Raw genomic sequence first — 55,184 nt, forward strand, 5'->3', positions numbered from 1 at the left:
ATGCCACCGTCCACCAGCATGCGATTGCCCTGCATCACGGGTGTGAACAGGCTCGGAATCGCTGCCGAGGCCCGCATGGCCTGGTGCAGGCAGCCTTCCTGGAACCAGATTTCCTGCTGGTTGGTCAGGTCCGTGGCCACCGCCGTGTAAGGGATACGCAGGTCTTCGATGTTGATCTCGCCGACGATCTTGCGAATCTGCCCGAACACTTTCTCCCCGCGAATCGCGCCCAGACGAAAACTGACGTCTACCAGACGCAAGACGTCTAGGTAGTCCAGGCTTTCGATCCAGTCGCGATAATCGTCAAGCTTGCCGGCGGCGTAGATCCCGCCGACCACGGCGCCCATCGAGCATCCTGCGATGCAGGCGATGTCGTAGCCGCGCCGTTCGATTTCTTCAATGACACCGATATGGGCATAGCCCCGGGCCCCGCCTGAGCCCAGCACCAGTGCGACACGCTTTTTCATGAATCGCCCTCGTCTGACAAGGTTCAACAATGCACCCATCACGGGGCGCGCTTCAATCGCTAAGGTCGCTCGGTGGGCCAAGGGCGTCGTTTTTTCGACACTCCATGGCGGCGCATGGGTATTCTCAAGCACACTTGACGTTTGCGCGGCGGGGCCAAGGCACTTTTCACGTGCCAGACCGTCTTACCAGCACGACTGTTTACCTAATGTTGAGGTGTGAGTGATGAAAGCCTGGATTTGCGTGCCATTGATTGCCCTGGCGCTTGCCGGTTGTGCCGGCAAAACCGCTTATCGTGACAGCTGCGGTAGTGGACTCGATGCGGCGTGGCATGAACTGGACCTGGCCAAGGCCGAGGGGTTCGCCGGCACCGTCAGCTACTCCAAGGCCCTGTCGCTGTTGACGGCGGCCAAGACCCAGCAGCAATTCGAAGGCTTCGAAGGCTGCACCAAGAAAGCCGAGAAGGCCCGCTTCTATATTCGTGAGTCACGTGCCGGCCGTTGAGGCATGATGTAGGGAATAGTGGACATTCGATTCAGGGAGCAAGCGATGTCGGCCTTGGTTGATCGGTTGGTGGCTCAAGTACTGAGTCTGGAAGTTCGTCTGCTGGCTTGCCAGGCGCGCCTGAGTGCGCGCACCGACCCGGAAGCGTTGCACGAGCTGCGCACCACGGTTCGCCGGCTGCGCAGTCTGTTGCGACCGTTGCGCGGGCTGCCTGGCGTCGAGCAACTGGAGGCGGCGTCGTCCCGGGTTGGCGAGTTGACCACGCCGTTGCGTGATCGCGAGGTGCTGGCGGCCTACTTGCTCAAGAACGGTCAACCCGAGGCCGCGCAACGACGTATGGCGCAGATGGCCAAGGCGTATCCGGCGGTGGCGACAAGCCCCGAGGTCACGCAGTTACTGATGATTCTCGACGCGTTTCCGCGTTTCCTCCGTGCTTCCCAGCGTCAGGGTCTGCTCAAGGGCCTGCGCAAACGCATCGAAAAGCGCCTCGCCAAGCAATGGAAGAAACTCGATCAGGCCCTGCACGATCCTGCCCATGATCGCCATCGCTTGCGTCTGTTGATCAAGCGCGTGCGCTACGGCATTGACGCCTACCCCGAACTTGACCGATTGCCCGACGCGGCGATGCCACGTTTGAAGTCGGCACAAGGTGCCCTGGGTGAGTGGCATGACTGTTTTCAATGGCTGGCCAGGGCTGAACAAGAGCCTGATCTGCACCCGTGTGTCGCCGTCTGGAAAACCACCATGGCCAAGGCCGAGGAGCGCGCCGACCGCGTTCTCGACAAACTCAGCGATGCCTGCTTCAAATCCTGAAACCACCCCGATCAAATGTGGGAGCGAGCCTGCTCGCGAAAGCGGTGTATCAGTCGGCATCAGAGCTGGCTGACAGACCGGTTTCGCGAGCAGGGCTCGCTCCCACAGTGGTTTGGGTGTTGAACCAGGGACAAGCACGGCTCATCTGTCAGTGCTTTTGGCCGGAATAAGCGCTGTGCCGCCTGCGCTGGCTGGTTAAGATCTCTCCATCCTTTTTCCGCACTGAGGTTTCCATGCGCTTTTCCGATCTGCTCGACGCCGTCCGCAGCCAGCCGCTGGCGCTGTCTATTCCGGCCGGATGGGCTCAGGGGCGTGCCAGTTTCGGTGGCCTGGTGGCCGCGTTGCAATACGAAGCCATGCGCGCAAAAGTCCCGGCGGATCGGCCGGTGCGTTCGCTGGCGATCACCTTTGTCGGGCCAGTCGAACCCGAAGTGCCGGTCAGTTTTGAGGTCGATGTGTTGCGCGAAGGCAAAGCCGTCAGCCAGGTGCTGGGCCGGGCGATGCAAAAGGGGCAAGTGGTGACGTTGATCCAGGGCAGCTTCGGTGCCTCGCGACCTTCCGAAGTGGCGGTCGCGGCCGAGCCGGCACCTGAAATGAAGCACTGGGACGATTGCCAGGAACTGCCTTATATCAAAGGCGTACTACCGGAATTCATGCAGCATCTGGCGATGCGCTGGAGTGTCGGCGGTCTGCCGTTCACCGGCAACAAATCCCGCGATATGGGCGGCTGGGTGCGTTTGCGTGGGGACGTGAAGGAAGAGGCGCTCGGCGAGTCGCATATTTTGGCGCTGGTGGACGCCTGGCCACCGGCCCTGTTGCCACACCTGAGCAAACCCGCGATGGGCAGCACGCTGACCTGGACCATAGAATTCGTCCAGCCGTTGCTCGAGTTGAGTACGCTGGACTGGTGCAAATACCTGGTGGAAATCGAGCATGGCGCTGACGGCTACGGTCACGCGGCCGCGAAACTGTGGAGCGCGGACGGTCAGTTGATCGCCATGAGCCGGCAGACGGTGACGATTTTCGCCTGATCAATGACGACGGTGGCGCTCACGCCAGGCGCGCCACCAGCCGCCGCTGAGGAAAAACCGTGGAAAGGTCAGGAACTGCTCGACCAGCAAGCGCGATAGCGCATCCTTACGATCACTGAACGGCTCGGAGGCTTGCATCTCCAGGCTGTGGCCGTGGCGCTGCAAGCCTAATGCAGCGATCACGCCAATGACACCGATGGCGAAGTTCACGAAGTTCAGGCCGAACACCCCGGAAACAATCAGCAAAAACGCCACGATGAATAGCGGCACGGCAATCAGGTGCAACACCAGATTGGTCGGGTGCTGGTGATTGCCCGGGTAGGCGCGCCATTGCCAGGCGGGTAGGTTGGGGTGACGTTTGCCCATGATGCTAATCCTCGATCCATGTTGAACACATGATTGAAGAATAGGCCTGGCCACTGCGGGCGGCGAATCAAGGTTGGCTATCGAAGTGATAGCGGTCATGGTCAGGATTGAAGTTGACCGGGCTGACGCCTTCGTGGGCAAGCCTCGCTCCTGCAACATCAAAAGCATCGCCAACCCTTGTAGGGGCGAGGCTTGCCCGCGAAGAGGCCCTTACAGCTTGAGCTGCCCGATCGCCTTGTTCAATTCCCCAGCCAACGCTGCCAAATCATTACTGGTCGTCGCCGAATCCACCGTTTGCTGCACGGTGTTCTCGGTCACATCCCGAATACTCACCACCGCCCGGTTCATTTCTTCCGCGACCTGACTCTGCTGCTCGGCCGCCACCGCAATCTGGGTATTGCTTTCGCGCATCTGTGCCACCGCGCTGGTGATTTGTGCCAGCGCGACACCAGCCTCTTGGGCCTGTTGCACGCAGTCGTCAGCCTTGAATGAGCTTTCCTGCATGAAGTCCACCGCGTCCCGAGTCCCGGCCTGCAGCGCGGAGACCATGATCGTGATCTCGTCGGTCGAAGTTTGCACGCGCTTGGCCAGGTTACGCACTTCATCGGCGACCACCGCAAAGCCACGGCCCATGTCGCCGGCGCGGGCCGCTTCGATCGCAGCATTCAGGGCCAGCAGATTGGTCTGCTCGGCAATGCTGTGAATCACGCCGACCACGCCGTTGATTTTCTGACTGTCCTCGGCCAGGCGCTGGATCATCTCGGCCGTCTGCTGCACGCCGCTGGACAACCCGGCGATGGATTTCTGTACCCGGCTGACCACTTCCTGCCCGCTACCGGCCAAGGTATCGGCGGTTTGCGAGAGGTCGCGGGTCGCGCCGGCATGCTGGGCGATGTGATAGACAGTGGCGGTCATTTCGTTGATCGCCGTGGCGGCCTGATCGGTTTCGCTTTGCTGGCCGAGCATGCCGTGACGCACCTCGTTCATGCTTGAGGCCAGTCGTGCCGCGCCGACATCCAGTTGCCGGGCAGTGCTGGCAACGGTGTTGACTACTCGCTGGTATCCGGCCTGCATCGCGTTGAAGGCATTGGCCATCTGCCCGACCTCGTCCTTGCAGGCGAGCGGCACACGGGCTGACAGGTCGCCGGTTTTCTCGACGTGGAGCATCACATCTTTCAAGGTGTTGAGTTGGCTCAGCAGGAAGCGGATCAATAGTTGCGAAGCGGCCAGCATCGCCAGCATCAGGATGAACACCGCCACCGCGTAATTGGCGAAGCGTTCGCCAAACACCTGGCTCAGGCTCGGGCCATGGGCGATCACCGCGATCTGCTGACCGTCGGGGCGGGAGAACACCTCGGCGCCCATCAACGGGTTGTCGCCGAACAGCGGCATTGAATTGATCTTGACCCAGCCCCTGGCATCGGCCAGTTCCAGCACCGGCTGCTCGTTCAGCAACGGCGCCTGCCCGCGACTGTAGGTCAGCAGGTTATCGGCCTTGGGCAGCGGTTGTCCGGCAGGCCAGGCATTGAGCAAGCGAGCCTGCGCCTGAGCCGACACTTGAGAGGCGTGGCTGCGGGCCTGTTGTTCGAGCTGCACGGCGTACAGCACCAGCAAGAGGGTGGTGAAGAAGGCGACCGCATTGACCGCCCAGAATTTGTACTTCAGTGAGATGTTGCTAAGCCAGGCACCCATGGAGGTCTTCTCTGATAACGGAAACAGCATTGGCAAGGTGCCAGCATTGTGCCGCTATGCAGGGATTCCGGACTTGATGTGGATCAACGATCAGCAACCCCCCCCTGTAGGAGCGAGCCTGCTCGCGATAGCGCTCTGTCAGTCACATTAATGTTGGATGTGCCGACGCCATCGCGAGCAGGCTCGCTCCTACAGGGGGATTTGTGGTTACCGGGGGATTGATGGCAGGCCGTAGAACGCGCGAGCGCAGGCGGTGGTGTGGGCGGCCAGATCCTCTTCCGCTTCCCCCCGATGCAACGCCACTTCCCGCAGCACTTCAGTCAAATATGCCGGTTCATTGCGACCGTTCTTCGGCTTGGGTCGCAAGCTGCGTGGCAACAGATACGGCGCATCGCTCTCCAGCATCAAGCGCCCGCGCTTGATCTCTTTCACCAACGGATGCAGATGCGTGCCCCGGCGCTCGTCGCAGATCCAGCCGGTGATGCCGATGTGCAAATCCAGATCGAGGTAGCTGAACAGCGCCTTCTTTTCCCCGGTGAAGCAATGCACCACCGCTGCCGGCAGCTGATCGCGGTAATCACGGAGAATTTCCAGCAGTCGCTGACTGGCATCGCGCTCATGAAGGAACACCGGCAATTGCAGCTCGACCGCCATCGCCAGGTGCTCTTCGAGGACTTTTTCCTGCTGGGGACGCGGCGAGAAATCGCGATTGAAATCCAGCCCGCATTCACCCACGGCTACCACGTTGGGTTCCTTGAGCAAACTGCGCAGGCGCTGGTCGCTGTCGGCGTTCCAGTCGCTGGCCGAATGAGGGTGAATGCCTGCGGTGGCGAACAGTCGCTGAGCCGTTTCGTCCAGCTGCCGGCACAGCTCCAGCGCCTGCTCGCTGCCTTCGACACTGGTGCCGGTCAGGATCAATTGGCAGACCCCCGCGGCATACGCGCGATCGAGTACGGCCTGGTGCTTATCCGCAAAACTGGGGTTGGTCAGGTTGACGCCGATATCGATGAGTTGCATGGTGCTACCTCGGACCAAAGGCCGGAAAGCATATCAGAGCTGTAGATTTATAAGAAAAGCCAAGAACTACAACGAGTTAAGGCTGTCTCTTGATGCCGCGAGACACGCAGGGGTGGCCAGGGTGCCATCACTGTGCCAGTCTTTTGCACTTTGTCAGCGCTCAAGGCGCTCTGTTTCTGTCGTTCGATTTCATGAAAATTCATGAGGTCGGCCCAGTATTCTTTCCGGAGAGTGGATGACACGTCCCTCGATGTTGCTACTGCTGTGCTGTTCGTTGCTGCTGCCGATGCCGGCGGTCGCGCGTCTGGCCGGCCCGCTGCAAGCCGTGCCGGCGGCCAAGGTCCGTGACCTGGCGGAGATTCGCAGCAGTCGTGTGCTGCGGGTGCTGGTCAACCAGAGCCGCAACAGTTCCGGTGAAGTCCAGGGCCAGGCCATCGGCGTCGAATACCACCGCCTGCGCGCCTTCGAGCAATACCTCAATGGTCACGCCCGTGACGGGCAGGAAATAACCCTCAAGATCATTCCCAAAGGCAAGGACCAACTGCTCGGTGCCTTGCAACGCGGGGAGGGCGACCTGGTGGCGCCGGGGGAACTGCTCGATTTGCAACCGGGCCATGCGGTCAGCAGCAGTGAACCGATTGCCAGCAACATCCCGTTAGTGCTGGTGGGCATCAAGGGTGAGCGCCGTTACACCCGCGTCGAACAACTCTCGGGTAAGACCCTGGCGCTGCCCACCGGCAGCGCGGCCGGGGATGCGGTCAGTCAGATCAATTCAAAGCTGGCGCTGCACAAACTGGCACCGATGAAAATCGAATGGGTCGACCCCAGTCTGGCGGTCGAAGACGTTCTGGAAATGGTCCAGGGCGGGATCTTTCACCTGACCATCGTCGAGCAGCCGATTGCCGAGCGCTGGGGCAAGATCCTGCCCAAATTACGTCTCGATAAGCAGGTGTCGATCAGCGATCCGGGTGAAGAGTTCTGGTTCGTGCGACGCGACGCTTCGATGCTGCGCGCGAGCATCGATCGCTTCCTGACGACCTACAAGAAGCCGTCGGACCAGGATGCGGCGTTCCTGCGCATCTATCGACGTCTGTATCAAGTGCACTATCCATTGGCCAAGGCTGATCGGCAGCGTCTGGAAAAACTTCGCCCGGTGCTGCAAAAGCACGCAGATGCCCAGGGCATGGACTGGCTGAACCTGGCAGCACTGGCTTTTAAGGAGTCTGCCCTGCAACCCAATGCCCGAAGCGGCAGCGGCCCCACCGGCCTGATGCAGATCACCCCGTCCGCCGCCCAGCGCGTCGGGGTCAACAATATTCAGAACCTCGACGCCAATGTGCAGGCCGGTGCCAAGTACCTGGCGATGATCAGACGCAAGTTCTTCGCAAGCCCCAAACTCAACGAGCGCGAGCGCATGGCGTTTGTGCTGGCGGCTTACAACATGGGGCCGGAACGGGTGCAGGGCATGCGCGCCGAAGCCCGACGCCGAGGCCTGAATCCCAATCAGTGGTTCTTCCAGGTCGAGCGCATTGCAATGGAGCAGGTGGGAATGGGTGCCGTCAGCTATGTTAATAGCGTGAACAAGTATTACCTGGCGTTCGATCGTGAGAGGGAATCGTTGGAGCCCCAGGGGCAGAAAGTTGCCTCACGGAAATGATCGGCTAAACTGATTGTTATGTCGCAAATATTGCGCTTTTAACATTTGTTTTATCGATTAGTATGACGGCCAACCAACACACAATCACTATGGATGACACAGCATGAGCACACTGATCAACAAGGTACTGTTTACCCGCGCTGGCTACGGCTTGACCGTTCTGCGAATCTTCGTCGGCATCATCTTTGCTGCTCACGGTGCGCAGAAACTCTTCGGCATGTTCGGTGGCTACGGCATAGCCGGCACCGCGCAGTACATGGAAAGTCTGGGTCTGGCACCGGGTCACCTGATGGCGATCCTGTCCGGTGGTACCGAGTTCTTCGGCGGTCTGGCCCTGATCATAGGTCTGCTGGTACGTCCGGCAGCACTGGGGCTGACCATCCTTTCGCTGGTCGCCATTTTTACCGTGCACATCAGCCACGGCCTGTTCATGACCAACAACGGTTATGAATTCGCCCTGGCCTTGCTCGGCGGCAGCATCGCGGTACTGATCGAGGGTGCCGGCAAACTGTCGGTAGACCGCGCGATCGCTGACTGACCGCTCTGGCTCAACGAAAAGGCCCGCATTGCGCGGGCCTTTTTGTTGCGCGTCATTCTTGACACTGTCCGGTCAGCTTCTCTAGGATGCTGCTCATGCGCCGATTTAAACAGCTACTTGCGGGGCGCCAGGTAACTCATCCAGTTGCCGATAGAAGCTAGTAACAGGCTTCGAAATACCGCTAAAGCGCTGGTTCGGTGTTGCCTCTCACCTGCCATGCAGACTTTTGAGGCAGAGACACGACCCAATGAATGCACTAAGCCCCGTTGTACGCCCCGCGCCGATCACGGCACACCTCACCCAGCGCAACCCCAAAATCCTGCTTGGCGGAAAACATCAGCCGACGCTCCTGCGTTATCTCGATGGCTGGCCACGTCGTACTGGCGGCCCTGCCGCGTTCCTGATCCAGTTTGTCGAAGACGGTGAATCACTGGCGCGATTTGCCAGCGACAGTTTTGATCTGGCGGTGATTCAATCGCCCAGCGTCGAAGAGGCGCCAGAGGTGATCAGGCAGCTGACCCGGGTTGCCCGGCAAGGTTTGATCACGCGCCGCTGAAGCTTTAGAGATACTCGATCGCCACGATATACACGCACTGTTCACCGGTGGGTGTCTGGACCCGAACCTCGGCGTCCAGCGCCTTGCCGATCAACGCGCGGGCGAGCGGCGAGTCGATGCTGATCAGGCCCAGTTTCAAGTCCAGCTCATCCGGCCCGACAATACGATAGCGTGACTCTTTGCCGTCTTCATCTTCGATGGTGACCCAGGCGCCGAAGTAGACCTTGTTCGGGTCGCTTGGCTTCTCGCTGACAACCTTCAGTGCTTCGAGACGCTTGGTGAGAAAGCGCACGCGACTGTCGATTTCGCGCAGCATCTTTTTGCCGTAGGTGTACTCGGCGTTTTCCGAACGATCGCCCTGTGCCGCTGCCTCGCTGACCGATTGCGTCACCTGAGGCCGACGGACATGCCAGAGCTCATGAAACTCGGCCCGCATCCGCGCTTCACCTTCCGGGGTGATCAGCGCGGTGCCTGCGGGGCGGGGAGGGCGATAACGGCTCATGGCAACTTCTTGTGAGGGGAGAGTCTTGAGTCTATCAACCCTCGCGCAACACTGTCAGGGGGCTGGCGTTCAACGCGCGACGGGTACCGAATACACCGGCGCCGCCGATCAACACTGCGCCAATCAACGGCAACACCAACAGCCACGGATGTGGATGCCACGGCAGGTCGAAGGCGTAGCGATAAAGCACCAGGCTCACCAGTTCTGACCCCAACGCCGCCAACAGGCCACTGACCGCGCCGAGCAAACCGAACTCGATCCGCCGCGCCTTGACCAGCAATTGCCGTTCGGCCCCCAGTGCTCGCAGCAGCGCGCCTTGGCGAATGCGCTCATCGAGGGTCGCCTGCAAGCCCGAGAACAACACCGCCATCCCCGCCGCCAATACAAACAGCAGCACGTATTCCACGGCCAAGGTGACTTGGGCGAGGATGCTGCGCAGCTGCTCCAGCAAGGCTTCGACTTGCAGGATGGTGACCGCCGGGAAGGCCCTGGACAGGTCGACAATCTGCTGGTCGTGACCCGCCGCCAGATAGAAACTGGTCAGGTAGGTCGCCGGCAAATCCTTCAACGTGCCAGGCTGGAAGATCATGAAAAAGTTCGGCTGGAAGTTGTCCCAGTTGATCTCCCGCAGACTGGTGACTTTCGCTTCGCGATTGACCCCGCCGACGGTAAAAACCATGTGATCGCCAAGCTTGAGCTTCAGGCTTTCGGCGACCTTGCCTTCCACCGACACGCCAGGAACGTCATCGGCTGGCTGTTCGCTCCACCAGTTGCCCGCTGTGAGCTTGTTGCCCGCCGGAAGGTCCGCGGCCCAGGTCAGGCTCAGGTCGCGCTGGATAGCCCGGTCACCCGCCGAATCCTTGCTGACGATTTCCTGTACCGGCTCGCCGTTGATGCTGATCAGTCGTCCCGGCACCACCGGGTACAGCGGCGCCGATTGGGCTGACAGCTCGATCAGTCGATCGGTGAAGGCCTGTTTGTCGGCGGGCAGGATGTTCAGGGCGAAATAGTTCGGTGCGTTTTTCGGTAACTGGTTCTGCCAGGTGTCCAGTAACTCGCCACGCAGCAAAGCGATCAGCGCCATCGACAACAGGATCAAACCGAAGGCCAAGGCTTGTCCGGCCGCCGCCAGCGGATGACGCAGCAGTTGGCCTAGCCCGAGGCGCCAGGGCAATGAAGCGCGTGCCAGCATCCGACGCAAGCTTTTGAGTAGCAGCAACAGCAACCCGCCGAGTATGACCGCCGCGATCACGCCGCCGCCGAGCAGGGCGAAGGTCAGCACCAGGTCGAGGCTCAGGCGCCACATGATCAGGCCGAGGGCGCCCAGCGCAGCGCCATAGACCATCCAGGTGCTGGAAGGAATCGGCAGCATGTCTCGACGCAGCACCCGCAGCGGCGGAACTCGACCGAGTGCAGCCAGTGGCGGCAGGGCAAAACCGGCCAAGGCCACCAGCCCGGTGCCGATCCCGGCGATGGCAGGAAACAGACCGCCCGGAGGTACGTCGGTTGGCAACAAATCATGCAGCAACGCGAACAATCCAAGCTGTGCAAGCCAGCCGAGGAGCGCGCCGCCGAGGCTGGCGAGCAGGCCAAGTACCGTCAGCTGCAAACTGAACAACACCATGGTTTCCCGACGCGACAGACCCAGGCAACGCAGCAAGGCACTGGCGTCGAATCGGCGAGTGGCGAAGCGTGTTGCCGACAGCGCCACCGCCACGCCGGACAGCAGAACCGCCACCAGGCTGGCCATGTTCAGGTAACGCTCGGCCTTGCCCAGCGCACCGCCGATCTGTCGGTTGCCGTCGCGAGCATCCTGGATGCGCTGGTTGGCAGCCAGGCCGGGTTTGATCAGTTGACGGTAGGTTTCCAGTGCCTCGGCTTTACCGCGCCAGAGTTCGCGGTAACTGACCCGGCTGCCGGGTTGCACCACGCCGGTTGCGGCGAGGTCGCTGAGGTTGATCAGCACCCGTGGCGTGAGGCTGTAGAAATTGCCGGCACGGTCCGGTTCGTAAGTCAGGACGCGGGCCAGTTTCAGAGTGCGCAGACCGACATCGATGCTGTCGCCGATCTTCAGGTCGAGCGCGGTCAGCAGTCGCGCTTCGACCCAGGCTTCGCCGGGTTTGGGGCCGCCACCGGCTTCTTCCGGGGCGAAGGGCGCCGGGGCGCTTTTCAGTTCGCCGCGCAGCGGATAAACGTCGTCGGCGGCCTTGATGCTGGACAGCTGGATGCCGTTGTCGGTGGCGATGACACTGGAGAACTCCACTACTTGAGCGTGTTCGAGTCCCAGTTCCGTGCCACTTTTGATCTGTTCCGGACGCGCGGGAGAACTGCCTTCAAGCAACAGGTCGGCGCCGAGAAATTCGGTGGCGCGCAACATCATGGCGCCGTTCAGGCGGGCACCGAAGTAACCGATGGCGGTACTCGCCGCCACGGCAACCACCAGGGCGAAGAACAACACGCGCAACTCACCGGCGCGGGCGTCGCGCAGGAGTTGGCGGATGGCAAGGCTGAACAGGCGCAACAGCGGCAGGCGTGCCATCAAGGCTCCAGAGGGGCGACCAGCAGGCCGGCTTCAAGGCGGATCAGGCGCCGGCAGCGATGTGCCAGGCGTTCGTCGTGGGTCACCAGCACCAGGGTCGTGCCGCGTTCCTGGTTGAGTTCGAACAGCAAGTCGCTGATGCGCTCGCCGGTGTGGCTGTCGAGGTTACCGGTGGGCTCATCGGCGAACAGCACATCGGGTTCTGCGGCAAACGCACGGGCAATCGCAACGCGCTGCTGCTCGCCGCCGGAGAGCTGGCGGGGTGAGTGGGTCAGACGCTGGCCCAGGCCAACGCGCTGGAGCAATTGAGTGGCACGTTCGCGGGCATCTTTGCGGCCGTCGAGCTCCAGCGGCAGCATGACGTTTTCCAGTGCGTTCAGGCTGTCCAGCAGTTGAAATGACTGAAACACAAAACCCACATGCTCGGCCCGAATGCGCGCCCGTTGGTCTTCATCGAGATTACTCAGGCTCTGGCCGGCGAGGGTGACTTCACCGCTGCTCGGCAGATCGAGGCCGGCGAGCAGGCCCAGGAGAGTGGATTTGCCGGAACCGGAGGCGCCAACGATGGCCAGGCTGTCGCCCTTGTTCAGTTCCAGGCTGAGTTCGTGCAGGATAGTCAGTTCACCTTCCGCGCTGGGAACCACTTTGCTGAGGTTCTTCGCGGTGAGAATGCTTGCGCCCATGGAGAATCCGATGCGTGTGTGGTTTTTGAGTGCTGGCCTGGCCTTGATGTGCATGGCCCAGAACGCAGCGGCGGGTACTGTCCTGATCGTTGGCGATAGTATCAGCGCCGGTTTCGGCCTGGATACCCGCTTGGGGTGGGTGTCGCTGCTTGAGCAACGGCTCAAGCGCGAAGGTTTCGACGATAAGGTGGTCAATGCCTCCATCAGCGGCGACACCAGTGCCGGAGGCCAGGCGCGCCTGCCTGCGCTGCTTGCAGAGCATAAGCCTGAGTTGGTGATCCTCGAATTGGGCGGCAACGATGGCCTGCGCGGAATGCCGCCAGCTAATTTGCAACAAAACCTTGCGTCGATGATCGACAGCTCCAGAGACAGTGGCGCCAAGGTGCTTTTGCTCGGCATGCAGTTGCCACCCAACTACGGAGTTCGTTATACCGAGGCTTTTGCGAAGGTCTACAGCGCACTGGCCGAAGAGAAAAACATCCCGCTGGTACCGTTTTTTCTCGACGGCGTGGGCGGTCATCCGGACTTGATGCAGGCCGACGGATTGCACCCGGCAGCGGGCGCTCAGGACAAGTTGCTGGAAAATGTCTGGCCGACACTGAAACCGCTGCTTTGACGCTTTTCTAGCGGCGGTGTTTCGGCTAAGGTGGCGCCCCCGATTTGGAGCCCCCGATGCCGCGTCCTGCCTGGTCCCTTTTTGCCTACCAACTGATCGAGCCTGACGAACAGCTGGATCTGTTCGCCTGCCAGGAAGTGCGGGTGCATCTGGTGACCCGTCAGCTGGAGTTGGGCGGCTCGGCCGATCGAACCTTGTGCGGCAGTCTGCTGCCCGCGCAACCGCGCTGGTCGAGTGTCGACCGCCGGGTGTTCCAGGACCAGCGCCTGTGTTCGCTGTGCCGGGCCATTCTCGAATCGCAGAAGCGCGGCACCTCGCCGATATGGCCGGAACTGCGTTTCGAGCTTTAGAAGCCGATAGATTGCTTGCTATCGGTCAACTCCCCGATTTTCCAGATGCCAGTGTACAATCGCGTTTTTATACCCTTGTCGATCATGCGAAGGATTTTCCGGATGTTGCCGCGTTTTCCTGCCGTCACCCGCTGCCTGTCTCTTGCCGCCCTTTGTGTGGCGGGCCCCGTAGCCGCATTGGAGCTGCCCCTGCCACCGCCCGGTGAAGACATCATCGGTCAGGTACAAGTGATCAAGGCCAAGTACGAAGACACCTTCGCCGACCTCGGCACCACTTACGATCTGGGCTATTCGGAAATGGTCGCGGCCAACCCTGGCGTCGATGCATGGTTGCCGGGCGCTGGCACCGAGATCGTCCTGCCGACGCGTTTCATCCTGCCACCGGGTCCGCGCGAAGGCATCGTCATCAACCTGGCCGAGTACCGCCTCTACTACTTCCCGAAAGGCCGGAACGTGGTGTACACCTTCCCGCTGGGTATCGGCCGTGAAGGCTGGGGCTCGCCGATTGCCCATACCAGCATCATCGCCAAGACGCCGAATCCGACCTGGACCCCTCCAGCGTCGATCAAGGCCGAGCACGCCGCTGATGGCGATCCGCTGCCGAACGTCGTGCCGGCAGGCCCGGACAATCCACTGGGGCCGTTCAAATTCACCTTGGGCACGCCGGGCTACCTGATCCACGGGTCTAACAAGAAGTTCGGCATCGGCATGCGCACCAGCCACGGCTGCTTCCGCATGTTCAACAACAACGTGCTCGAAATGGCGGGCATGGTGCCGGTCGGGACGTCGGTGCGCATCATCAACGACCCTTACAAGTTTGGCGTCAGTGGGGGCAAGGTGTATCTGGAAGCGCACACCCCGCTGGACGACAACGGCAACCCGTCGGTGGTCGACAAGCACACCGCGGTGATCAACGCGATGCTCAAGCGCGAGGACATCACCAACAACCTGCGCATGAATTGGGATGTGGTGCGTGACGTGGTTGCCGCTGAAGATGGTTTGCCGGTTGAAATCGCAGTGCCGAACGCTTCTACGTCGATGGTGACGAGTGCGCCGATCGATCCGCTGCAGTAAGGCTTGAAAAGAACCCGCCGACGCAGGCCGCGTCGGCGGGTTTTTTATGGCCGGCAGGAAACACCGGGCAAAAAAAAGCCGACCCAAAAATGGGTCGGCTTGATAACAACCCCGAAGGATTATTACTTGCGGCTAGCTTTGTCCAGCATGCGCAGAGCACGCTCGTTAGCTTCGTCAGCAGTCTGTTGTGCTTTTTGAGCAGCAGCCAGAGCTTCATCAGCTTTACGGTAAGCTTCGTCTGCACGAGCCTGGGAGCGAGCTGCTGCGTCTTCAGTAGCAGTCAGACGTGCTTCGGTTTCTTTCGATACGCTGCTGCAACCGGTAGCCAGAACTGCGGCCAGAGCCAGAGCAGAGAATTTCAGAACGTTGTTCATCGTGTTCCCCTTCAAGGACTTTCTATTAAGTAGCTGTCTCCTCAGAGTGAGGAAATAGCCGGCGTACATACTACCCATTACTTCTAGTAAGTAAACTGACGTGTAGCAAGAAGCAAAAAAAATTGTAGGCGTTGATTCTTTTTCGAGCAACTTTTAACTGCGTTGTTTAAAAAATATCCAGCCAGGAGGCCCGAGATGAGCGAGCCGCCTAAAAAAGTTCCGTGCACTCACCGCTGTTTTTCTCATTCTTGGCTAAAGTCTGTCTATATGGATTCGTCCATACTTTTGTTCGGATTTTGCGCCGTGGCTCTCATAATCTTTATCCATCTTGATGGTGACTTTAAGAGCGCGCGTTCGTCTTAAGTCTCAACATCCGGCAATGTTCAGGCTATCGACCCGCAGATATCTCCGGTCGAGCCGTCCCTGCGTCACCCGGAGCAGCACCCGCCACTGAGCGCGATGACGAGCGTACCTTGAGCATTTCTGCCAATGGTGCCTACTATTTGATACGTGCTCGGTTGTGCGAGATCGGTGCCGCTCTTCTCGGTGTCCATTCAGGCACGAGGTGGCGTAGATGTTCCTTCGCCGGAAAAACATCGGTAAGGTAGGGGTCAGAATTCAAGACCCGCGAGGAGTAGTGATGAGCGAGGCGTTGTCCATCCACCATGACCAGGCTGGTCATCAGTTCGAGACCAGTGTGGACGGTCATCGTGCCTACCTGACCTATATGGATCTGGGGAAACAGACCCTGGATATCTATCGCACCTTTGTGCCCAACGCGCTGCGTGGTCGCGGCATTGCGGCAGCCTTGACCGAGAAGGCGTTGGAGTACGCTGAGGAAATGGGTTACACCGTCATTCCATCGTGCTCTTACGTCGAGCGCTACATGGAGCGTCACCAGCGGCATGCCGCCAAGTTGAGCCAGTAACCTTAAAATACGAACACAAAAAAACGCCGGGTTTAGCCCGGCGTTTTTGTGTGCGGCGAAACGTGATCAGGTGCGAGCGCGTTTGGGCAGCACATCCTTGAGCTTGGCGTGCATGCTGCGCAAGGTATTTTCGGTAGCGGACCAATCGATGCAGGCATCAGTGATCGACACGCCGTATTGCAGGTCGGCGAGGTCTTTCGGAATAGCCTGGCAGCCCCAGTTCAGATGACTTTCGACCATCAGGCCGATGATCGACTGGTTGCCTTCGAGGATCTGGTTGGCGACGTTCTCCATCACCAGCGGTTGCAGGGCCGGGTCCTTGTTGGAGTTGGCGTGGCTGCAATCGACCATGATGTTCGGCTTGATCTTCGCCTTGTTCAACGCTTGCTCGCAGAGCGCGACGCTGACCGAATCATAGTTCGGCTTGCCGTTGCCACCGCGCAGGACCACGTGGCCGTAGGCGTTGCCCTTGGTGGTGACGATCGACACGCCACCTTCCTGGTTGATACCCAGGAAGCGGTGAGGGCTGGAAACTGATTGCAGGGCGTTGATAGCGACCGTCAGGCCGCCGTCGGTGCCGTTCTTGAAGCCGACTGCCGAGGACAGGCCGGAGGCCATTTCACGGTGAGTCTGGGATTCGGTGGTGCGCGCGCCGATGGCCGACCAGCTGATCAGGTCCTGCAAATATTGCGGGGAGATCGGGTCGAGGGCTTCAGTTGCGGTCGGCAGGCCCATTTCGGCCAGGTCCAGCAACAATTTACGACCGATGTGCAGACCGTCCTGAATCTTGAACGAGTCGTCCAGGTACGGGTCGTTGATCAAGCCTTTCCAGCCGACGGTGGTGCGTGGCTTCTCGAAATACACGCGCATGACCAGATACAGGGTATCGGACACTTCAGCCGCAAGCGCCTTCAGGCGCTCGGCGTATTCGTGGGCAGCCTTGATGTCGTGGATCGAGCAAGGCCCGATGACAACAAACAGGCGGTGGTCGGTGCCATCAAGAATATTGCGAATGACTTCACGGCCCTTGGTGACAGTGCGCAGGGCAGCGTCGCTCAGAGGGATGTCACGCTTTAGCTGATCGGGAGTGATCAGGGTCTCGTTGGAAGCGACGTTTAGGTCGTTGATCGGTAAATCAGCCATCGTTTACTCGTCAGGTCACGGGTGCCGGCCGCCAGCGAACCCGCGCGGCGGAGCACAGCAAATTAAGCGCGTCGGGGAGCCGAACCTTAGCGCGTTACGCGCCTGCTCGACAATGGGCAGACGCTGGTTTTAGGGGCATTCTCACTAATTGAGAGCGTTGCCTAACCCAGCGCAGGCTGTGCAAATGCCTTGCGAACCGTGTCGTGAGAGAACTCGTCGGCATGCTGCTGGACCCAGTCGAGGGCCAGGGCCTGAATATCCTGCAGGTCATCGTGTGCGTCACGCAGGCGGCAATAACGTTCGATCTGGCAAACCTGCTCGCCCATTCGCGCACTGAACAGCATCTGTTCGTCGACGAAGGCAATGCCCACCAGGTAACCGCGTTTGCGTCGCAGGCACCAGGCCACATAACCCAGATAGCGCAAATCGGGATTCAACGTTGGCATGCGCACTTCCAGCGCCGTACCGTGGCGCCAGGCGCGGTGGTAATTGCAAGCCATGCCGCCGAGGCTGATAGTGTGCAGCCGTTGCCGCGAAATGCACTCATGCTTGAGCAACGTTAACTCGACGGGCACATCGTCAGGGTGAGGTAAAAAACGTCCCATGAACACAAACTCCCTGTGTCGGCCATTTGACATTGTTCCCCCCAGTATAGTGGTCGAATTGCAACTGACTGATTTCGACGCCGACCAGCGGCTGCTGGCGATGAGCGGTGTGTCGCTGGTGATTTTCACCAGTGTCGGCTGCGCCAGTTGCCGTTTTGCCCGCGAGCAATTGCCAGGACTCGATCTGGCGATCGACCGGCTGTGCTGGATCGATGCCGGAGACAATGGCGGGCTGGTCGAGCGTTATCAGGTTTTTCATTTGCCGGCGCTGTTTGTAGTGCGCGACGGCGAGTTTTTCGGGGCAGTACAGTCGCGCCTGACCAGCACCGGGCTCAATGAAGCCGTGCGCCAGGCGCTCAGTCGACATGCAGAGGAGTTGCCATGATGGGGGCAGTTGCCAAACCGACAATCGGTATTATCGGAACCGGCGCGATCGGCGGGTTCTACGGGGTGATGCTGGCGCGTGCCGGGTTCGATGTGCACTTCTTGTTGCGCAGTGAGTTTGCAGCGGTCGCCGAACGCGGGCTGCACGTTGACAGTGCGGTGCATGGCGCATTGACGCTGAACCCGGTCCAGGCCTATTCCTCTGCTGAGGACATGCCCGCTTGTGACTGGTTGCTGGTCGGCGCAAAAACCACCAGCAACGCGGACCTCGCGCCCGCCATCATCCAGGCCGCCGCGCCGAATGCCAACGTCCTGCTGTTGCAAAATGGCCTGGACGTCGAAGACAGCTTGCGTGAGTTACTTCCCGATTCCCTGCACCTGCTCGGCGGGCTGTGTTTTATCTGCGTCCATCGCGAAGGGCCTGGCGTCGTAACCCATCAAGCGCTCGGCGCGGTGAACGTCGGCTACCACAGCGGTCCCGCAGCCGATGAGCAGGCGCGAATGACGATTGTCGAGGAGGGCGCCGGACTGTTCCGCGCGGCCGGCATCGACTCTCAGGCCATGCCGAATCTGCACCAGGCACGCTGGCAAAAGCTGGTCTGGAATATCCCTTACAACGGCCTGTCGGTTCTGCTTGGGGCCAGCACCACGCCGTTGATGGCCGATGTCGACAGCCGGGAACTGATCCAGGCGCTGATGGCCGAAGTGGTTCAGGGGGCAATCGCTTGCGGTCACGACATACCGGCCGGGTATGCCGAGCATTTGTTCAAGGTGACCGAGAAAATGCCCGACTATTGGCCAAGCATGTACCACGATTTTCTGCACAAACGACCGCTGGAACTGCAGGCAATTTACGCGCGACCTCTGGCGGCGGCCAAGGCGGCGGGTTGCGAATTGCCGCGAATCGAGGCCTTGTATCGCGGCTTGAGTTTTATCGATCGACGCAACACGTAAGTCGATCAACCTGAGGGGGAAGGGCATGGCAAAGACTATCGACGACAAACTGGTGCTGGCGATCTCGTCGCGAGCGCTATTCGACCTGGACGAAAGCCACAAGGTTTATGAGTCGAGCGGCGTCGAAGCCTACCGGCAATATCAGATCGAGCACGAAGACGAAATCCTCGCGCCCGGGGATGCGTTTCCGTTGGTGGAGAAACTGCTCAATCTGAACGCCAGCCTCGGTCGGGCCCGGGTCGAGGTGATCCTGGTATCGCGCAACAGCGCCGACACCGGCCTGCGCGTATTCAACTCGATTAATCATTATGGCCTGGCGATTTCCCGCGCGGCGTTCGTTGGCGGACGCAGTCCTTATCCGTACCTCAAGGCCTTTGGCTGCGACCTGTTTCTCTCCACCCACGCCGAAGACGTGCGCAGCGCGCTGGATGCCGGATTCGCTGCAGCAACCATTCTGTCGGGCGGTGCCAGCCGTGCAGCCAGCGATGAGTTGCGCATCGCCTTCGACGGTGATGCCGTGCTGTTTTCCGACGAGTCCGAGCGGATCTATCAGTCTGGCGGCCTGGAAGCGTTCCAGGCCAGCGAACGCGAATCGGCCCGCGAGCCTTTGCGCGGAGGTCCGTTCAAAGGCTTCCTCGCCGCCCTCAATCTGTTGCAACGCGAGTTTCCCGATGACGCCTGTCCGATCCGCACCGCCCTGGTGACGGCGCGGTCGGCGCCAGCCCATGAGCGGGTGATTCGTACCTTGCGCGAGTGGGACATTCGTCTGGACGAGTCGCTGTTTCTTGGTGGGCTGACCAAGTCGGCGTTTCTCGAAGCGTTCGCCGCCGATGTGTTTTTCGACGACCAGGCCGGCCATTGTGAACTGGCCCGCGAAGTGGTCGCCACCGGCCATGTGCCCCACGGCATCAGCAACGAGCAAAAAGTTTAAGCCCTCCGTTCAACATGTTACGCCGCACGTCGCACTCGCCAAGGCACTGCTAAGCTGAATCAAATCTCCGCCATGTTGGCACGCGAGGAGGTCATATGATTCATTCGATGCTGTATGCCACGGACCTCGGGCTGTACGCACCGTTGGTGATGCAGCATGCCTTGGCGCTGGCGCGGACATTCAATGCTGATTTGTATGTGGTGCACGCCGTTGAACCCATGGGTTTGTTTGCCGAATCGGTGCTGCAGAGTTACCTCGATGAGCAGGCCTTGAACGAGTTTCACAGTCAGGGCTTGAATACGGTGATCGCCAATATCGAGCAGCGGGTGCTCGACAGCTTTCGAGAGGAGTTGGGGATGAAGGGGAGCAGGATCTGGAGCGGATCAAAGCGGTGCGGGTGCTGCAGGGTGACCCGTCACAGGTGATTCTCGACCAGGCGCAGAAACTCTCCGTGGATTTGTTGATCGTAGGTAGTCATAGCCATGGTGCAGGTGCGGAAACACCCCTGGGCCGAACCGCTGCGCGGGTGTTGCAACTGTCTCGGGTGCCGGTTTACCTGGTGCCGCTGGTTGAACGTCGCCGCCAAGGGGATCGCTAGAACAACAGATAGTGGCAATTTGACAAAAAAGTTCTAGATTTATTCTTCGAACCATTAATATAGTTATATATCGTCGCTGATGCCCGTGGCGTCTACCTTGCTTTGAGGGATTCATATGAAGCTTCAACAACTGCGCTACATCTGGGAAGTGGCGCACCACGACCTCAACGTTTCCGCTACGGCCCAAAGCCTTTACACCTCGCAACCGGGCATCAGCAAGCAGATCCGTCTGCTGGAAGACGAACTGGGCGTCGAGGTTTTTGCCCGCAGCGGCAAGCACCTGACCCGCGTCACCCCAGCCGGCGAGCGCATCATCACCACCGCCGGCGAGATCCTGCGCAAGGTTGAAAGCATCAAGCAGATCGCCCAGGAATTCTCCAACGAGAAGAAAGGCACCCTGTCGATCGCCACTACGCACACTCAGGCACGTTATGCCTTGCCGCCGGTGATCAGCAATTTCATCAAGCAGTACCCGGACGTTGCCCTGCACATGCACCAGGGTTCGCCGATGCAAATCGCTGAAATGGCCGCTGACGGCACCGTGGATTTCGCCATTGCCACCGAAGCCCTGGAGCTGTTCGGCGACCTGGTGATGATGCCGTGCTACCGCTGGAACCGCTGCGTGGTCGTGCCTCAGGGCCACCCGCTGACCAAGGTGTCCAAGCTGACTCTCGAAGCCTTGGCCGAATACCCGATCGTGACTTACGTGTTCGGTTTTACCGGCCGTTCGAAACTCGATGAAGCCTTCAGCCATCGCGGACTGACGCCGAAAGTGGTGTTCACCGCGGCCGACGCCGACGTGATCAAGACTTATGTTCGTCTGGGCCTGGGCGTGGGCATCGTGGCAAAAATGGCAGTCGATGCCAAACTCGACAGCGATCTGGTCATGCTCGATGCCAGCGACCTGTTCGAATCCAGCATCACTAAAATCGGTTTCCGCCGTGGCACCTTCCTGCGTGGTTTCATGTGCGACTTCATCGAGAAGTTCGCGCCGCACCTGACCCGCGAAGTCATGGCCAAGGCCATTCAGTGCCACAACAAGCAGGAGTTGGAAGAGCTGTTCGACGGCGTCGAACTGCCGGTCCACTGATCCCTTTTAAATCACCTCGGTAACAGCAAACTGTTGCCGAGCGCCCGCCACCAGAATCTCTACCTCGTCCCCTTCGAACTTGCCCAGCAGGCTTTTACCCAGCGGTGAGCGAGGGGTGATGACGGTGATCATCTGTCCGACCATATCGACCTTCAGACCCGCCGCGTCAGGCGCCAGAAACAGCCACTGCTCACGACCCTTTTCGTCTTCCAGGCCGAGCAGGGCGCCCACTTCGATCCCGCGTTGTGGGTCATACGGGCGCAAGGTCAGGTTTTGGCAAAGCACGAGTGACTGCCTGATTTCTTCGACACGCCTGGCTTGTCCGGCCGCCAGATAAGACGCTTCCAACCCCAACGTGTCGTACTTGTTTTCAGCGATGTTTTCTTCGTGGGTCGCGGTTTCGTAAGCGGTTTGCGCGGCACGTTCGGCGATGTCGAGATCAATCCGCAGCTTGCCGAGAATCAGTTGGTGGACGGTTTGCTTATTCATGATCAGTCGCAGAATTGCAGGACATTGGCGCGGCTTTTTTCGCTCGGCGCGGTCTGGTCCTGTTGCAGCCAGAACTGGCATTTCGGATTGGACAGGTTGCGACCGCTGCTGCGGGCCTGATCCATGCGTTGCTGCTGCTCGTTCTTGCGCAGGTTCTCTTCGTACTGTTCGAACAGCGGGCTTTGCGCCGGGATGTCCGGCACCGGCTGCACTACCACTGGCGGCTTGGCCAGTTGCTCTACAGCGGCTGCGACCGGCGCGAGTTGCTCGCTGAACAGCAGGCGCGAGGCGAGCCAGCAGGTCAGCGCGATTGCGAGGAATCCAAGCCACAGGCCGAGGGCAATGCTGCCGGTCAATTGCAGTGCATTGAGCTGAATCGGCAACGGGCGGCGCGGGGCGGGACGGTAGGGCATGGCTGCCTCCTGGCGGGTGGTCGCGGGCGAATGGCGATTGTCGCACGAAGATTAATCGCCGTCGGCTCTTCTGCGTGAGGTAATTTATGCGGACAATCGGCGCCTTTGCCAACGGGAGCCTGGAATGCCTGAAATGCCTCAAGTGAAAAACCGCTGGCGCTGGGATATTTTTTGCACCGTGGTCGACAACTTTGGCGACATCGGCGTGACCTGGCGCCTGGCCCGACAGTTGGTGGCCGAGCATGCCGTGGCGGTGCGGTTGTGGGTCGATGACCTGCGGGCCTTTGAACGTATCTGTCCTGAAATCGACATCAGCGCCACGCAGCAATGGCAGCAGGGTGTGGAGGTGCATCAGTGGCCCACCGAACGGCAACCCGCTGAAGCCGCTGACGTGGTGATCGCCGCGTTCGCCTGCCAGTTGCCGGGCCCTTACATGGACGCCATGGCTTCGCGGGAAAAGCCGCCGCTGTGGATGAACCTCGACTACCTGAGCGCCGAAGACTGGGTGATCGGTTGTCACGGTTTGCCGTCGGTGAAGTACAAGAATGTGCAGAAGTACTTCTTCTTTCCGGGGTTTCAGAAAGGCACGGGCGGGTTGCTGCGTGAAAGCGGATTGCTTGAACGTCGCAGGCAGTTTCAGCAAGACCCCGAGGCGCAGCGAGCATTCCTGCAAGGCCTTGGGATTGATCGCGCGCCCAATGCCCAACTGATCTCGCTATTTGCCTACGAAAATAGCGGCTTGGCCAGTTGGCTGGACGTGATGGCCGTCGATTCGACACCCACGCATCTGTTGGTGCCCGAAGGCCGGATTCTCGGGGATGTCGAACGTTGGCTGGGCGTCGACGGATTGGCTGCCGGTGCGCTGCATGTGCGAGATCAATTGACCGTACAAATCCTGCCGTTCGTCCGACAGGATCAATACGATCACGTGCTTTGGTGTTGCGATTTCAACGCCGTGCGCGGTGAAGATTCCTTTGTCCGCGCACAATGGGCAGGGCGGCCGCTGCTCTGGCACATCTATCAGCAGGACGAAGACATCCACCTGGACAAGCTCGACGCCTTCCTGACGCTGTACACGAAAGGCCTGTCCGAGCCTGCCGGCGAGGCGATCAGCGGTCTTTGGCGTGCGTGGAATGCGGGTCATGATATGTCCGACCACTGGCTTGCGACCCGTAAACACTGGCCCGAGCTGCAAAAACACGCCGAGACGTGGTGTCTGGAACAGGCCTTGCAGGCCGATCTTGCCGCGGCGCTGGTACAGTTTTATGTAAATTGGATATGATACGCGGCCTAGATTTTTGTAAATCCCATCCAAATTCGGATATTCGCAATGAAAACTGGTAAAGAACTGAAACCCGGTACCGTGATCCGTCTCGAAAACGATCCTTGGCTGGTTCAGAAAGCTGAATTCACCAAATCCGGTCGTAACAGCGCGATCATGAAGACCAAGCTGAAAAACCTGCTGACCGGTTACAAGACCGAGATCGTTTACAGCGCTGACGACAAACTGGACGACGTAATCCTCGACCGCAAAGAAGCGACCCTGTCCTTCATCAGCGGCGACACCTACACGTTCATGGACACCACTGACTACACCATGTACGAGCTGAACGCTGAAGACATCGAAGCCGTTCTGCCTTTCGTTGAAGAAGGCATGACCGATGTTTGCGAAGCGATCTTCTTCGAAGAGCGTCTGGTTTCCGTAGAACTGCCGACCACTATCGTGCGTCAGGTTGACTACACCGAAGGTTCTGCTCGCGGTGACACTTCCGGCAAGGTAATGAAGCCTGCCAAGCTGAAGAACGGTACCGAGCTGTCGGTTGCTGACTTCATCGAAATCGGCGACATGATCGAGATCGATACCCGCGAAGGCGGTTCCTACAAAGGCCGTGCTAAATAAGCACAGCTTCAGGAATGAAAAAGCCCGACCATTGAGTCGGGCTTTTTTGTGCCTGTCTGAAACACCCGCCCCTGTAGGCGCGAGGCTTGCCCGCGAAGGCGTCGTGTCATTCACCATCGATGTCGACTGACACGACGCCTTCGCGGGCAAGCCTCGCTCCTACAGGGGGCGGTGTTATTTCAGGTGTTGCTTGAGTTCTTCGGACGCTTGCAGCATCGCCGAACGTACCGCCGGCACCTGGCTCACTACGTTAAGCAAGCCGTAGTCGTGAATCATCCCGTTGTAACGAACCGATGTGACCGGCACACCCGCCTCGTCGAGTTTGCGGGCATAGGCTTCACCTTCATCGCGCAACACGTCGGCACCGGCTGTCTGCACCAGCGCAGGCGGTAAGCCCTTCAGTTGCGCGGTGGTGGCCCGCAGCGGCGAGGCGTAGATCTCGTTACGTTGTTTGGCGTCGGTGGTGTAGTTGTCCCAGAACCACTTCATCATGTTTTTGGTGAGGAAGTGACCCTCGGCAAACTGGTTGTAGGACGCGGTTTCGAAGCTGGCATCGGTCACCGGCCACAGCAGCACCTGGAACTTGATCGCCGGCGTGCCCTTGTCTTTGGCCATCAGTGCAACCACGGCTGCCATGTTGCCACCGACGCTGTTGCCGGCCACGGCCAGGCGTTTGCCGTCGACGTTGATCTCTTTACCGTGCTCGGCCACCCATTTGGTCGCGGCGTAAGCCTGGTTGATCGCCACCGGATAGTGCGCTTCCGGGGAAGGGGTGTAATTGACGAACACCGCTGCTGCACCCGACCCCGTCACCAGGTCGCGAACTAGACGTTCGTGGGTCGGGAAATCTCCCAGCACCCATCCGCCGCCGTGGAAGAACATGAACACTGGCAGCTCGCCCTTGACACCGGCCGGCCGGACGATGGTCAGGCTGAGCGGTTGGCCGTCGACCTGGATGGTCTTCTCGCTGACATCGGCTTTTGGCAGCGTCAGTTTCACCGAGGCTTGCGCACCCACCAGCACCGCACGGGCTTCTTTGGGGGTGAGTTGTTCCATCGGTTTGCCGGTGCCGGCATTCAGAACGTCGAGGAACGCCTGGGTGTTGTGTTCAACCCCATCACCTGCGAACGCGTTACTGATGGACATAGCGAGAAGGGTGCCGGTCAAGACTTTGCTGAAAGTGTTCATGTTCATTTCCTGTTCGGGCCTGGTAGTCGGCGGTTAGACGGTGACGTGCAGGCGCACATCGACGTTGCCACGGGTCGCGTTCGAGTACGGGCAGACTTGGTGAGCCGCCTCGACCAGGCTTTGCGCGTCGGCTTGTTCAAGACCTGGCAGGCTGATGTGCAGGTCGATGTCCAGGCCGAACCCACCAGGGATCTGGCCGATGCCGACATGGGCGGTGATCGACGCGTCGTTCGGGATGCTGCGTTTGGTCTGGCTGGCGACGAATTTCAGCGCGCCGATGAAGCAGGCGGAGTAGCCGGCGGCGAACAATTGCTCAGGGTTGGTCGCTGCGCCGCCGGCACCACCGAGTTCTTTCGGGGTGGCGAGTTTGACGTCGAGGATGTTGTCACTGGAAACCGCACGACCGTCACGGCCGCCAGTGGAGGTTGCGATTGCGGTGTAGAGAGTTTGCATGGTGTGAGCCTCGTTCAGATTTGATTTGTTTGCGCTAAATGTTTGCGCGCTAAGTAAGTGCGAGATGAATGTATCGCGCTAATAGTTAGCGCGCAATATAAATTTTTGAAAAAGTTTTGGTTTGGAGGAGTGCGCGGGTTGGAGGTGTTGAGTTAGAGCGGTCGCGGCAGGATTTTTTAGCGGAAGATTTTTTCGAAGGAGGCAACCCGATCAACTGGAACACCACAAAACAAATGTGGGAGTGAGCCTGCTCGCGATGACGGAGTGTCAGTCAGTATCAATGCTCAATGACACACTGCAATCGCGAGCAGGCTCGCTCCCACAGGGATTTGGGGGGGTTGAGGGATTAAAGGCTGTCTTGCAGATTGCTACGCAGCTCTTGCAGCTCCGCTTGCAGTTTTTGCAATCTCTCAAGCGTCATTCCGCTTGCACCGAGGATGCACTGGGGAATGCTGCGTGCCTTGTCGCGCAACGCACGGCCCTGTTCGGTCAGCTCGACGATCACCACCCGTTCATCCTCTCGGCTGCGGGTGCGACTGAGCAATCCTTCGACCTCCAGGCGTTTGAGCAAGGGGGTCAGTGAGCCGGGGTCTGTCAGCAGTCGCGTGCTGATTTCGCCTACGGTCAGCCCGTCCCGCTCCCACAACACCATCATCGCCAGATACTGCGGATAGGTCAGCCCCAGCGCTTGCAACAGCGGCTTGTAGACCTTGGTCATCAGCAGCGAGGTGGAATGCAGGGCGAAACAAGCCTGATTATCCAGCAGCAGCGGGTCGCAGTTATCCGGGGTGGTGCGTTCGGTGGTCATTTCAAAGCCTTGATCAGTGATCGTCATGAATCTAGCGGGCGAATCTTTAATGCACCAGACAATTCTAGACTAATGCCGGTCCAGGGTGTTTTGCAGTGCCAGGTCCCACGGCGGAATCGGGCTGAAGCGGGTTTTCAGATACTCCAGCAATAAGCGGCTTCGGGAGTTGGGTTGTTGCTCAAGACGTAATGCATAGATGCCGGTGGTCTCCGGTGGAGGCAAGCCGTTTTCACAAAACAGCGGCAGCAACTCGCCACGCAAAAGGTACTCGCTGGCCAGCCAGGTCGGCAAATGCGCGATGCCCAGCCCCGCCAACGCCCCACAGACCAGTGCTTCGGCATTGTTGGCACTCATGCGGATGCGCGCCGGGCGATGCAGGTGCAGGTGCCCGTCGCGCTCAAAGCGCCAGGCAAAGGGTGGGGCCAGGCCGTCCCAGTCAAGGCCGTCATGTTCGATCAACTGCGCCGGTTCGGTCGGGACGCCGCGGCGTTTCAGGTATTGCGGGCTGGCACAGGCAATGCGCACCATACTTGCCAGCGGCGTGGCCACCAGACGGGTGTCGGCCATTTGACCTGCGCGCAGCACCAGATCCACCTTCCCCAGGTTCAGCCCCTGCATGTCGACAAAACTGTCGATCAAATGCAATTGCACGTCGAGGCCCGGATAGAGCATCAGGAAGTCGGCAATCACCGGCGCCAAGTGCCGTCGGCCGAACGCCGCTGGCGCATCGATGCGGATCAAGCCCTCCGGTGCACTGCTCAGGGATACGGCTTCGGCGCGGGCCAGGCGCAGTTCCGCCACAATCCGTCGCGCCCGTTCGGCGAACGCCAGGCCAGCAGGAGTAGCACGCACCGCGTGGGTGCTGCGAATGAACAACTGGCTGCCGACTGCGTTTTCCAGGCTGTCGATACGTCGCGCCACCGCCGAAGGCGTCAGCGGATGTCGCCGGGAGGCCGCGGAAAAGCTCCCGGTTTCCAGCACATCAAGGAACAGGCCGAGTTGATCGGTCAATTGATTCGGGTTCATGGTGTATCAGCGCTTGTGCGAAGTTGGCACAGCCATTGTGCGTTGCTGTGCGTTTCCCCGCCAGCGCCGACTGCGTAGGATGAATGGCCTGATAAAAGGAAAATCGCCTGTGATTGAGTTTGTGATGTATCTGGTCTTCGGCGCCGCCATGGGAACTCTCGGTGGGCTATTCGGCATTGGCGGTGGTTTGATCGCGATTCCGCTACTAGGCGTGCTGTTCGGTCTCGATCAGCAAATTGCCCAGGGCACGGCGTTGGTCATGGTGGTGCCCAACGTGATGCTGGCGTTGTGGCGCTATCACCAGCGCAACCGCATCGAAATGCGCCATGCACTGCCATTGGCCGCAATGGGCTTTTGCTTCGCCTGGATCGGGTCGATCTGGGCGGTAGGCATTGACGCGCAAACCATGCGCGTGGGGTTTGTTGCGTTTCTGATTGCCCTGTCGACCTACAACCTGGTGCGCATGTTCACCGCCAACGCACCGGCCTCTGCACAAATGCGTTATTCCTGGCCATGGTTGGGCGTACTGGGCGCGGCATCCGGCACCATGGGCGGGTTGTTCGGGGTTGGCGGTGCGGTGGTGGCGACGCCGGTGCTGACCAGCCTGTTCGGCACCTCTCAGGTGGTGGCCCAAGGCTTGTCGCTGGCCCTGGCTCTGCCCAGCACCGGCGTCACACTGGTGACTTACGCCGTGCATCACCAAGTGGACTGGATGATCGGGTTGCCGTTGGCTGTCGGCGGGTTGATGAGCATCAGCTGGGGCGTGAAGATCGCCCACGCCATGCCGGAGCGGCTATTGCGCGGGTTGTTCTGCGGTTTCCTGGTGCTGTGCGCGGTGATGCTCGCGTTTAAAGTTTGAAGCCTTCGACGATGTGCTCGGCCAGGCACTCGGTGATCGGGGACGGGTTGTGCAGATTGCGCACCAGCATGATGCAGGCTTCCGGCAACAGCGGCAGGTCTTCGGCTTCCCCCAGGATGCGCATGTCCGGCGTGATCAGGCTTTCCAGTTGCGCAGTTACCGCGAGGCCCGCACTGACCACAGCCATTAACGCCGACAGGCTCGAACTGTTGTAGGCGATGCGGTAATCGCGCCCCATGGCGTCCAGCGCATTACACGCCCACAGCCTGCAGAAACAATCACTGTTGAACATCGCCAGGGGCAATGGCGTCTGCTCGTGGGCGTTGAAGCATTGTGCTTCGGCCCAGACGAAACGCTCCTTGCGCAGCAACTGGCCGATTTCAGTACCGGGCTCGCGGGTGACGATGGACAAGTCCAGGTCCTGGCGTTGCAACAGTTGTTTGGTTGATTCGCAGTGAACCTCGATCTGGATCAACGGGTAAAACTTGGCGAAACGCGACAGGATCCCCGGCAGGAAACGCATGACGTAATCGTCGGGCGTGCCGATGCGCACGGTGCCGACCATGTGCGGCTCGCGCAGGGTGTTGAAAACTTCGCTGTGGAGTTTGAGGATGCGCCGCGCGTAACCCAGCAATACCTGGCCCTCGGCGGTCAACTTGACCTGGCGTCCATCACGTTCGAACAGCTGGCGCTGCAACACGTCTTCTTCCAGACGCTTCATCTGCATGCTCACCGCTGACTGCGTGCGGTTGACCATTTCTCCGGCACGGGTAAAACCACCCTGGTCGGCAATGGCGACAAAGGTGCGTAGCACGTCAGTATCGATACTTGGGTACGCCGACATCCATCAATCTCCGAGATGGTTACCATCAGAAACATTCGTTGGATTGATCTTAGCGCTGAGGCGAGACTTGAGCCATCCCTAAAGGAGGGCAACAAGATGAAAGGTCATAACGAGCATGTAACGGAAGAAAAATTCTCAATCCACGCGGTATCCGATCTGCTGCACAAGTTTAGTCGCTGGTACGAACTTCACCGTGAACGTGAGCTGCTGGCAAGTTTGAGCGACGAAGCACTGAAGGACATTGGCGTGAGTCGTGCCGATGTCGAACATGAATCGGTCAGGCCGTTCTGGGATGATCCGATGCATAAATGATGAGGCCATCGCTACACAAACCCCTCTCTGGTGAGGTAGGTTGCGAGCAGACACGGAGGTATTCATGCCCGCAACGCTGTCCTTTTCCAACAAACAGGCTCGACGTCTGGCGCTGGCCGCCCAAGGGTTCAACGGGCGGCAACCGCCAGCGGCGATCAAACCGGTTCAGCTCAACCGGCTGATCGAACGGCTGGGCATTCTGCAGATCGATTCGGTCAATGCGTTGGTGCGTTCGCACTACCTTCCCTTGTTTTCCCGCCTCGGAAATTACTCCCCCGATTTGCTCGATCAGGCTGCCTGGAGTCAGGGCCGACGTCGCACGTTATTCGAGTATTGGGGCCATGAAGCTTCGTTGCTGCCTATGTCGATGTACCCCTTGATGCGCTGGCGCATGCAGCGTGCAATGCGTGGCGAAGACATCTACCAGCAACTGGCGCGTTTCGGTCGAGAGCAGCAGGACACGATTCGCCGAGTGCTGGCCTCGGTGCAGGCACTTGGCGCTCTGGGGGCTGGAAGTCTGTCGACCCGTCAGGAACGGGCCGGGCCATGGTGGGACTGGAGCGCAGAAAAACATGCGCTGGAATGGCTGTTCGCCGCTGGTGAAGTCACGGTCGCCGGTCGCCGCGGATTCGAGCGGTTGTATGATTTGCCGGAGCGGGTGATTCCTTCAGCGGTTCTGCAACAGCCTTTGCTCCGTGAGGCCGAGGCCCAGCGCGGGCTGTTGCTGCATGCGGCGACGGCATTAGGTGTCGGCACGGAAAAGGACCTGCGCGATTATTTTCGCCTGAATCCGGCAGACAGCCGGCCGCGTCTGGCTGAACTGACAGAGGCGGGTGAATTACTGGCCTGCGAGGTTCAAGGCTGGCGTCAACCGGCCTACTGCTTGCCCGAGCCGAAAGTGCCGCGCAAGGTCGAGTCCAGTGCCTTGTTATCACCTTTTGACTCGTTGATCTGGGAGCGCAGCCGCACCGAGCGGTTGTTCGATTTCCGTTATCGACTGGAGATTTACACGCCCCAGGACAAACGGGTCTACGGCTATTACGTACTGCCGTTTTTACACAATGAACGGATTGCCGCGCGGGTTGATCTGCGTGCCGAACGAGCGTTGGGCCGGCTGGCGGTGCATGCCGTGCATGAAGAGGAGCCAGGGCTGGACGAGGTGGGGATGCTGGCGTTGGCGGGCAATCTGCGGCAAATGGCGGATTGGCTGGGGCTTGAGCAGGTTCAGCTCAATTGCCCGCGGGCGAGTGGCGCACGCTTGCGGGTGGCGTTGGCACAGATTCAGGGTGGCTGAGCGGGCGCCTTCGCGGGCAAGCCTCGCTCCTACTGATTCAACGCAATCCTGTAGGCGCGAGGCCGTTGCCCGCGAATGGCGCGACGCGATTCAGCGCCGAACTTGCTTCAGCGTCTCGGCAATCAGGAACGCCAATTCCAGCGACTGATCGGCATTCATCCGCGGATCGCAATGGGTGTGGTAACGGTCCGACAACCCGTCTTCAGTGATTGGCCGGGCACCACCAATGCACTCGGTCACGTTCTGCCCGGTCATCTCGATGTGGATACCGCCGGCGTAACTGCCTTCCGCTTCGTGAACCTGGAAGAACTGCTTCACCTCACCGAGGATCTGCGCAAAGTCGCGGGTCTTGTAACCGCTGCTGGCCTTGATGGTGTTGCCGTGCATCGGGTCCGAGCTCCAGAGCACCTGCTTGCCTTCACGCTGCACCGCGCGGATCAACGCCGGCAAGTGATCGCCAACCTTGTTCGCGCCCATGCGTGCGATCAAATTCAAGCGGCCTGGGTCGTTGTCCGGGTTCAGCACGTCGATCAGGCGAATCAGGTCTTCGGGGTTCATGCTCGGGCCAACCTTTACCCCGATCGGATTATTCACGCCACGCAGGAATTCGACGTGGGCGCCGTCGAGCTGACGGGTGCGGTCACCGATCCACAGCATGTGCGCTGAGCAATCGTAGTAATCGTTGGTCAGGCTGTCGCGGCGCACGAAGGCTTCTTCGTAATTCAGCAGCAGCGCTTCGTGGGCCGTGAAGAAACTGGTTTCGCGCAGTTGTGGCGAACTGTCCATGCCGCAAGCGCGCATGAAGGCCAGGGTTTCATCGATGCGATCGGCCAAGTGGCTGTATTTTTCAGCCAGCGCCGAGTTGGCGATGAAGTCCAAGTTCCATTTGTGCACCTGATGCAGGTCGGCAAAACCGCCTTGGGCGAAAGCGCGCAGCAGGTTCAGGGTTGCGGTGGACTGGTGGTAGGACTGGAGCAAGCGCTCCGGGTCCGGCACGCGGCTTTTTTCATCGAAACCGATGCCGTTGACGATGTCGCCACGGTAGGCGGGGAGGGTTACACCGTCGATGGTTTCATCGTTGGCCGAGCGAGGCTTGGCGAACTGGCCGGCCATGCGCCCGACCTTGACCACCGGGCAACCCGCGGCGAAGGTCATGACAATCGCCATCTGCAGCAGGACTTTAAAGGTGTCGCGAATTTTTGCGGCCGAGAACTCGGCGAAGCTTTCGGCGCAGTCGCCCCCTTGCAACAGAAACGCGCGGCCCTGGGTGACTTCAGCGAACTGACGGCGCAACTCCCGGGCTTCACCGGCAAACACCAGCGGCGGGTAGCTGGCCAGGGTCTGCTCGACTTGACGCAAATGCGCGGCGTCGGGGTAAAGGGGTTGTTGCTGGATCGGCAGGGCACGCCAGCTGTCAGGGCTCCAGGGTTGGCTCATCACGGTCTCGGTTGTTTTACGCTCGGACGTTCATGTTATCAGCAAATTAGTGCGTGACCTGTTCCGGTTGCTTCGCGGACAATCGCGCCTTTGCCGCTTCATGTTGCGGATTATCGCGTTGCCGGGCCAGGCGACGATCAGGAGACGAAATGACTGAGGAGCGCGTCGAGCATTTGCTCGCCGAGGTACAGGATGAGTTCGGCGTGATTCGCGTGCTGGAGGTGGCCGATTACCGATTTCTCGAGTTCGGTGATGCCATCGAGCAGAGCTGCGTGTTCACGGCTGACCCGAGCTGGCTCGAGTACGATTACACCCGGGCGATGCTGATTGGCGCGCTGTGCCACGAACAGCCGGAAAGCGCGCTGTTTCTTGGTCTCGGCGCCGGCACGCTGACCCAGGCGTGCCTCAAGTTTCTGCCCCTTGAAGATGTCGAAGCCATCGAGTTGCGCCCCGACGTACCGCGTCTGGCCATCGAATACCTGGGGCTCGATGATGATCCGCGTTTGTACATCCGCGTCGGCGATGCGCTGGAGTTGCTCGATACCGCTGAACCGGCGGACTTGATCTTCGTCGACCTTTATACCGATGTCGGTCCCGGTGTCGGGCATCTGGCCTGGAGCTTCCTGGAAAACTGTCAGAAACGCTTGAATTCGGGCGGCTGGCTGGTGATCAATCAATGGGCCACCGACGACGGCAAACCCTTGGGTGCTGCATTGTTGCGCGGGCTCTATCACCGGCATTACTGGGAGCTGCCGGTGAAGGAGGGCAACGTGATTCTGATCGTGCCTTCGGAGCTGGATCAGGAACTGGACATGAATGGACTGCTTGCCCGGGCCGAAGGGTTGGCGCCGCGGTTGGGGTATTCGTTGCAGTCGTTGATCAAGGCGATTCGCCCGGCGACTTGATGCAATGAGGCCTTGTGGCGAGGGAGCTTGCTCCCGCTTGAGTGCGCAGCACTCACAAGATTTGCATTGATTGCGAAGATTTTGGGGCCGCTTCGCAGCCCAGCGGGAGCAAGCTCCCTCGCCACAAAAGCAAATCTGTCAGCAGCCCTTGAAGACCCCCGGCCGCTTTTCGATCATCGACCGCACACCTTCCCGGGCATCCTCACTCGCCAGCAACTTCTTCACCAACGGCGGCAATGCCTGCGCCGCCGCAGTTTCCCCTTCGTATCGCGCCTGCCGGGCAGACATCAACGTCGCCTGAACCCCCAACGGCGCCTGCCGGGCGATCCGCTCAGCCAATTCAACGGCCCGTGGCAGCAGATCTTCGCTGGCCATGACTTCCTGCACCAACCCCAGGTGCAACGCTTCATGCGCATCAAATTCATCGCCAGTCAGCAGCCAGCGCATGGCATTGCCCCAGCCGGCGACTTGATGCAGGCGCAACGTGGCACCGCCGAAGGGGAAGATCCCGCGCTGCACTTCCTTCTGCGCAAATCGGGTGTTGCTGGCGCAGAGGTTGATGTCGGCGGCCAGCATCAGCTCGATGCCAATGGTCAGGCAGTAGCCTTGCGCGGCGACAATCACCGGTTTGCTCACCCGGGGCCCGGCAAACACGCCCCACGGATCGCAACCGCCGGGCGGTGCCTGCCAGCCTTCGGCCAGGGCCGCACTGGCATTGATCAGGTCGAGCCCGGCGGTGAAGTGCTCGCCATGAGCGAACACCACCGCCACCCGCGCTTCACTGTCGGCCTCGAACTCGCCGTAAGCCAGGCTCAGTGCGTTGAGCAGATCGAGGTCGAAGGCATTGCGCTTGGCCACCCGATCCAGGCCGATCATCAGGACATGGCCGTGTTTTTCACGGGTGACACGACTGGCGTCGGGCTGATTCATGGAGTATTTCCTCGGGCGGGAAGGGTGTGCCAGGCCGCAGGTCAAAACCGCTGGTCTGCGTCACAAGGATGAACCGTTTTAGCGCCATCGCCAGCAGGGCCGGGCCTTTGAAAAATAGACCGTTGCACGATTATCTGCAAAGCGTGTGACATAACGGTGTATACGTCAGTTTTCCGACAAATAATGCTCCCTTTTTGGGCGATTTCCGGTATAGTGCGCGCCGGCCTTTAACCGGGCCGCGTTTAGGTAGCGCAATTTCCCGAAGTCAGCTTCGGCTGCACGTCCGCACAGCGGACTCTCCCTTGACGAATCTTTTTCATTCATTCGTTTTCGCAAATCCCCGCCGACAAAGCAGCCAGGGCGACTCTTGAGTCTTACACGGCATGCGCAGCTTTGGAGCATGGGTCTTTGCGGATGCACTTAGAGGCAGACCCATGACCCAGGAAACCGGCGGCTTCGCCGCTTTTAATCTTAATCCGAACATTCTTGCAGCCGTCATCGCGACTGGCTACGAAGAGCCTTCGGCTATTCAGCAGCAATCGATCCCGATCATCATGGCCGGTCACGACATGATTGGTCAGGCGCAAACCGGTACGGGTAAAACCGCCGCGTTCGCCCTGCCGATCCTGCACCGCATCGATCCTGCTAAGCGCGAGCCGCAAGCCCTGATCCTGGCGCCAACCCGTGAGTTGGCGCTGCAAGTAGCAACCGCTTTCGAAACCTACGCCAAGCAAATGCCGGGCGTTACCGTTGTGGCCGTTTACGGCGGCGCCCCGATGGGCCCACAACTGAAAGCAATCCGTAATGGCGCACAGATCGTTGTCGCCACGCCGGGCCGTCTGTGCGACCACCTGCGTCGTGACGAAAAAGTCCTGTCGACCGTGAACCACCTGGTTCTGGACGAAGCGGACGAAATGCTCAAACTGGGTTTCATGGACGACCTCGAAGTTATCTTCAAGGCTCTGCCGCCAACCCGTCAGACCGTGTTGTTCTCGGCCACCCTGCCGCAGTCGATCCGTGCCATTGCCGAACGCCATCTGCGCGATCCGCAACACGTGAAGATCCAGACCAAGACTCAGACCGTTACCGCGATCGAACAGGCTCACCTGTTGGTTCACGCTGACCAGAAGACCTCGGCTGTATTGAGCCTGCTGGAAGTGGAAGACTTCGACGCCCTGATCATGTTCGTGCGCACCAAGCAAGCGACCCTGGACCTGGCCAGTGCCCTGGAAGCCAAAGGCTACAAAGCCGCTGCGCTGAACGGTGACATTGCTCAGAACCAACGTGAGCGCGTGATCGAATCCCTCAAGGATGGCCGTCTGGACATCGTTGTGGCGACCGACGTTGCTGCTCGTGGCCTGGACGTTCCGCGCATCACTCACGTTTTCAACGTTGACATGCCGTACGATCCAGAGTCCTACGTTCACCGTATCGGCCGTACTGGCCGTGCCGGTCGCGAAGGTCGTGCACTGTTGCTGGTGACTCCGCGTGAGCGCCGCATGCTGCAAGTGATCGAGCGTGTAACCGGTCAGAAAGTTGCCGAAGTCCGCCTGCCGGATGCTCAGGCCGTTCTCGATGCCCGCATCAAGAAACTGACCAACAGCCTGTCGCCACTGGTAGCTGATGCTGAATCGACCCACGGTGATCTGCTGGATCGCCTGACTGCCGACATCGGTTGCACCCCGCGTGCACTGGCCGCTGCTCTGCTGCGCAAGGCAACCAACGCTCAGGCGCTGACCCTGGCCGCGATCGAGAAAGAGCGTCCACTGGTGCCGAACAACGCACCGCGTGGCGATCGTCCAGAGCGCACCGGTGATCGTCCGGACCGTGGTGATCGTGAGCGTCGTGCTCCGGTTCCATTGGCCGAAGGTCGTGCTCGTTGCCGTACCGCGCTGGGTGCGCGCGATGGCATCGCTGCCAAGAACCTGCTGGGCGCTATCCTCAACGAGGGTGGCCTGGCTCGCGAAGCAATCGGTCGCATCCAGGTGCGTGACAGCTTCAGCCTCGTCGAGCTGCCGGAAGATGGTCTGGAGCGTCTGCTGACCAAGCTGAAGGACACACGCGTTGCCGGTAAGCAGTTGAAGCTGCGTCGCTATCGCGAAGATTGATCCGCTCTCGGGCTGATTGATCGAACATAAAAAATCCCCGACTGGTTCGGGGATTTTTTTTGGCCTGCTGTTTGTGCCTGGACTGGGCATCGAGTTGCCCCAATCGCGAGCAGGTTCGCTCCCACATTGGATTGTGAGCCCCTGTAGGAGCGAGCCGGCTCGCGAAGGGGAGCCTCGGTCTACCTGTCAGTCAAAACGGTAGATGTCCATCCCCAGCGCACCCATGGTGAACCCTTGATGGGCAACGCTGAACTCACCCCCAGCCCCGCGAGCAAAGTACAACGGCAGCAAATGCTCATCGCTGGGATGATTGCGCACTGCGTTTGGCGCCTGCTGACGATAATCGTGCAGTGCGGCTTCATCGTTGGCGGCGAGTGTTTCAATCATCCAGTCACGGAACGTCCGGGCCCACGGTTCGACACTTTCCGGGCCGGCGTGCCAGTCCAGTTCACGCAGGTTATGGGTGATGCTGCCGGAGCCGATCAACAACACGCCGTGTTCGCGCAGGCTGGCCAACGCATGGCCGACCCGGGTTTGCAGGGCAGGGCCGCCACGGGTGGGCAGCGAGACTTGCACCACCGGGATGTCGGCCTGCGGATACATCAACGACAAAGGCACCCAGACGCCGTGGTCGAAGGGGCGTTTGGTATCGATCCGTGCCGGCAGGTTGTCGGCCTGCAGTAACTCGACCACCTCGCCAGCCAGTTGAGGATTGCCGGGCGCCGGGTATTGCACTTCGAACAGTGCTTTCGGGAAGCCGCCGAAATCGTGCCAGGTTTCAGGCCGGGGATTGCCACTGACCAGCAAGTCGTTACTTTCCCAGTGTGCAGAGACGATCACGATGGCTTCCGGTTTCGGCATTTCGGCGGCCAGGCGAGCGAGGGCGGGCCCGCTGGCACCCGGTTCCAGTGCCAACATGGGCGAGCCATGGGATATGTACAGGCTGGGGAACATGAAAGAGCTCCTGAGGGGTAAGATGGCAGCATCTTCAGTCAGATCATTGATCTAAATCTAATATAAGTTTTAGGGCCTTTTGATCGAATTTTCGGGATTAATTATGCAGCCGGAGTTTTGGCACAAGCGGTGGACGTCGAATCAGATCGGCTTTCACCTGCCGGAAGTGAATCCATATCTGCAACGTTACTGGCCGCAGCTGGGCCTGGAGGAGGGCGCGCGCGTCCTGGTGCCGCTATGTGGAAAAAGCCTGGATCTGCTCTGGCTGGCGAAATGCGGTCACGAGGTGTTGGGCATCGAATTGTCGGAAAAGGCGGTGGAAGACTTCTTCCACGAGCATCAATTTGATCCGGACGTTAGCGACCAGGGGCCTTTCACGGTCTATCGGGCGGGTTCGATCGAGGTCTGGTGCGGCGACTTCTTCGCGTTGACGGCCGGCGATGTCGCCGATTGCAGCGCGCTGTACGACCGCGCGGCATTGATCGCGTTGCCGCCGCCGATGCGTGAGCAATACGCCGAGCATTTGAAGCGGATTCTGCCGAAGGATTCGCTCGGGCTTTTGATTACTCTGGATTACGACCAGGCACAGAAGGAAGGCCCACCGTTTGCCGTGCCCGATGACGAAGTGCAACGGTTGTTCGGGGCAACCTGGGAGCTGAAGATTCTGGAAGACCAGGACGTATTGGGCGAGAGCTGGAAGTTTATCGAAAGTGGCGTTACTCGGCTTGAAGAGCGGGTTTATCGGGTTTCCATCCGATAGATTTGTAGTGGCTTCACTGGACCATCGCGAGCTTGCTCGCGATGGGGCCCGAATGAACACCGCAAAAATCAGCAGACAAAAAAAGGCCCGCATTCACTGCGGGCCTTTTCTTTTAAGGCGTAGTGCGAGAGCTATCAGCCCCGACGACGCAACGCGTCAATACGCTCTTCCAGCGGCGGGTGGCTCATGAACATACGAGCGAACCCTTGTTTGATGCCGCCGTTGATGCCAAAGGCATTCAGCGTATCCGGCATGTGCACCGGTAGGCCCTGTTCGGCACGAAGGCGTTGCAAGGCACCAATCATTGCGCTGGTACCGGCCAGGCGTGCACCGGCTTCGTCGGCACGGAACTCACGTTTGCGCGAGAACCACATGACGATGGAGCTGGCCAGAATGCCCAGGACCAGTTCGGCGAAGATCGTCGCTATGTAGTAGGCGATGCCCTGGCCTTCTTCGTTCTTGAAGATCACCTTGTCGACAAAGTTGCCGATGATCCGGGCGAAGAACATCACAAAGGTGTTCACCACGCCCTGGATCAACGCCAGGGTGACCATGTCGCCATTGGCTACGTGGCCGATCTCGTGGGCCAGGACCGCTTTCACTTCATCCGGCGAGAAACGTTCGAGCAGACCCTGGCTGACCGCGACCAGTGCGTCGTTCTTGTTCCAGCCCGTGGCGAACGCGTTGGCCTCGTAGGCGGGGAAAATCCCGACTTCGGGCATCTTGATCCCGGCTTCGCGGGACAGTTGCTCGACGGTTTGCAGCAGCCATTGCTCGTGACGTGTGCGCGGCTGGCTGATGATTTGGGTGCTGGTGCTCATCTTCGCCATCCACTTGGAGATGAACAGCGAGAACAGGGAACCGGCGAAACCAAAGACCGCACAGAAAATCAGCAGCTGATTGAGGTTGAGATCAACCCCGTTGGCCGCCATGAACCCGTTGAAGCCGAAAAGGCTCAGGGTGATGCTGGCAATCAGCACGACCGCCAGGTTAGTGGCCAAAAACAGCAGGATGCGCATCATGGTTGTAGAAATCTCCTCATGCTAAAGATGTAGCGTACTGCGGGGTATATAAGGTGCTGCACCGGGCTATTCAACCGAGTGACTATTTCAAACTGTGTCCTACAGCAACAGTCTAGCTGCTTGCAGGGCAATTCCGACGGCGATGCGGGAGGTGTTTGACAGCCAATTCGCCTCTCAGGCCCCGTCGTTGTTAGACGCGGCCCCAAAACGTGGCTTCAGTAAGCGACAGGAGCAGTGATGGCTGACAGGGGGCAAAGATATGTTGCTGAATTAATCACCGTGCGACCGATGCACGTGTCGCACGGTGAAGTTCAGTTTACTGGCGGTAGGATTTGAGGAAGTTACCGATCCGGCCAATGGCCATGTCCAGTTCATCCACCCGTGGCAAGGTCACGACACGGAAGTGATCCGGCCAAGGCCAGTTGAAGGCCGTGCCTTGCACCACCAGCAGTTTTTCGGAGAGCAGCAGGTCGAGCACGAACTTCTCGTCATTGTGGATCGGGCAGACTTTCGGATCGATCCGCGGGAACGCATACAACGCCCCCATCGGCTTCACGCAACTCACGCCCGGAATATCGTTAAGCAGTTCCCAGGTGCGATTGCGCTGTTCCAGCAAGCGACCGTGCGGCAACACCAGGTCATTGATGCTCTGGTAACCGCCGAGAGCGGTCTGGATTGCATGCTGACTCGGCACGTTGGCACACAGGCGCATGTTGGCCAGCATGTCGATGCCTTCGATGTAGCTCTGGGCGTGGTGTTTCGGACCGGAAATGGCGATCCAGCCGGAACGGAAACCGGCCACGCGATACGACTTGGACAGACCGTTGAAGGTCAGGCACAGCAGGTCCGGCGCCAGGGAGGCGGTGCAGATGTGCACGGCATCGTCGTACAGGATCTTGTCGTAGATCTCGTCGGAGAACACCACCAGATTGTGCTGGCGTGCCAGTTCCAGCATACCCAGCAGCACTTCTTTCGAATACACAGCGCCGGTCGGGTTGTTCGGGTTGATGATCACCAGGGCCTTGGTGTTCGGGGTGATCTTGGCCTTGATGTCGGCCAGGTCCGGCCACCAGTTGGCCTGCTCGTCGCACAGGTAATGCACCGGGTTGCCGCCGGACAGGCTCACGGCAGCCGTCCACAACGGATAGTCAGGCGCTGGCACCAGCACTTCGTCGCCATTGTTCAGCAATGCCTGCAACGACATCACGATCAGCTCGGAAACGCCGTTGCCCAGGTAGATGTCTTCAATGCCGACACCTTCCACCTGCTTTTGCTGGTAGTACTGCATGACAGCCTTGCGCGCGCTGAACAGGCCTTTGGAGTCGCTGTAACCCTGAGCGGTCGGCAGGTTGCGGATCACGTCCTGGAGGATTTCGTCCGGCGCTTCGAAACCAAAGGGCGCCGGGTTGCCGATGTTCAGCTTGAGGATGCGATGACCTTCCTCTTCCAGGCGTTTGGCGTGCTTGAGCACTGGGCCGCGAATGTCGTAGCAGACGTTGGCGAGCTTGTTCGATTTGCTGACCTGCATGGCGATGTGTTCCCGAAAATGAACGATCCAGGCGGCGTATGAACTACCGTACTGGGAATCCTGCGTATTCACACAGGCCTGACGCCTTGAGATGCAGCACCCATAAATCCGTTTGAATGCGCGTGGTCTGGCTGCCAGACTGGCGTTTGACGAGGCGCAATCATACGTGCCGCCCGATCCGTGGAAAAGGTACAGATCGGGCTTTTTCAGCTGCTGAGGTGTGACGATGGAAAAGTTGGATAAAACCCTGGAAGAATGGAAGGCGATGCTCGATCCAGAGCAGTACAACGTTTGCCGTCTCAAGGGCACCGAACGGCCGTTCTCCGGCAAATACAACGACACCAAAACTGACGGTGTCTATCACTGCATCTGCTGCAACGAGCCGCTGTTCGACTCCAAAACCAAATTCGACTCCGGCTGCGGCTGGCCGAGCTTCTACGCGCCGATCGGCGACAGCGCCATGGTCGAGATCCGTGATGTCAGCCACGGCATGATCCGCACTGAAGTGGTTTGCGCCAAATGCGACGCGCACCTGGGGCACGTGTTCCCGGATGGCCCGCCGCCGACCGGTCTGCGTTATTGCATCAATTCGGTGTGCCTGGACCTGGGACCGCGCGAGTAATGCGAGCCATGTAGGAGCGAAGCTTGCTCGCGAAGGCGTATCAACATTCAGCACAGTTGGTGACTGACCCGACGCCTTCGCGAGCAGGCTTAGCTCCTACAGATATCCGGAGATATCCGGCGCCCCGCACATTTAAATTGCACACAATTCAATTGCTCGCTATGTTCATGGCTTGTTCCGTCAATTCGAGCCAAACCCATGAGCGACAACCTGCTGACCATCCCGGTGACCACCATCAAAGGTGATCAGAAAACCCTGGCCGATTTCGCCGGCAAAGCCGTCCTGGTGGTCAACACCGCCAGCAAGTGCGGTTTTACCCCGCAATACAAAGGCCTCGAAGAATTGTGGCAGACCTACAAGGATCAAGGCCTGGTGGTGCTCGGCTTTCCCTGCAATCAGTTCGGCAAGCAGGAACCGGGTAACGAAGGGGCGATTTCCGAGTTCTGCGAGTTGAACTTCGGTGTCACCTTCCCGCTGTTCAAGAAGATCGACGTCAATGGTGCCGGTGCTCATCCGCTGTTTGTGCAATTGAAGAAACGTGCACCGGGCGTGCTCGGCTCCCAGGGCATCAAATGGAACTTCACCAAGTTCCTGATCGGCAAGGACGGCCAGTTGGTCAAGCGCTTCGCTCCGGCAACCAAGCCGCAGGACCTGAGCCGCGAGATCGAAGCCCTGCTCAAATGAACACCCTGTCCGTCGATTCGCTGAAGCTCGACAGCCAGCTCTGCTTCAAGCTGTATGCGGCTTCTCGGGCGGTGATCCGCGCCTACAAGCCGATGCTCGATCAACTGGGTCTGACCTATCCGCAATACCTGGCGATGCTGGTGTTGTGGGAATGGCAGGAAACGGCGCCGGAGCAGCCGACGGTCAAGGCGCTGGGCGAACGCCTGGCGCTGGATTCCGGCACCCTGACGCCGTTGCTCAAGCGCCTTGAGCAGATGCAATTGGTGCAGCGCCAACGTTCGGCGCGCGATGAGCGAGAAGTGCACCTGAGTCTTTCGCCGACCGGCAAGGCTTTGCGTGATCAGGTCGGGCCGCTCAAGGCCCGGTTGCTGTGCGACAGCGGCGTCGATCTGGATCGCCTGCATGATCTGCGCGACGGTCTCGATCACCTGCTGGGGCAAATCAAAGCGCTGTCGTAGTCGGTATCCACAGGTCGAGCAACGCGGCCAGTTCTTCTCGGCGAAAGGGCTTGGCCAGGTAATCGCTCATGCCCGCCACACGGCAGCGTTCGCGTTCCTCGGACATGGCGTTGGCAGTCAAGGCCACGATGGGCAGTTGTGGCCAGCGCCCGCTGCGACGGATTTGTCGGCTGGCTTCATAGCCATCCATCACCGGCATGTTGCAGTCCATCAGCACCAGGTCGAATTCGCTGTGCTCAAGCTGATCCAGGGCTTCGGCACCGTGAGCGGCGACGATCACCTCGCAACCGAGTTTGCCGAGCATGCCCTTGGCCACCAATTGATTGACCGGGTTGTCCTCGACCAGCAGGACACGTCCGCGTCGTTGGGGGGTAAGGTTTTCGACCCGGGCACCGTTGATCAGGTTGCTTTCGGGCAGCAGCACCCGGCGCAATGTCTGGTACAGCGCATTGCGCGCCAAAGGACGAGCCTGCTGTTGCAGGGGCGCCAGGGCGTTGGCTTCTTCACTGGGCATGAAGCTGCCATAGGCGGTCACCAGCAAGATAGGCGCGTCGAGGGTCGGGCGCAGGCCAAACAGGCATTCGGGGCAGTCGGTGATCAGCACGTCCGGGTCGAGGCCGATGAACGAGTCATCGATGGACCGTTGCTGATAGTCGAGCCCCCAGCCGGGCAACAGGTTTTTCAGCAGTTCCGCCAGGCCGCTGTTGGCCGCGGTGACGGCAATGACCTTGCCCGGTAACGGCTGTGGGGCGATGGCCCGGGTGTGGCAGGGCAACGGCAGGTCGGCGCAGAACTGGCTGCCGAAACCCGCTTCCGAGCTGATGGTCAGCCGCCCCTGCATCGCTTCGCAGAGGTTATAGGTCAGCGCCAGGCCCAGCCCGGTGCCGCCAAATTGGCGGGTTATGCCGGCGCCGGCCTGCGTGAAAGGCTGGAAGATTTTGACCTGAGCATCCTGGGCAATCCCGATACCGGTGTCGCAGACTTCGATTCTGACGCCATCTTCAAAGGTTGAAAGGCGCACATCCACCCGACCGAAACGGGTGAACTTGAGGGCGTTGGACAACAGGTTGCTGACGATCTGCCGGACGCGGGTCGGATCCCCCAGCACCAACGCCGGAAAGTGCGGATCGATCAGGCAGGTCAACTCGACGCTGGGCGCGGCGTTCTGCGACAGCAGATTGGCGGTGTCTTCGATCAGCGACCCGAGGTCGAACGGAATGTGTTCGAGTTCGAGCTGGCCGGCATCGAATTTCGACAGGTCGAGAATATCGTTGAGCAGTTCCACCAGCACTTTGCCCGAGTCATGGGCAATGGACAGCTGTTGCTGTTGTTCGGCATTGAGCGGGCCGTCCAGCGAGAGCGCGATCATGCCCAGCAGGCCGTTGAGCGGTGTGCGGATTTCATGGCTCATATTGGCGAGAAACACCGAACGTGCTTCGGCCATATCGAGGGCGGTGCTTCGTGCGACTTCCAGCTCCTGGTTCGATTGACTGAGCCGGGCATTGATCGCCTTGAGCTCCGCGGTGCGGGCCGAGACGATGTTTTCCAGTTGCCCGAGGTAGTCGGTCAGGCGGTTTTCGGCGTTGCGCCGCTGCTGGATTTCGGTGGCGATGTTTTCGAACTGCTGGTTGGCCACTTTGACCAGCACACCGATTTCATCGTTTTTATGTCCGCTCGGGTATTCCAGCCAGGTCGGTTCCGCGCTACGCGGATCGCGCCCGCTGAGTTCGCGGATGACCCGCACCAGCGGCTTCGTCAGCATCACGTAGAACAGCGCCAACAGGATGCCGGTCAGGATCAGGCTGCGAGCGAAGCCGTTGAGCAGCGTCACCTCGGCCCGGCGCAGGAAACGGCTGCCGAAGGCGTAGGTATCGACTTCCAGTCGCAAGGTGCCGAGTGATTCGTTCGGCAAGTGATCGAGGTAGAGACGGTCTTCAAACTGGCGATTGGCGCCGAACAGGAAGTCGCTGATCATCCGATAATTGCTTTGCAGGGTCGGGCGTTTGACGCTGGCCAGGACGGTGCCGTTGTTGTCAGTCAATTGCGCACCGATGATCGCCGGCGAGCGCAACAGGCCCATGGTCAGTTCCTGGGAGAGTTCGGCGTCGATGTTGTAGGCGATGCGGGACGCGGGGTTATGGCTGATTTCCAGTAAAGACAGTATTTCACGGTTGATGGAGGCGTCTTCGCTGGCATAATCGATGCCTATTTGCAGCAGACTGAGCAGCGTGCCCAGAATGAAACCGACAAGCACGGTCAGCCTGGCTTGCTTGTATGACAGCCGGTGGGTGAATTTGATATCCATGGGGTGTTGAACCACTTCCGTTTCCCTTCGCTGCTCAAGCATAGTCGATCATGCATGGATACCGATGTTCTCGCGAGCCCTTGTGCAACAAGGGATGAACCGGGTGCCGAATGCTTCGTTGCGTCGCTGCAATGCCATCATCACTGTGAACGTGCCCGAGGAGAAGACGTGGATTCCCGATTGAATGCTTTTCTTGAACGCGCCGATGCTGTCCTGGCCCGTATCGAACCGCTCTTGCCTGCTCCTCGGCAAGCCATCGACTGGACGCAATGCCTGGCCGCGCGCTGGCAACGCGAGGGCCGCAGCGGGTTTCTGCTGCCGCTGCATGTCAGCCTCGACACGCGGTTGTCCGACTTGATCGGTGTCGACCGCCAAGTGGAGCAACTGGGGCGAAATACCCAGCAGTTCCTCGACGGCATGCCCGCCAACCACGCTCTGCTCTGGGGTTCGCGCGGCACCGGCAAATCGTCGCTGGTACGCGCATTGCTGGCCGAGCACGCCAAGGCCGGCCTGCGGTTGATCGAGATCGAGCGCGATCACCTGGCGGACCTGCCGCGCGTGGTCGAACAGATCGCCAGGCTGCCTCAGCGTTTCGTGCTGTTCTGCGATGACCTGTCGTTTGAGTCGGGCGAAGGCGACTATCGCGTGCTCAAGAGCGTGCTCGACGGCTCGCTCGAACAGGCGCCGGATAACGTCTTGCTGTACGCCACCTCTAACCGTCGCCACCTGGTGCCGGAGAAGGAAAGCGATAACGAAAACTGGAAACGGGTCGATGGCGAACTGCATCCCAGCGAGGCGGTGGAAGACAAGATCGCGCTGTCGGACCGTTTTGGATTGTGGCTGTCGTTCTATCCGTTTACTCAAGAGCACTTCCTTGACGTCGTCGAGCACTGGATCGGGCAATTGGCCGGAAAATCCGGCCTTGAGTGGCAGCGTAACGAAGAGCTGGACATCCTCGCCGTGCGCTGGGCTACGGGCCGGGGCAACCGCAATGGACGCTGCGCGTATCAATTTGCCCGCTATTGGGTGGGGCTGAAGCTGTTGGAGCACAAAGCATGATCGATTTACAGAAGAGCGGCCAAGGCCTGGACGGTTACGGCATGTTATGGGCGCAGCTGGAGTCGCTACTGGCGGACGAGCGTGACTTTATCGCCAACGCCGCGCAGTTTTCGGCGTTCCTGTACAGCCAGCTCGACGACTTGAACTGGGCCGGTTTCTACCTCAATCGTAACGAGGAGCTAGTGCTTGGCCCGTTTCAGGGGCAGATCGCCTGTGTGCGGATTCCGTTCGGTCGCGGCGTGTGTGGGACGGCGGCGGCGACCTTGAAGACCCAGTTGGTCGAAGACGTTCACGCGTTCCCCGGGCACATCGCCTGCGACAGCGCCTCGAACAGCGAGCTGGTCGTGCCGCTGGTCAAGGACGGTCGCCTGATTGGCGTGCTGGACCTCGACAGCCCGAGTCTGGCGCGGTTTACAGCTGACGATCAGGCCGGTATCGAGCAACTGGCGGCGATTTTCCTGCGTCTGACCGATTGCTGATCACACCCTCAAGCCGGCCTTGAGCAACAGGCTTGACGGGTCGACCGCATCGATCTGCCTTGGATCGAGGAATCGGTCGGCGTATTGCAGATAGATGCCGGCGTTGATGAACAAGCCGAACAACTCCGGATCGATATGGGCGTCACGGCACATGGTGGCCATGATGCCCAGCGCTTCGCTCAAGGTCTTGGCCTTCTTGTAAGGGCGATCGGCGGCGGTCAGTGCCTCGAAAATATCGGCAATCGCCATCATCCGTGCCGGCAGACTCATTTCTTCGCGCTTCAACTGTTTGGGGTAACCGGTGCCGTCCATTTTCTCGTGGTGGCCGCCAGCGATTTCCGCGACGTTGTTGAGGTGGCCGGGGAAGGGCAAGTGGCTGAGCATCAGGATCGTCTGCACCATGTGATGATTGATGATGTAACGCTCCTCGCGGGTCAGCGTGCCTCGGGTGATGCTCAGGTTGTAGAGCTCGCCTCGGTTGTATTTGTAGCGCGGCACATCGAGCTTGAAACCCCAGGGATTGTCTTCCGGAATCAGTTCGCTTTCGGCGCGTTCGAACAGGTGCTCGGGCTTGTCCGCCAACAGCGGCTCGCTGACCGGCAAGGTCGGTGCCGGGGTTCGTGCCTGGCGGCGGTTTTCTTCCCAGGACACACCGATTCGATCGTCCAGGGTACGGGTCCAGTTGCGCTGGGCAATGCTGCGCAGCCGTTGCAGATCGGCTTCGGCCATGGCCTCTGCGCCCAGATTACAGCGGGCGACGAAGGCGAAATCATCATCCAGCCCGGCCAGGTTGGCATTGCGCAATTCGGCCAGGTGCTGCTCGTCACCGCCCAGGGCGACGGCTTGCCAATAATTGATCCAGGCATCGCGCTTGAGGACCTCGAAACGGGTGCGGATTTCATGGATGCGGTCGTTCAGGGTCTCAAGCTTGGTGGCTTTGTCGACCACGTATTCAGGCGTCGTGACCTTCCCGCAATCGTGCAGCCAGGCCGCAATGTGCAGGGCTTCCCACTCATCTTCGGTGGGTTGGTAGTCGCTGAAGGCCGGGGCCTGACTGGCGGCCGCCGCCTGGGCGAGCATCAGGGTCAGCTCCGGCACTCGCTGGCAGTGGCCTCCGGTATAAGGGCTCTTGGCATCGATCGCGCCGGCCAGCAGTTGAATGAAGGCGTCCAGCAGTTGTTTCTGTTTGGCTTGCAGGCGCTGGCTCTCAATGCTCACGGCCGCGGCGCCGGACACCGCCTGGAGAAACGCGATGCGGTCCGGGCGCAGTTTTTCCAGGTCGCTTTGTGTGCCGCTGTCGGTCAAAAGCAGGATCAGCAGGCCCACGGTTTCGTTGTGCCGATTGTGCAAGCGGATGCCGATCAGGTGCACCCGGGGGTATTCCAGCGCGAGCATCACCTTCTGCAAATCCCCCGCCTGTTCGAAACCCAGATTGGTCACGATATTGTCGGCGTTCGACAACTGCTGCAGCCACTGAGGACTCTGCGGATCCTGGAGTTCGTGTCCCTGAACTCCGAATGAGGGCAATGCTTGTGACGTGCCATTGATGACCAGGCCCTGGGGCTCCATGCGATCGCTGTCACGTTCGCGCAGGTAAATAAGACCGGCCTGGGCTTGCCCGATCTTCACGGTTTCAAACAGCACCCGCTGCAGCAACGGCGCAAAGCGGGTCTCCGCGCTCAAGCTATCGGTGATCTGGAAAAAACTGCCCAGAGTGTCCTTCATCCGCGCCATCGACACGCTCAGTTGGTCAATTTCAAGCACCGGCGAACTGTGGCCGATCGGAAAGTCGAAGTTGAAACTGCGCACCGCATCGGCTTCCTGCACCAGCGTGCGCAGGGGCTTGACCAGGACTCTGGAGGTCAACCATCCCACGGGCAGGCACAGCAGCAATGTCGCCAGAGTAATCAGCGCGCCTTGCCAGCGCATGCGGTAGGCATCGGCGAGCAATTCGTCCTCAGGCACCAGCAACGCCAGTTGCAGTCCCTGGGGGCCGCCCTCCGTCATGCTGCTGCGCGCCACGATCCATTGACGACCGGCGGCGTCCAGCCGATTGCTGGCAGGAGGATTGGAGAGCAGGGCGCCGAGGCCGGGGCTGAGGTCGGCAGCCTTGTTCAGGCGAGCGGTCTGGCCGTCGATGATCAGCTTGTCGCTGTCGGGGTAGGCGATGGCATTGCCCTGGGCATCGAACAGCACGATTTCGGTATGGGGCGTCACCACGTGTTTGGCCAGGGTAGCCGACAATTCGGCCAGGGTCAGGTCGGCCCCCATCACCGCGTTTTCACCACTGCGCCGGGCCAAGGTAGTGCCGACGTTGCGGGTGGAGAAAAAAACGTAGGGGTCAGTGGTGATCTGGTTCACGTCGCCGCGTGCGCTGGAGAACCAGGCACGAGTGCGGGGATCGAAGGTTTCGTCGGGGTTGTCCAGGCGGTTGATGAGCGTCAGGGATTGATCAAAAAACAGGAATTGGGAGCGGATCTGACCACTGCTGCTGTGCTCGATGCTCCAGACTTGAAACGCCGCTGAATCGGGGGCTTTCAGTTCAGTTCTCAGGGATGCCGTCCGCAAGGGGCGGACCATGAAAAAATCACCGTTGCCATAACCCAGGTACAACGATGCCAGGTTGGGGTTGTCGTTGAGCGACTGGCTAAAGGGCTGGAGCAACGCCAATCGCTGTTCCAGATCCGGAGCGCGGGTCGCCGGGTAGTCCGCCAGCAGGCTCAGCAGATGGCGAATCGGTTCGTAGGTGCCTTGCAGGTCCAGGCGAACATCCTGCTCGATGCGGTTGAAGAGCTTTTCACTGCTGGAAAGAATGATCTGCGTGGTTTGCCCGTAGTTGAAAATGCCCAGCACCGCACCGGTCAGCAATAACAGAAAGGTGAACATCACACTGATATGGATGTGCAGCGGAAACCGGCGTTGATCCGGGCGCAGTGGGCTGGGCATTGCGGGTCTCTCCATGATGTTTAACACACTGCTCAGCGTCCAAGCATAGTTAAGGCTCCATCATTCTGCTTTTCTCGTTGTGGCCTATCTGTTGCTGCAGCGCCTGCTCCAATGCCAGCTCCAGTTCGACCATCGCCCGGTCCATGGCCTTGGTGCAATTGACGACTGCTTCAGGGGGGAGCACGTCATGACAGGCGTTTTCCAGCGCCTCGCAGCTGTCGATCAATCGGCAAGCCTGGACGATTCGCGCAGCACCCTTGATTTTGTGGGCCACCTCGATGAAAGCCTGCCGATCTTCCGTGGGGGACAACGCCAGCAACTCTTGCCGATCCAGACGATTGCTGTTCAGCAGTTCGGACAACAGGCGCCGGTCCAGTGTCGGGCTGCCACCCGTCAGCAGATGCAGCCCTTCAAGACTGAAGGCCGGGGTGCGGACCGTTGGCGCAACGCCTTCAACCCATTGACTCAAGGCTGTCAGGCTCAGGGGTTTGAACAGGCAGTCGTCCATTCCGGCTTGTCTGCAGCGTTGTATTTCTTCCGGTTGTGCGTTGGCGGTGAAGCCCAACACGGTACAAGGCCGGCTCTGCGTTTGCTGTTCATGTTGGCGAATGGAGCGAGCCAGTTCGTATCCGTCCATGATCGGCATGTTGCAATCGACGATCACCAGATCGAACACGTTGTCCTTCCAGGCCTTCAACCCCGCTTCGCCATCCGGTGCGGCGCTGTAGCGATGCCCCAGGAACTCCAGTTGCTGACACATGAGCAAGCGATTGGCGGGATGGTCGTCGACCACCAGGACGTTCAGCACAGCCGAGGTCGGGTGGAGGGACGGTTCAGCGGTTTTCGACACCCGCTCGGCTGGCAGTGTTGCAAGGTTCAGCGAGATCCTGACCTGAGTGCCGATACCAGCCTGGCTGCTCAACTGCAGGTTGCCGCCCATCATCTCGCACAGATTGCGGCTGATCACCAGACCAAGCCCCGCGCCGCCTCTGGCTGCCTGCGCGGAATGATCGGCCTGGGCGAAAGGCTCGAACAAACGCCGTTGGTCCTGTTCGCTGATCCCGACCCCACTGTCCTGAACCTGTAACTGCAACAGCACCCGGCCGGGTTCGTCGGTCGGATGCAGTTCGACCACAATCCGGACCTGACCCTGTTCGGTAAATTTGATGGCGTTGCTGACGAGGTTGGACAGCACCTGCTTGAAGCGCATTGGGTCCAGCAGGACATCGGAGGGTGGTTCTGCCGGGTTGAAGTCCAGCCGCAGGCGCAGATTTTTCTGGCGGGCCAGTCCGTCGAAAATCCGCACCACCGACGCCACGGTTTCTCTCAGGTTGACGCGTTCCGGGCTCAGGCTCAGGCGACCGGATTCAATTCGCGCAATATCAAGAATGTCCCCGATCAGGCTCAGCAGGTCTTTCGCCGAGTGGTAGGCCACGTCAATGGCCGGGCGATCCGGGTGGCTGTGATCGATACGCTTGAGGGTCAGTTCGAGCATGCCGATGATGGCATTCATCGGCGTGCGGATTTCATGGCTCATGGTCGCCAGAAAGGTGCTTTTGGCACGGTTGGCTTCATCCGCACGCTCTTTCGCGGCACGCAGGTCGTCGAACAGTTGTCGGCGCTCGCTGATGTCGATCCAGCCGCCAATGATGCCTTGTACTTCACCGCTGGAGTCCCGGTAGGGAAGTATCCAGTGATAAATCGTCAGTGTGCGGCCACCGATATGCAATGGCCGATCGAGAATCAGCGGAGTTCCTTCGGCCACGACGCGTTGGTAATCCGCCTGGTATTCCTGGGCTTCAAATGAGTTGCTCAAGCTGCCCTGCATGACGTTTTTACCAATCACGTCTTCGCGTTTGGCGCAGAAGACCTCCAGGTAACTGTCGTTACAGCTTTGCAGCAAGCCCTGGCGATCGCGCACGTAGATGGGATGAGGCGTGCCGTTGACCAGCGATCCCATGAACTCGAGTTGGTCGTTCAGGGCGAGCTCGGCGGCCAGGCGCTGATTGATCTGGCGGCGCATGTAAGCGTTCCAGGTCATGGACATCAGCAGCAGCACGCCGACACCCAGAACGATCTGATAGAACACTCGGTGATAGTTGCGCCAGGTACTTTGCGAAGCAGACGAGTAGCCTCGCCAGCGGCTGTTGATAATGCCCAGCTCTTCCGGCGCGATGCTCAGCAGGGCCTTGTCGAGGATCGAACCCAGCTCTTTGGCGTCACGCCCGGTCGCCAGGGAGAACGCGGCTTGCCGGGTACCGATGGTGGTGCTGATTTGAAGTGCGTGCTCAAAGATTCGCGATGAGATGAAATAGTTGGCAATCACCAAAGAGCTCACCGTCCCTTGCGCCTGACCCTCGGCGAGCAATTCCACGGCGCTGAAGGTGTCCGGCGTTTCGATCAGATGGATTCGCGGGAACTCGCGGCGCAGGTAGTCCGCCATAGGATTGCCTTGGGCGATAGCCAGGCGCTTGTCCGTGAGTTGCGTCAGATTTGACGGGCTGTCGGCAGCTTTGCGAGTGAGCAGTACAACGGAGTTTTCCAGATAAGGACGGCTGAAGTTCAGCATCGCTTCACGTTGGGTGCTGGGGAGCAGGGCGGCAATCAGGTCGGCCTGATGGCTGTTGACCTGCTCGATCATCTCGTCATCGTTACGGCTGCGATGGATCTCGAAGCGCAAACCGGTGCGCAATCTGATCAGTTCGAGCAAGTCGGCGGATACGCCCCGGAAGTTACCGTCGCTGTCGAAAAAGGTCAGCGGGGCCAACGCTTCGTTGACCACGACCCGCACGACGGGATGTTGCGCCAGCCAGCGTTGTTCACGGTCGCTGAGTTGCAGTTTCTGATCGGTGAGAAGAATGTCACTGCCCGCACTCCAGCGTTTGGCGATGTTTTCTCGCTCGCTGCCAGGGGGCGCTTTGAGGATGGCGTTGATGATCCCGAGCAGAGCCGGGTTGCCCTTGTGTACGGCGAAGCTGAAACCGTGGGCCTCGTGTTTACCAAAGTTGGCCATGCGGATGTTGTTTAGATACCCCTTGTTGATGATGTAATGGGTTGAAATGGTGTCGCCCAGAAAAACATCGGCCTGGTCGAAAGCCACCGCATTGATTGCATTCTGGTAGGAGGGGTAGGAAGTGATGATCGCTTTCGGGTACAGGGCTTTGACTTCGTCCAGCGGCAAGTAGTGATAAACCATGCTCAGGCGCAGTCCGGCGAGCCCGTCGCTCAGGGATCTGGTTTCGCCTTCCCGTGTCACCAGAACCGGTTGATCCACGGCATAGGGCAAGGACAGCACGATGTCCGCATTGCGGGCTTCAAAACCATTGGCGCTGCCGAGCATGTCGACCTCGCCTTTTTCCAGGGCTTTGATCGCGTCTCCCCGGGAAACGTAGCGCTGGACCTTGACTGGCAGGCCGGTGGCCTTGCCCAGGATGCCCGCGTAATCAGCAGTGAAACCTTCGTAGTCGCGGCCGCTGATGGTCAGGTCGAAAGGAGGGTAGTCGGGGGCAGAGGTGCCCAGAATCAGTTCACGCTTATTGTTAAGCCATTGTTGTTGCGATTTATCCAGTTGGACTTCCATGTGTCCGGTCATTGAGCGACTGAGCAGAGTGTACTGCTCGCTCGCCGTCGGTGCCGCGTGCGCTGAGGTGCTCAGACATAAACCCGCGACCAGCGGTATCAGATAATCCATTAAACGACTGGGCATCCTGTTTCTCACACTAACGCGTTGCGTTTTGCCATATCAATGAGTTCAACGAGTGATTTGGCCTTGAGTTTTTGCATGAGGCGTTTTTTGTAAGTGCTGACAGTCTTGTTGCTCAGGAACATGCCCTTGGCAATTTCCTTGTTAGTGCGGCCTTGGGCAAAAAGTTGCAATACCATCAGCTCTCGGTCATTGACTGACTTGAACAGTTCAAGGTCGGAATATCGCTCATCGTCAGCACGGACAGGATTCAAGGCCTGGCTGGGGAAATAGTTGTAACCTGATAGTACCGCTTTAATTGCGCTCACCAGTTCACTAAGGTCTTCCTGTTTGCATACATACCCGGACGCGCCGGATTGCATGCAGCGAATACCGAAAAGTGTCGGGCACTGGGCTGTTAAAACCAGCGTTTTCAGGGGGGTACTCATTGCGTTGAAGCGGGAGAGAACTTCCAGCCCATCCAGTTTGGGGATGCTGATGTCAAGAATGACCAGGTCTGGCATGCATTCACGAACCATCTGCATGGCATCGACCCCATTATCAGTTTCGCCGACGACTTTGTAACCCTCATGTTCGAGCAACATTCGGACGGCAAGACGGATGACAGGGTGATCGTCGACAATAAAAACGGAGTTCATAATCAAATCCCATACGCGCTCAAATAAAGCGCGCACCTTAGCTCAGATAGTTGAGGGGGGATCAACTGACAGGCCTGTAGTGGCAATATAAGATAATTCCTACATTCGAAGAAGAATCGGACTACGGATCAACTAGGTTTTGCATGAGGATCAGTCAAGGTGTTGTTTGTGCGTTTGGTGGGTCGGACAGATTGATTTGAAATGGATTAGATTGTTGTTTAAATGTTTTTTAGTGTGTCTTTGTTTGGGGGCTTTTTTACAGTGAAATCAAGGTCAATAAGTTTCTAAGGTCTGATTGTTTCAGGGGTTTTATCAAATAGCCCAACAAGGGCAGCCCGTGTTCGACGGCTATTCTTTCAAGAGCGTCCAGTTCAATGGATGTCAGACTACTCAGCACAATGGCCTGTCTGATCATTCCCATTTGGCTGGTTGGCCCTGAGCTGGAAGGGGTGGTCTTCCACCAGCAAGATGCGCCAATCGTGTTCAGACATGGGTTTTTTCATGCTTCATCTGTCGAGCAGAGGGCGCGTGATTATTTCGCGATCGGACCGTTCATTCGATCAGTCGGCTCTGCACTGGGTGTAGGGCGATTCTGCTGACGCGCGGATTGAAACGAGAAATGCACGGAACGTCGATCAGCCGGTCAGGAGGCCCTGACGCGGCTGAACGATGCACGGTTATCCGTGGGTTGAGCGACCGGTCATTTCCAGTGCCATTTGACTGGCATAGCTGTCGGTCATGCCGGCGATGAAGTCGATCATTCTCAGGAACGAGGTGTGTAAAGGACCATGAGGATCGGGCGCATTGTTGCCTAGCAGGTCGAGGATGCGCCGGCTCTTGAAGGACGGTGTTCGACCGTTGTGTTGTTCCAGTGCCGCGCCACAGAATGCGTTGAGGAGGATTTCGAGGGTGGTATAAGCGCCGATTTCGTGCAGCGTCTTGCGCTTGTCCTGGAAGATCTTTTTGCGCGCCATGTCTTTGGCATTCAAGACGCAGCGCTTGGCCGGACCATGCATGTGCTCCACCAGATCGCCGGGCAGCGTGCCGGCCAGCAGCGAGTCCTGTTGCTCGACGAAGGCCCGGGCGGCGGCATTGGTCAGGTGCTCGATGGCCTTGCCCCGCAGGATCGCCAGTTTACGCCGACGCGAATCCAGTGGGCCCAGTTGGCGATAGGTTTCCGGGAGATCATCACCCACCAGGTCGAGCAGCAAAGACTCGACTTCGGCGTACTCCAGCAGGTCCATTTCCAGGCCATCTTCCAGATCGATCAGCGCGTAACAGATATCGTCCGCAGCCTCCATCAGGTACACCAGTGGATGGCGTGCCCAGCGCTGTTCCTCCAATTGCGGCAAGCCGAGCTTAAGGGCGATCTGCTCCAGCAACGGCAGTTCGCTCTGATAGCAGCCGAACTTGTGCTTTTTGTAGCCCAATGAATCGGCGTGCTTTGCCGTCCACGGGTATTTCAGATAAGTGCCCAGCGTGGCGTAGGTCAGCCGGGTGCCGCCGTCGAATTGATGGTATTCGAGCTGGGTGAGCACCCGGAAGCCTTGGGCGTTGCCTTCGAAGTTCAGGAAGTCATTGCGTTCGACGTCGCTCATGGCGTCCAGCCAGCCACGGCCGGCGGCCTGCTGGAACCAGTGACGGATCGCG

General features: G+C 59.5%; 54 protein-coding genes and 2 pseudogenes (2 of these 56 running past the window's edge). 28 read left to right on the forward strand and 28 right to left on the reverse strand.

What is annotated here, in order from left to right; all coding sequences use genetic code 11:
- Positions 1–467 carry the 5' end (the start) of a patatin-like phospholipase family protein gene (locus HP062_RS29685; RefSeq protein ID WP_010461624.1) on the reverse strand. 574 nt of this gene lie to the left of the window's left edge, so only the first 467 of its 1,041 coding nucleotides appear in the window; the start codon lies at positions 465–467; its stop codon lies beyond the left edge, outside the window.
- Between the two features lie 223 nt (positions 468–690).
- Between HP062_RS29685 and HP062_RS29690 the strand changes: the two genes are divergently transcribed.
- From HP062_RS29690 to HP062_RS29700, 3 genes are all read left to right on the forward strand, one after another.
- The gene (locus tag HP062_RS29690; protein ID WP_010461623.1) at positions 691–969 is read left to right on the forward strand and encodes a hypothetical protein; all 279 of its coding nucleotides are present in this window, start codon (positions 691–693) and stop codon (positions 967–969) included.
- 45 nt (positions 970–1,014) lie between these two features.
- Positions 1,015–1,782 (forward strand): CHAD domain-containing protein, encoded by a 768-nt coding sequence (locus HP062_RS29695; RefSeq protein WP_010461622.1) that lies wholly within the window; start codon positions 1,015–1,017, stop codon positions 1,780–1,782.
- 233 nt (positions 1,783–2,015) lie between these two features.
- Positions 2,016–2,813 carry an acyl-CoA thioesterase II gene (locus HP062_RS29700; RefSeq protein ID WP_010461621.1) on the forward strand — a complete coding sequence of 266 codons (798 nt, stop codon included), beginning with the start codon at positions 2,016–2,018 and terminating at the stop codon, positions 2,811–2,813.
- Here HP062_RS29700 and HP062_RS29705 read toward each other — a convergent pair whose 3' ends face one another.
- From HP062_RS29705 to HP062_RS29715, 3 genes are all read right to left on the reverse strand, one after another.
- Positions 2,814–3,179 carry a terminase gene (locus HP062_RS29705; protein WP_172792448.1) on the reverse strand — a complete coding sequence of 122 codons (366 nt, stop codon included), beginning with the start codon at positions 3,177–3,179 and terminating at the stop codon, positions 2,814–2,816.
- Between the two features lie 210 nt (positions 3,180–3,389).
- Positions 3,390–4,871, reverse strand: coding sequence for a methyl-accepting chemotaxis protein (locus tag HP062_RS29710; RefSeq protein ID WP_172792449.1), 1,482 nt, complete (start codon positions 4,869–4,871; stop codon positions 3,390–3,392).
- 207 nt (positions 4,872–5,078) lie between these two features.
- Positions 5,079–5,888, reverse strand: a complete 810-nt coding sequence (locus HP062_RS29715) for a TatD family hydrolase (protein ID WP_154913295.1) — start codon at positions 5,886–5,888, stop codon at positions 5,079–5,081.
- A 235-nt stretch (positions 5,889–6,123) separates the two neighbouring features.
- On the opposite strand from HP062_RS29715, the gene HP062_RS29720 reads away from it, so the two are divergent.
- The 3 genes from HP062_RS29720 to HP062_RS29730 all read left to right on the forward strand — a co-directional run bounded on the left by HP062_RS29720 (position 6,124) and on the right by HP062_RS29730 (position 8,639).
- Entirely contained in the window at positions 6,124–7,545 is a 1,422-nt protein-coding gene (locus HP062_RS29720; protein WP_077747922.1) for a transglycosylase SLT domain-containing protein, read from the forward strand.
- A gap of 103 nt (positions 7,546–7,648) precedes the next feature.
- Positions 7,649–8,083, forward strand: coding sequence for a DoxX family protein (locus HP062_RS29725; protein ID WP_077747921.1), 435 nt, complete (start codon positions 7,649–7,651; stop codon positions 8,081–8,083).
- 247 nt (positions 8,084–8,330) lie between these two features.
- Positions 8,331–8,639 (forward strand): hypothetical protein, encoded by a 309-nt coding sequence (locus HP062_RS29730; RefSeq protein WP_010461613.1) that lies wholly within the window; start codon positions 8,331–8,333, stop codon positions 8,637–8,639.
- A 4-nt stretch (positions 8,640–8,643) separates the two neighbouring features.
- On the opposite strand, the gene greB is transcribed toward HP062_RS29730, so the two are convergent.
- The 3 genes from greB to HP062_RS29745 are packed head-to-tail and all read right to left on the reverse strand — an operon-like array spanning position 8,644 to position 12,363.
- The gene (gene greB, locus HP062_RS29735; protein ID WP_007943614.1) at positions 8,644–9,141 is read right to left on the reverse strand and encodes a transcription elongation factor GreB; all 498 of its coding nucleotides are present in this window, start codon (positions 9,139–9,141) and stop codon (positions 8,644–8,646) included.
- 34 nt (positions 9,142–9,175) lie between these two features.
- Positions 9,176–11,680 (reverse strand): ABC transporter permease, encoded by a 2,505-nt coding sequence (locus HP062_RS29740; RefSeq protein WP_010461355.1) that lies wholly within the window; start codon positions 11,678–11,680, stop codon positions 9,176–9,178.
- Positions 11,680–12,363 carry an ABC transporter ATP-binding protein gene (locus tag HP062_RS29745; protein WP_010461353.1) on the reverse strand — a complete coding sequence of 228 codons (684 nt, stop codon included), beginning with the start codon at positions 12,361–12,363 and terminating at the stop codon, positions 11,680–11,682. Before HP062_RS29745 ends, HP062_RS29740 begins: the two co-directional genes overlap by 1 nt.
- A 10-nt stretch (positions 12,364–12,373) precedes the next feature.
- Here HP062_RS29745 and HP062_RS29750 point away from each other — a divergent pair, with 10 nt between their 5' ends.
- The 3 genes from HP062_RS29750 (at position 12,374) to HP062_RS29760 (ending at position 14,403) form a co-directional block, all read left to right on the forward strand.
- Complete coding sequence (locus HP062_RS29750; RefSeq protein ID WP_010461351.1) at positions 12,374–12,979, forward strand: arylesterase; 606 nt, start codon at positions 12,374–12,376, stop codon at positions 12,977–12,979.
- Positions 12,980–13,035: 56 nt separating this feature from the next.
- A complete protein-coding gene (locus HP062_RS29755; RefSeq protein ID WP_003226812.1) occupies positions 13,036–13,329 on the forward strand; it encodes a hypothetical protein in 294 nt (97 codons plus the stop codon).
- A gap of 102 nt (positions 13,330–13,431) precedes the next feature.
- Entirely contained in the window at positions 13,432–14,403 is a 972-nt protein-coding gene (locus HP062_RS29760) for a L,D-transpeptidase family protein (RefSeq protein WP_010461344.1), read from the forward strand.
- Between the two features lie 122 nt (positions 14,404–14,525).
- On the opposite strand, the gene oprI is transcribed toward HP062_RS29760, so the two are convergent.
- Entirely contained in the window at positions 14,526–14,777 is a 252-nt protein-coding gene (gene oprI / locus HP062_RS29765; protein ID WP_002553018.1) for an outer membrane lipoprotei OprI, read from the reverse strand.
- A gap of 640 nt (positions 14,778–15,417) precedes the next feature.
- Here oprI and HP062_RS29770 point away from each other — a divergent pair.
- Positions 15,418–15,705, forward strand: coding sequence for a GNAT family N-acetyltransferase (locus tag HP062_RS29770; protein WP_010461341.1), 288 nt, complete (start codon positions 15,418–15,420; stop codon positions 15,703–15,705).
- Positions 15,706–15,771: 66 nt separating this feature from the next.
- On the opposite strand, the gene HP062_RS29775 is transcribed toward HP062_RS29770, so the two are convergent.
- Both HP062_RS29775 and HP062_RS29780 read right to left on the reverse strand, forming a co-directional pair.
- Positions 15,772–16,848: a 3-deoxy-7-phosphoheptulonate synthase gene (locus HP062_RS29775; protein WP_172792450.1), complete on the reverse strand. Its 1,077-nt coding sequence runs from the start codon at positions 16,846–16,848 to the stop codon at positions 15,772–15,774.
- Between the two features lie 161 nt (positions 16,849–17,009).
- Positions 17,010–17,453: a PilZ domain-containing protein gene (locus HP062_RS29780; protein ID WP_010461337.1), complete on the reverse strand. Its 444-nt coding sequence runs from the start codon at positions 17,451–17,453 to the stop codon at positions 17,010–17,012.
- Between HP062_RS29780 and HP062_RS29785 the strand changes: the two genes are divergently transcribed.
- From HP062_RS29785 to cysB, 5 genes and pseudogenes are all read left to right on the forward strand, one after another.
- Positions 17,452–17,838 carry a co-chaperone YbbN gene (locus HP062_RS29785; RefSeq protein WP_102594030.1) on the forward strand — a complete coding sequence of 129 codons (387 nt, stop codon included), beginning with the start codon at positions 17,452–17,454 and terminating at the stop codon, positions 17,836–17,838. The two genes, HP062_RS29780 and HP062_RS29785, sit on opposite strands and share 2 nt — an antisense overlap.
- Entirely contained in the window at positions 17,835–18,791 is a 957-nt protein-coding gene (locus HP062_RS29790; RefSeq protein WP_042932241.1) for a putative 2-dehydropantoate 2-reductase, read from the forward strand. The genes HP062_RS29785 and HP062_RS29790 overlap by 4 nt, the downstream gene beginning before the upstream one ends.
- A 25-nt stretch (positions 18,792–18,816) precedes the next feature.
- Positions 18,817–19,722: a 5'-nucleotidase gene (locus HP062_RS29795; protein WP_010461331.1), complete on the forward strand. Its 906-nt coding sequence runs from the start codon at positions 18,817–18,819 to the stop codon at positions 19,720–19,722.
- 95 nt (positions 19,723–19,817) lie between these two features.
- Positions 19,818–20,320: pseudogene (locus HP062_RS29800) on the forward strand (universal stress protein).
- Between the two features lie 115 nt (positions 20,321–20,435).
- Complete coding sequence (gene cysB / locus HP062_RS29805; RefSeq protein WP_010461327.1) at positions 20,436–21,410, forward strand: HTH-type transcriptional regulator CysB; 975 nt, start codon at positions 20,436–20,438, stop codon at positions 21,408–21,410.
- Between the two features lie 6 nt (positions 21,411–21,416).
- On the opposite strand, the gene HP062_RS29810 is transcribed toward cysB, so the two are convergent.
- Together HP062_RS29810 and HP062_RS29815 are read right to left on the reverse strand one after the other, a co-directional pair.
- A complete protein-coding gene (locus HP062_RS29810) occupies positions 21,417–21,899 on the reverse strand; it encodes a GreA/GreB family elongation factor (RefSeq protein ID WP_172792451.1) in 483 nt (160 codons plus the stop codon).
- 2 nt (positions 21,900–21,901) lie between these two features.
- A complete protein-coding gene (locus tag HP062_RS29815; RefSeq protein ID WP_010461324.1) occupies positions 21,902–22,312 on the reverse strand; it encodes a hypothetical protein in 411 nt (136 codons plus the stop codon).
- A gap of 124 nt (positions 22,313–22,436) precedes the next feature.
- Between HP062_RS29815 and earP the strand changes: the two genes are divergently transcribed.
- Both earP and HP062_RS29825 read left to right on the forward strand, forming a co-directional pair.
- Entirely contained in the window at positions 22,437–23,594 is a 1,158-nt protein-coding gene (gene earP, locus HP062_RS29820; protein WP_372242738.1) for an elongation factor P maturation arginine rhamnosyltransferase EarP, read from the forward strand.
- Positions 23,595–23,642: 48 nt separating this feature from the next.
- Positions 23,643–24,212: an elongation factor P gene (locus HP062_RS29825; RefSeq protein ID WP_007943632.1), complete on the forward strand. Its 570-nt coding sequence runs from the start codon at positions 23,643–23,645 to the stop codon at positions 24,210–24,212.
- Positions 24,213–24,386: 174 nt separating this feature from the next.
- Here the strand turns inward: HP062_RS29825 and HP062_RS29830 are convergent, their stop codons facing one another.
- The 4 genes from HP062_RS29830 to HP062_RS29845 form a co-directional block, all read right to left on the reverse strand.
- Positions 24,387–25,400 carry an alpha/beta hydrolase gene (locus tag HP062_RS29830; protein WP_077747918.1) on the reverse strand — a complete coding sequence of 338 codons (1,014 nt, stop codon included), beginning with the start codon at positions 25,398–25,400 and terminating at the stop codon, positions 24,387–24,389.
- Positions 25,401–25,433: 33 nt separating this feature from the next.
- Positions 25,434–25,853, reverse strand: coding sequence for an organic hydroperoxide resistance protein (locus tag HP062_RS29835; protein ID WP_010461312.1), 420 nt, complete (start codon positions 25,851–25,853; stop codon positions 25,434–25,436).
- A gap of 346 nt (positions 25,854–26,199) precedes the next feature.
- A complete protein-coding gene (locus HP062_RS29840) occupies positions 26,200–26,661 on the reverse strand; it encodes a MarR family winged helix-turn-helix transcriptional regulator (RefSeq protein WP_042932887.1) in 462 nt (153 codons plus the stop codon).
- A 69-nt stretch (positions 26,662–26,730) separates the two neighbouring features.
- A complete protein-coding gene (locus HP062_RS29845; RefSeq protein ID WP_083374703.1) occupies positions 26,731–27,687 on the reverse strand; it encodes a LysR family transcriptional regulator in 957 nt (318 codons plus the stop codon).
- A gap of 124 nt (positions 27,688–27,811) precedes the next feature.
- Here HP062_RS29845 and HP062_RS29850 point away from each other — a divergent pair, with 124 nt between their 5' ends.
- Entirely contained in the window at positions 27,812–28,546 is a 735-nt protein-coding gene (locus tag HP062_RS29850) for a sulfite exporter TauE/SafE family protein (RefSeq protein ID WP_172792628.1), read from the forward strand.
- On the opposite strand, the gene HP062_RS29855 is transcribed toward HP062_RS29850, so the two are convergent.
- Entirely contained in the window at positions 28,536–29,390 is an 855-nt protein-coding gene (locus HP062_RS29855) for a LysR substrate-binding domain-containing protein (RefSeq protein ID WP_010461304.1), read from the reverse strand. The two genes, HP062_RS29850 and HP062_RS29855, sit on opposite strands and share 11 nt — an antisense overlap.
- A 96-nt stretch (positions 29,391–29,486) precedes the next feature.
- Between HP062_RS29855 and HP062_RS29860 the strand changes: the two genes are divergently transcribed.
- Together HP062_RS29860 and HP062_RS29865 are read left to right on the forward strand one after the other, a co-directional pair.
- A complete protein-coding gene (locus HP062_RS29860) occupies positions 29,487–29,702 on the forward strand; it encodes a DUF1127 domain-containing protein (RefSeq protein ID WP_010461302.1) in 216 nt (71 codons plus the stop codon).
- 64 nt (positions 29,703–29,766) lie between these two features.
- On the forward strand, positions 29,767–30,996 hold the full coding sequence (locus HP062_RS29865; RefSeq protein WP_172792452.1) for a winged helix-turn-helix domain-containing protein: 1,230 nt from the start codon (positions 29,767–29,769) through the stop codon (positions 30,994–30,996).
- Positions 30,997–31,086: 90 nt separating this feature from the next.
- Here the strand turns inward: HP062_RS29865 and HP062_RS29870 are convergent, their stop codons facing one another.
- Positions 31,087–32,433: a class II 3-deoxy-7-phosphoheptulonate synthase gene (locus tag HP062_RS29870; protein ID WP_010461297.1), complete on the reverse strand. Its 1,347-nt coding sequence runs from the start codon at positions 32,431–32,433 to the stop codon at positions 31,087–31,089.
- 149 nt (positions 32,434–32,582) lie between these two features.
- Between HP062_RS29870 and HP062_RS29875 the strand changes: the two genes are divergently transcribed.
- The gene (locus HP062_RS29875) at positions 32,583–33,338 is read left to right on the forward strand and encodes a spermidine synthase (protein WP_172792453.1); all 756 of its coding nucleotides are present in this window, start codon (positions 32,583–32,585) and stop codon (positions 33,336–33,338) included.
- Between the two features lie 138 nt (positions 33,339–33,476).
- Here the strand turns inward: HP062_RS29875 and HP062_RS29880 are convergent, their stop codons facing one another.
- The gene (locus tag HP062_RS29880; RefSeq protein ID WP_172792454.1) at positions 33,477–34,268 is read right to left on the reverse strand and encodes a crotonase/enoyl-CoA hydratase family protein; all 792 of its coding nucleotides are present in this window, start codon (positions 34,266–34,268) and stop codon (positions 33,477–33,479) included.
- Positions 34,269–34,702: 434 nt separating this feature from the next.
- Between HP062_RS29880 and HP062_RS29885 the strand changes: the two genes are divergently transcribed.
- The gene (locus tag HP062_RS29885) at positions 34,703–36,376 is read left to right on the forward strand and encodes a DEAD/DEAH box helicase (protein WP_008146183.1); all 1,674 of its coding nucleotides are present in this window, start codon (positions 34,703–34,705) and stop codon (positions 36,374–36,376) included.
- A 186-nt stretch (positions 36,377–36,562) separates the two neighbouring features.
- On the opposite strand, the gene HP062_RS29890 is transcribed toward HP062_RS29885, so the two are convergent.
- The gene (locus HP062_RS29890; protein ID WP_172792455.1) at positions 36,563–37,330 is read right to left on the reverse strand and encodes a class III extradiol ring-cleavage dioxygenase; all 768 of its coding nucleotides are present in this window, start codon (positions 37,328–37,330) and stop codon (positions 36,563–36,565) included.
- A 103-nt stretch (positions 37,331–37,433) separates the two neighbouring features.
- On the opposite strand from HP062_RS29890, the gene HP062_RS29895 reads away from it, so the two are divergent.
- A complete protein-coding gene (locus tag HP062_RS29895) occupies positions 37,434–38,090 on the forward strand; it encodes a thiopurine S-methyltransferase (RefSeq protein WP_172792456.1) in 657 nt (218 codons plus the stop codon).
- A 134-nt stretch (positions 38,091–38,224) separates the two neighbouring features.
- Here the strand turns inward: HP062_RS29895 and htpX are convergent, their stop codons facing one another.
- Together htpX and HP062_RS29905 are read right to left on the reverse strand one after the other, a co-directional pair.
- A complete protein-coding gene (htpX, locus tag HP062_RS29900) occupies positions 38,225–39,112 on the reverse strand; it encodes a protease HtpX (RefSeq protein ID WP_010461286.1) in 888 nt (295 codons plus the stop codon).
- Positions 39,113–39,428: 316 nt separating this feature from the next.
- Positions 39,429–40,640, reverse strand: coding sequence for a pyridoxal phosphate-dependent aminotransferase (locus HP062_RS29905; RefSeq protein ID WP_010461284.1), 1,212 nt, complete (start codon positions 40,638–40,640; stop codon positions 39,429–39,431).
- Positions 40,641–40,866: 226 nt separating this feature from the next.
- Between HP062_RS29905 and msrB the strand changes: the two genes are divergently transcribed.
- From msrB to HP062_RS29920, 3 genes are all read left to right on the forward strand, one after another.
- The gene (gene msrB, locus HP062_RS29910; RefSeq protein ID WP_172792457.1) at positions 40,867–41,262 is read left to right on the forward strand and encodes a peptide-methionine (R)-S-oxide reductase MsrB; all 396 of its coding nucleotides are present in this window, start codon (positions 40,867–40,869) and stop codon (positions 41,260–41,262) included.
- A gap of 198 nt (positions 41,263–41,460) precedes the next feature.
- Positions 41,461–41,946, forward strand: coding sequence for a glutathione peroxidase (locus tag HP062_RS29915; RefSeq protein ID WP_010461280.1), 486 nt, complete (start codon positions 41,461–41,463; stop codon positions 41,944–41,946).
- Entirely contained in the window at positions 41,943–42,404 is a 462-nt protein-coding gene (locus tag HP062_RS29920; protein WP_172792458.1) for a MarR family winged helix-turn-helix transcriptional regulator, read from the forward strand. Before HP062_RS29915 ends, HP062_RS29920 begins: the two co-directional genes overlap by 4 nt.
- On the opposite strand, the gene HP062_RS29925 is transcribed toward HP062_RS29920, so the two are convergent.
- The gene (locus tag HP062_RS29925; RefSeq protein ID WP_010461276.1) at positions 42,388–44,709 is read right to left on the reverse strand and encodes a response regulator; all 2,322 of its coding nucleotides are present in this window, start codon (positions 44,707–44,709) and stop codon (positions 42,388–42,390) included. The genes HP062_RS29920 and HP062_RS29925 overlap by 17 nt on opposite strands.
- Positions 44,710–44,877: 168 nt before the next feature.
- Between HP062_RS29925 and HP062_RS29930 the strand changes: the two genes are divergently transcribed.
- Both HP062_RS29930 and HP062_RS29935 read left to right on the forward strand, forming a co-directional pair.
- Complete coding sequence (locus HP062_RS29930; RefSeq protein WP_010461274.1) at positions 44,878–45,768, forward strand: ATP-binding protein; 891 nt, start codon at positions 44,878–44,880, stop codon at positions 45,766–45,768.
- Positions 45,765–46,247, forward strand: a complete 483-nt coding sequence (locus tag HP062_RS29935; RefSeq protein ID WP_077747912.1) for a GAF domain-containing protein — start codon at positions 45,765–45,767, stop codon at positions 46,245–46,247. Before HP062_RS29930 ends, HP062_RS29935 begins: the two co-directional genes overlap by 4 nt.
- Here the strand turns inward: HP062_RS29935 and HP062_RS29940 are convergent, their stop codons facing one another.
- The 5 genes and pseudogenes from HP062_RS29940 to HP062_RS29955 all read right to left on the reverse strand — a co-directional run.
- Positions 46,248–49,193, reverse strand: a complete 2,946-nt coding sequence (locus tag HP062_RS29940) for an HD domain-containing phosphohydrolase (protein WP_077747911.1) — start codon at positions 49,191–49,193, stop codon at positions 46,248–46,250.
- A gap of 49 nt (positions 49,194–49,242) precedes the next feature.
- A complete protein-coding gene (locus HP062_RS29945) occupies positions 49,243–52,899 on the reverse strand; it encodes a transporter substrate-binding domain-containing protein (protein WP_172792459.1) in 3,657 nt (1,218 codons plus the stop codon).
- Positions 52,900–52,907: 8 nt separating this feature from the next.
- Positions 52,908–53,534 (reverse strand): response regulator transcription factor, encoded by a 627-nt coding sequence (locus tag HP062_RS29950; protein WP_010461270.1) that lies wholly within the window; start codon positions 53,532–53,534, stop codon positions 52,908–52,910.
- Positions 53,535–53,790: 256 nt separating this feature from the next.
- Positions 53,791–54,025, reverse strand: a pseudogene (locus tag HP062_RS31270) (hypothetical protein).
- A gap of 186 nt (positions 54,026–54,211) precedes the next feature.
- On the reverse strand, positions 54,212–55,184 hold the 3' portion of the coding sequence (locus tag HP062_RS29955; RefSeq protein WP_172792460.1) for a deoxyguanosinetriphosphate triphosphohydrolase. Its footprint extends 359 nt past the window's final position; the window shows 973 of its 1,332 coding nt (coding positions 360–1,332); its start codon lies off the right edge, out of view; the stop codon is at positions 54,212–54,214.

Origin of the sequence: Pseudomonas sp. B14-6 (assembly GCF_013260315.1) — a bacterium.
Taxonomy (GTDB): domain Bacteria; phylum Pseudomonadota; class Gammaproteobacteria; order Pseudomonadales; family Pseudomonadaceae; genus Aquipseudomonas; species Aquipseudomonas mandelii.

What these genes read in the sequence shown, in the direction of transcription:
- HP062_RS29690 (WP_010461623.1), top strand. Translation starts at nt 691, where the DNA reads ATGAAAGCCTGGATTTGCGTGCCATTGATTGCCCTGGCGCTTGCCGGT.
- HP062_RS29695 (WP_010461622.1), top strand. Translation starts at nt 1,015, where the DNA reads ATGTCGGCCTTGGTTGATCGGTTGGTGGCTCAAGTACTGAGTCTGGAA.
- HP062_RS29700 (WP_010461621.1), top strand. Translation starts at nt 2,016, where the DNA reads ATGCGCTTTTCCGATCTGCTCGACGCCGTCCGCAGCCAGCCGCTGGCG.
- HP062_RS29705 (WP_172792448.1), bottom strand. Translation starts at nt 3,179, where the DNA reads ATGGGCAAACGTCACCCCAACCTACCCGCCTGGCAATGGCGCGCCTAC.
- HP062_RS29710 (WP_172792449.1), bottom strand. Translation starts at nt 4,871, where the DNA reads ATGGGTGCCTGGCTTAGCAACATCTCACTGAAGTACAAATTCTGGGCG.
- HP062_RS29715 (WP_154913295.1), bottom strand. Translation starts at nt 5,888, where the DNA reads ATGCAACTCATCGATATCGGCGTCAACCTGACCAACCCCAGTTTTGCG.
- HP062_RS29720 (WP_077747922.1), top strand. Translation starts at nt 6,124, where the DNA reads ATGACACGTCCCTCGATGTTGCTACTGCTGTGCTGTTCGTTGCTGCTG.
- HP062_RS29725 (WP_077747921.1), top strand. Translation starts at nt 7,649, where the DNA reads ATGAGCACACTGATCAACAAGGTACTGTTTACCCGCGCTGGCTACGGC.
- HP062_RS29730 (WP_010461613.1), top strand. Translation starts at nt 8,331, where the DNA reads ATGAATGCACTAAGCCCCGTTGTACGCCCCGCGCCGATCACGGCACAC.
- greB (WP_007943614.1), bottom strand. Translation starts at nt 9,141, where the DNA reads ATGAGCCGTTATCGCCCTCCCCGCCCCGCAGGCACCGCGCTGATCACC.
- HP062_RS29740 (WP_010461355.1), bottom strand. Translation starts at nt 11,680, where the DNA reads ATGGCACGCCTGCCGCTGTTGCGCCTGTTCAGCCTTGCCATCCGCCAA.
- HP062_RS29745 (WP_010461353.1), bottom strand. Translation starts at nt 12,363, where the DNA reads ATGGGCGCAAGCATTCTCACCGCGAAGAACCTCAGCAAAGTGGTTCCC.
- HP062_RS29750 (WP_010461351.1), top strand. Translation starts at nt 12,374, where the DNA reads ATGCGTGTGTGGTTTTTGAGTGCTGGCCTGGCCTTGATGTGCATGGCC.
- HP062_RS29755 (WP_003226812.1), top strand. Translation starts at nt 13,036, where the DNA reads ATGCCGCGTCCTGCCTGGTCCCTTTTTGCCTACCAACTGATCGAGCCT.
- HP062_RS29760 (WP_010461344.1), top strand. Translation starts at nt 13,432, where the DNA reads ATGTTGCCGCGTTTTCCTGCCGTCACCCGCTGCCTGTCTCTTGCCGCC.
- oprI (WP_002553018.1), bottom strand. Translation starts at nt 14,777, where the DNA reads ATGAACAACGTTCTGAAATTCTCTGCTCTGGCTCTGGCCGCAGTTCTG.
- HP062_RS29770 (WP_010461341.1), top strand. Translation starts at nt 15,418, where the DNA reads ATGAGCGAGGCGTTGTCCATCCACCATGACCAGGCTGGTCATCAGTTC.
- HP062_RS29775 (WP_172792450.1), bottom strand. Translation starts at nt 16,848, where the DNA reads ATGGCTGATTTACCGATCAACGACCTAAACGTCGCTTCCAACGAGACC.
- HP062_RS29785 (WP_102594030.1), top strand. Translation starts at nt 17,452, where the DNA reads ATGAACACAAACTCCCTGTGTCGGCCATTTGACATTGTTCCCCCCAGT.
- HP062_RS29780 (WP_010461337.1), bottom strand. Translation starts at nt 17,453, where the DNA reads ATGGGACGTTTTTTACCTCACCCTGACGATGTGCCCGTCGAGTTAACG.
- HP062_RS29790 (WP_042932241.1), top strand. Translation starts at nt 17,835, where the DNA reads ATGATGGGGGCAGTTGCCAAACCGACAATCGGTATTATCGGAACCGGC.
- HP062_RS29795 (WP_010461331.1), top strand. Translation starts at nt 18,817, where the DNA reads ATGGCAAAGACTATCGACGACAAACTGGTGCTGGCGATCTCGTCGCGA.
- cysB (WP_010461327.1), top strand. Translation starts at nt 20,436, where the DNA reads ATGAAGCTTCAACAACTGCGCTACATCTGGGAAGTGGCGCACCACGAC.
- HP062_RS29810 (WP_172792451.1), bottom strand. Translation starts at nt 21,899, where the DNA reads ATGAATAAGCAAACCGTCCACCAACTGATTCTCGGCAAGCTGCGGATT.
- HP062_RS29815 (WP_010461324.1), bottom strand. Translation starts at nt 22,312, where the DNA reads ATGCCCTACCGTCCCGCCCCGCGCCGCCCGTTGCCGATTCAGCTCAAT.
- earP (WP_372242738.1), top strand. Translation starts at nt 22,437, where the DNA reads ATGCCTGAAATGCCTCAAGTGAAAAACCGCTGGCGCTGGGATATTTTT.
- HP062_RS29825 (WP_007943632.1), top strand. Translation starts at nt 23,643, where the DNA reads ATGAAAACTGGTAAAGAACTGAAACCCGGTACCGTGATCCGTCTCGAA.
- HP062_RS29830 (WP_077747918.1), bottom strand. Translation starts at nt 25,400, where the DNA reads ATGAACACTTTCAGCAAAGTCTTGACCGGCACCCTTCTCGCTATGTCC.
- HP062_RS29835 (WP_010461312.1), bottom strand. Translation starts at nt 25,853, where the DNA reads ATGCAAACTCTCTACACCGCAATCGCAACCTCCACTGGCGGCCGTGAC.
- HP062_RS29840 (WP_042932887.1), bottom strand. Translation starts at nt 26,661, where the DNA reads ATGACCACCGAACGCACCACCCCGGATAACTGCGACCCGCTGCTGCTG.
- HP062_RS29845 (WP_083374703.1), bottom strand. Translation starts at nt 27,687, where the DNA reads ATGAACCCGAATCAATTGACCGATCAACTCGGCCTGTTCCTTGATGTG.
- HP062_RS29850 (WP_172792628.1), top strand. Translation starts at nt 27,812, where the DNA reads ATGTATCTGGTCTTCGGCGCCGCCATGGGAACTCTCGGTGGGCTATTC.
- HP062_RS29855 (WP_010461304.1), bottom strand. Translation starts at nt 29,390, where the DNA reads ATGTCGGCGTACCCAAGTATCGATACTGACGTGCTACGCACCTTTGTC.
- HP062_RS29860 (WP_010461302.1), top strand. Translation starts at nt 29,487, where the DNA reads ATGAAAGGTCATAACGAGCATGTAACGGAAGAAAAATTCTCAATCCAC.
- HP062_RS29865 (WP_172792452.1), top strand. Translation starts at nt 29,767, where the DNA reads ATGCCCGCAACGCTGTCCTTTTCCAACAAACAGGCTCGACGTCTGGCG.
- HP062_RS29870 (WP_010461297.1), bottom strand. Translation starts at nt 32,433, where the DNA reads ATGAGCCAACCCTGGAGCCCTGACAGCTGGCGTGCCCTGCCGATCCAG.
- HP062_RS29875 (WP_172792453.1), top strand. Translation starts at nt 32,583, where the DNA reads ATGACTGAGGAGCGCGTCGAGCATTTGCTCGCCGAGGTACAGGATGAG.
- HP062_RS29880 (WP_172792454.1), bottom strand. Translation starts at nt 34,268, where the DNA reads ATGAATCAGCCCGACGCCAGTCGTGTCACCCGTGAAAAACACGGCCAT.
- HP062_RS29885 (WP_008146183.1), top strand. Translation starts at nt 34,703, where the DNA reads ATGACCCAGGAAACCGGCGGCTTCGCCGCTTTTAATCTTAATCCGAAC.
- HP062_RS29890 (WP_172792455.1), bottom strand. Translation starts at nt 37,330, where the DNA reads ATGTTCCCCAGCCTGTACATATCCCATGGCTCGCCCATGTTGGCACTG.
- HP062_RS29895 (WP_172792456.1), top strand. Translation starts at nt 37,434, where the DNA reads ATGCAGCCGGAGTTTTGGCACAAGCGGTGGACGTCGAATCAGATCGGC.
- htpX (WP_010461286.1), bottom strand. Translation starts at nt 39,112, where the DNA reads ATGATGCGCATCCTGCTGTTTTTGGCCACTAACCTGGCGGTCGTGCTG.
- HP062_RS29905 (WP_010461284.1), bottom strand. Translation starts at nt 40,640, where the DNA reads ATGCAGGTCAGCAAATCGAACAAGCTCGCCAACGTCTGCTACGACATT.
- msrB (WP_172792457.1), top strand. Translation starts at nt 40,867, where the DNA reads ATGGAAAAGTTGGATAAAACCCTGGAAGAATGGAAGGCGATGCTCGAT.
- HP062_RS29915 (WP_010461280.1), top strand. Translation starts at nt 41,461, where the DNA reads ATGAGCGACAACCTGCTGACCATCCCGGTGACCACCATCAAAGGTGAT.
- HP062_RS29920 (WP_172792458.1), top strand. Translation starts at nt 41,943, where the DNA reads ATGAACACCCTGTCCGTCGATTCGCTGAAGCTCGACAGCCAGCTCTGC.
- HP062_RS29925 (WP_010461276.1), bottom strand. Translation starts at nt 44,709, where the DNA reads ATGGATATCAAATTCACCCACCGGCTGTCATACAAGCAAGCCAGGCTG.
- HP062_RS29935 (WP_077747912.1), top strand. Translation starts at nt 45,765, where the DNA reads ATGATCGATTTACAGAAGAGCGGCCAAGGCCTGGACGGTTACGGCATG.
- HP062_RS29940 (WP_077747911.1), bottom strand. Translation starts at nt 49,193, where the DNA reads ATGCCCAGCCCACTGCGCCCGGATCAACGCCGGTTTCCGCTGCACATC.
- HP062_RS29945 (WP_172792459.1), bottom strand. Translation starts at nt 52,899, where the DNA reads ATGCCCAGTCGTTTAATGGATTATCTGATACCGCTGGTCGCGGGTTTA.
- HP062_RS29950 (WP_010461270.1), bottom strand. Translation starts at nt 53,534, where the DNA reads ATGAACTCCGTTTTTATTGTCGACGATCACCCTGTCATCCGTCTTGCC.